43 protein-coding genes and 12 pseudogenes (2 of these 55 cut by a window edge) are annotated in these 57,671 nt (G+C 70.8%); 6 read left to right on the forward strand and 49 right to left on the reverse strand.

Going from position 1 to position 57,671, the window contains the following annotated elements; translation table 11 throughout:
- From lspA to BJF85_RS29495, 25 genes and pseudogenes are all read right to left on the reverse strand, one after another.
- A protein-coding gene (gene lspA, locus BJF85_RS02575; protein WP_255375340.1) for a signal peptidase II crosses the window boundary here: on the reverse strand, positions 1 to 101 show its 5' end (the start). It extends 544 nt beyond the left edge of the window; 101 of the gene's 645 nt are visible here — the first part of the coding sequence; the start codon lies at positions 99 to 101; its stop codon lies beyond the left edge, outside the window.
- A gap of 34 nt (positions 102 to 135) precedes the next feature.
- Positions 136 to 1,612, reverse strand: a pseudogene (locus BJF85_RS02580) (potassium/proton antiporter).
- A gap of 143 nt (positions 1,613 to 1,755) precedes the next feature.
- Positions 1,756 to 2,415 (reverse strand): response regulator transcription factor, encoded by a 660-nt coding sequence (locus BJF85_RS02585; protein ID WP_075845604.1) that lies wholly within the window; start codon positions 2,413 to 2,415, stop codon positions 1,756 to 1,758.
- Complete coding sequence (locus tag BJF85_RS02590) at positions 2,412 to 3,929, reverse strand: HAMP domain-containing sensor histidine kinase (protein ID WP_083665869.1); 1,518 nt, start codon at positions 3,927 to 3,929, stop codon at positions 2,412 to 2,414. The genes BJF85_RS02585 and BJF85_RS02590 overlap by 4 nt, the downstream gene beginning before the upstream one ends.
- Positions 3,930 to 4,417: 488 nt before the next feature.
- A complete protein-coding gene (ileS, locus tag BJF85_RS02595) occupies positions 4,418 to 7,648 on the reverse strand; it encodes an isoleucine--tRNA ligase (protein ID WP_075845605.1) in 3,231 nt (1,076 codons plus the stop codon).
- Between the two features lie 284 nt (positions 7,649 to 7,932).
- Entirely contained in the window at positions 7,933 to 8,340 is a 408-nt protein-coding gene (locus tag BJF85_RS02600; RefSeq protein ID WP_139320428.1) for a hypothetical protein, read from the reverse strand.
- Positions 8,341 to 8,542: 202 nt separating this feature from the next.
- Positions 8,543 to 9,772, reverse strand: coding sequence for a WXG100 family type VII secretion target (locus BJF85_RS02605; RefSeq protein ID WP_075845607.1), 1,230 nt, complete (start codon positions 9,770 to 9,772; stop codon positions 8,543 to 8,545).
- A 32-nt stretch (positions 9,773 to 9,804) separates the two neighbouring features.
- The gene (locus BJF85_RS02610; RefSeq protein ID WP_075845608.1) at positions 9,805 to 10,104 is read right to left on the reverse strand and encodes a hypothetical protein; all 300 of its coding nucleotides are present in this window, start codon (positions 10,102 to 10,104) and stop codon (positions 9,805 to 9,807) included.
- Positions 10,101 to 10,478, reverse strand: a complete 378-nt coding sequence (locus tag BJF85_RS02615) for an SAV_915 family protein (protein WP_083665856.1) — start codon at positions 10,476 to 10,478, stop codon at positions 10,101 to 10,103. The genes BJF85_RS02610 and BJF85_RS02615 overlap by 4 nt, the downstream gene beginning before the upstream one ends.
- Positions 10,479 to 10,644: 166 nt before the next feature.
- Positions 10,645 to 11,265, reverse strand: coding sequence for a hypothetical protein (locus tag BJF85_RS02620; protein WP_075845609.1), 621 nt, complete (start codon positions 11,263 to 11,265; stop codon positions 10,645 to 10,647).
- A gap of 97 nt (positions 11,266 to 11,362) precedes the next feature.
- Positions 11,363 to 12,267: pseudogene (locus tag BJF85_RS02625) on the reverse strand (DivIVA domain-containing protein).
- 49 nt (positions 12,268 to 12,316) lie between these two features.
- Positions 12,317 to 12,586 (reverse strand): YggT family protein, encoded by a 270-nt coding sequence (locus BJF85_RS02630; protein WP_075845637.1) that lies wholly within the window; start codon positions 12,584 to 12,586, stop codon positions 12,317 to 12,319.
- Between the two features lie 67 nt (positions 12,587 to 12,653).
- Positions 12,654 to 13,364, reverse strand: a complete 711-nt coding sequence (locus BJF85_RS02635) for a cell division protein SepF (RefSeq protein WP_075845610.1) — start codon at positions 13,362 to 13,364, stop codon at positions 12,654 to 12,656.
- A 78-nt stretch (positions 13,365 to 13,442) separates the two neighbouring features.
- Positions 13,443 to 14,198, reverse strand: coding sequence for a YggS family pyridoxal phosphate-dependent enzyme (locus tag BJF85_RS02640; protein WP_187346851.1), 756 nt, complete (start codon positions 14,196 to 14,198; stop codon positions 13,443 to 13,445).
- Positions 14,195 to 14,899, reverse strand: a complete 705-nt coding sequence (pgeF, locus tag BJF85_RS02645) for a peptidoglycan editing factor PgeF (RefSeq protein ID WP_075845611.1) — start codon at positions 14,897 to 14,899, stop codon at positions 14,195 to 14,197. The genes BJF85_RS02640 and pgeF overlap by 4 nt, the downstream gene beginning before the upstream one ends.
- Before the next feature lie 138 nt (positions 14,900 to 15,037).
- A complete protein-coding gene (gene ftsZ, locus BJF85_RS02650) occupies positions 15,038 to 16,408 on the reverse strand; it encodes a cell division protein FtsZ (RefSeq protein ID WP_075845612.1) in 1,371 nt (456 codons plus the stop codon).
- Between the two features lie 321 nt (positions 16,409 to 16,729).
- A complete protein-coding gene (locus BJF85_RS02655; RefSeq protein WP_075845613.1) occupies positions 16,730 to 17,572 on the reverse strand; it encodes a cell division protein FtsQ/DivIB in 843 nt (280 codons plus the stop codon).
- Positions 17,573 to 17,607: 35 nt separating this feature from the next.
- Positions 17,608 to 19,029: a UDP-N-acetylmuramate--L-alanine ligase gene (gene murC / locus BJF85_RS02660; RefSeq protein WP_075845639.1), complete on the reverse strand. Its 1,422-nt coding sequence runs from the start codon at positions 19,027 to 19,029 to the stop codon at positions 17,608 to 17,610.
- Positions 19,022 to 20,190: pseudogene (gene murG, locus BJF85_RS29480) on the reverse strand (undecaprenyldiphospho-muramoylpentapeptide beta-N-acetylglucosaminyltransferase). Before murG ends, murC begins: the two are co-directional and overlap by 8 nt.
- Before the next feature lie 372 nt (positions 20,191 to 20,562).
- Positions 20,563 to 21,522, reverse strand: a pseudogene (locus BJF85_RS29485) (FtsW/RodA/SpoVE family cell cycle protein); the annotation flags it as partial.
- 190 nt (positions 21,523 to 21,712) lie between these two features.
- A pseudogene (gene murD / locus BJF85_RS02675) lies at positions 21,713 to 23,108 on the reverse strand (UDP-N-acetylmuramoyl-L-alanine--D-glutamate ligase).
- Positions 23,109 to 23,111: 3 nt separating this feature from the next.
- The gene (mraY, locus tag BJF85_RS02680) at positions 23,112 to 24,197 is read right to left on the reverse strand and encodes a phospho-N-acetylmuramoyl-pentapeptide-transferase (RefSeq protein ID WP_075845614.1); all 1,086 of its coding nucleotides are present in this window, start codon (positions 24,195 to 24,197) and stop codon (positions 23,112 to 23,114) included.
- Positions 24,194 to 25,665 (reverse strand): annotated as a pseudogene (gene murF, locus BJF85_RS02685) (UDP-N-acetylmuramoyl-tripeptide--D-alanyl-D-alanine ligase). Before murF ends, mraY begins: the two are co-directional and overlap by 4 nt.
- Positions 25,662 to 27,236, reverse strand: a pseudogene (locus tag BJF85_RS02690) (UDP-N-acetylmuramoyl-L-alanyl-D-glutamate--2,6-diaminopimelate ligase). Before BJF85_RS02690 ends, murF begins: the two co-directional pseudogenes overlap by 4 nt.
- A gap of 156 nt (positions 27,237 to 27,392) precedes the next feature.
- On the reverse strand, positions 27,393 to 27,566 hold the full coding sequence (locus BJF85_RS29495; protein ID WP_158056748.1) for a hypothetical protein: 174 nt from the start codon (positions 27,564 to 27,566) through the stop codon (positions 27,393 to 27,395).
- A 346-nt stretch (positions 27,567 to 27,912) separates the two neighbouring features.
- Between BJF85_RS29495 and BJF85_RS29500 the strand changes: the two genes are divergently transcribed.
- Positions 27,913 to 28,410 carry a hypothetical protein gene (locus BJF85_RS29500; protein ID WP_139320429.1) on the forward strand — a complete coding sequence of 166 codons (498 nt, stop codon included), beginning with the start codon at positions 27,913 to 27,915 and terminating at the stop codon, positions 28,408 to 28,410.
- Positions 28,411 to 29,105: 695 nt separating this feature from the next.
- Here BJF85_RS29500 and kstD read toward each other — a convergent pair.
- The 21 genes and pseudogenes from kstD to BJF85_RS29515 all read right to left on the reverse strand — a co-directional run.
- Positions 29,106 to 30,776 carry a 3-oxosteroid 1-dehydrogenase gene (kstD, locus tag BJF85_RS02700; RefSeq protein ID WP_187346852.1) on the reverse strand — a complete coding sequence of 557 codons (1,671 nt, stop codon included), beginning with the start codon at positions 30,774 to 30,776 and terminating at the stop codon, positions 29,106 to 29,108.
- Positions 30,777 to 30,802: 26 nt separating this feature from the next.
- Complete coding sequence (locus BJF85_RS02705; RefSeq protein ID WP_075845615.1) at positions 30,803 to 31,003, reverse strand: ferredoxin; 201 nt, start codon at positions 31,001 to 31,003, stop codon at positions 30,803 to 30,805.
- Positions 31,000 to 31,686, reverse strand: a complete 687-nt coding sequence (locus tag BJF85_RS31015; RefSeq protein WP_369822054.1) for an FAD-binding protein — start codon at positions 31,684 to 31,686, stop codon at positions 31,000 to 31,002. The genes BJF85_RS02705 and BJF85_RS31015 overlap by 4 nt, the downstream gene beginning before the upstream one ends.
- Positions 31,653 to 32,654, reverse strand: a pseudogene (locus tag BJF85_RS31020) (FAD-dependent oxidoreductase); the annotation flags it as partial. The pseudogene BJF85_RS31020 and the gene BJF85_RS31015, both read right to left, overlap by 34 nt.
- A gap of 90 nt (positions 32,655 to 32,744) precedes the next feature.
- Complete coding sequence (locus BJF85_RS02715; RefSeq protein WP_083665857.1) at positions 32,745 to 33,284, reverse strand: hypothetical protein; 540 nt, start codon at positions 33,282 to 33,284, stop codon at positions 32,745 to 32,747.
- Entirely contained in the window at positions 33,281 to 33,424 is a 144-nt protein-coding gene (locus BJF85_RS27820) for a hypothetical protein (RefSeq protein ID WP_222844426.1), read from the reverse strand. The genes BJF85_RS02715 and BJF85_RS27820 overlap by 4 nt, the downstream gene beginning before the upstream one ends.
- Positions 33,418 to 33,876: a hypothetical protein gene (locus tag BJF85_RS02720; protein ID WP_139320431.1), complete on the reverse strand. Its 459-nt coding sequence runs from the start codon at positions 33,874 to 33,876 to the stop codon at positions 33,418 to 33,420. Before BJF85_RS02720 ends, BJF85_RS27820 begins: the two co-directional genes overlap by 7 nt.
- Positions 33,873 to 35,153: an MlaD family protein gene (locus tag BJF85_RS02725; RefSeq protein ID WP_083665859.1), complete on the reverse strand. Its 1,281-nt coding sequence runs from the start codon at positions 35,151 to 35,153 to the stop codon at positions 33,873 to 33,875. Before BJF85_RS02725 ends, BJF85_RS02720 begins: the two co-directional genes overlap by 4 nt.
- Positions 35,153 to 36,412: an MCE family protein gene (locus BJF85_RS02730; RefSeq protein WP_083665860.1), complete on the reverse strand. Its 1,260-nt coding sequence runs from the start codon at positions 36,410 to 36,412 to the stop codon at positions 35,153 to 35,155. Before BJF85_RS02730 ends, BJF85_RS02725 begins: the two co-directional genes overlap by 1 nt.
- Positions 36,409 to 37,701 carry an MCE family protein gene (locus BJF85_RS02735; protein ID WP_075845616.1) on the reverse strand — a complete coding sequence of 431 codons (1,293 nt, stop codon included), beginning with the start codon at positions 37,699 to 37,701 and terminating at the stop codon, positions 36,409 to 36,411. Before BJF85_RS02735 ends, BJF85_RS02730 begins: the two co-directional genes overlap by 4 nt.
- Complete coding sequence (locus BJF85_RS02740) at positions 37,701 to 38,744, reverse strand: MCE family protein (protein WP_075845617.1); 1,044 nt, start codon at positions 38,742 to 38,744, stop codon at positions 37,701 to 37,703. The genes BJF85_RS02735 and BJF85_RS02740 overlap by 1 nt, the downstream gene beginning before the upstream one ends.
- Positions 38,741 to 39,799 carry an MCE family protein gene (locus BJF85_RS02745; RefSeq protein WP_075845618.1) on the reverse strand — a complete coding sequence of 353 codons (1,059 nt, stop codon included), beginning with the start codon at positions 39,797 to 39,799 and terminating at the stop codon, positions 38,741 to 38,743. The genes BJF85_RS02740 and BJF85_RS02745 overlap by 4 nt, the downstream gene beginning before the upstream one ends.
- Positions 39,796 to 41,235 (reverse strand): MCE family protein, encoded by a 1,440-nt coding sequence (locus BJF85_RS02750; protein ID WP_075845619.1) that lies wholly within the window; start codon positions 41,233 to 41,235, stop codon positions 39,796 to 39,798. Before BJF85_RS02750 ends, BJF85_RS02745 begins: the two co-directional genes overlap by 4 nt.
- Positions 41,232 to 42,020: an ABC transporter permease gene (locus BJF85_RS02755; RefSeq protein WP_255375349.1), complete on the reverse strand. Its 789-nt coding sequence runs from the start codon at positions 42,018 to 42,020 to the stop codon at positions 41,232 to 41,234. Before BJF85_RS02755 ends, BJF85_RS02750 begins: the two co-directional genes overlap by 4 nt.
- A gap of 141 nt (positions 42,021 to 42,161) precedes the next feature.
- Positions 42,162 to 42,884, reverse strand: a complete 723-nt coding sequence (locus BJF85_RS02760) for an ABC transporter permease (protein ID WP_075845620.1) — start codon at positions 42,882 to 42,884, stop codon at positions 42,162 to 42,164.
- A 96-nt stretch (positions 42,885 to 42,980) separates the two neighbouring features.
- Positions 42,981 to 43,750: pseudogene (locus BJF85_RS02765) on the reverse strand (SDR family NAD(P)-dependent oxidoreductase).
- Between the two features lie 11 nt (positions 43,751 to 43,761).
- Positions 43,762 to 44,922: an aldehyde dehydrogenase gene (locus BJF85_RS02770; protein ID WP_255375343.1), complete on the reverse strand. Its 1,161-nt coding sequence runs from the start codon at positions 44,920 to 44,922 to the stop codon at positions 43,762 to 43,764.
- Positions 44,814 to 45,275, reverse strand: coding sequence for an aldehyde dehydrogenase family protein (locus BJF85_RS29505; protein ID WP_255375344.1), 462 nt, complete (start codon positions 45,273 to 45,275; stop codon positions 44,814 to 44,816). The genes BJF85_RS02770 and BJF85_RS29505 overlap by 109 nt, the downstream gene beginning before the upstream one ends.
- Positions 45,275 to 46,192: a 3-oxoacyl-ACP reductase gene (locus BJF85_RS02775; RefSeq protein ID WP_075845645.1), complete on the reverse strand. Its 918-nt coding sequence runs from the start codon at positions 46,190 to 46,192 to the stop codon at positions 45,275 to 45,277. The genes BJF85_RS29505 and BJF85_RS02775 overlap by 1 nt, the downstream gene beginning before the upstream one ends.
- An 11-nt stretch (positions 46,193 to 46,203) precedes the next feature.
- Positions 46,204 to 46,878 (reverse strand): zinc-binding dehydrogenase, encoded by a 675-nt coding sequence (locus tag BJF85_RS29510; RefSeq protein ID WP_369822055.1) that lies wholly within the window; start codon positions 46,876 to 46,878, stop codon positions 46,204 to 46,206.
- Positions 46,879 to 46,911: 33 nt separating this feature from the next.
- Positions 46,912 to 47,153 (reverse strand): annotated as a pseudogene (locus BJF85_RS29515) (alcohol dehydrogenase catalytic domain-containing protein); the annotation flags it as partial.
- A 530-nt stretch (positions 47,154 to 47,683) separates the two neighbouring features.
- Here BJF85_RS29515 and BJF85_RS02785 point away from each other — a divergent pair.
- The 3 genes and pseudogenes from BJF85_RS02785 to BJF85_RS02795 all read left to right on the forward strand — a co-directional run bounded on the left by BJF85_RS02785 (position 47,684) and on the right by BJF85_RS02795 (position 51,623).
- Positions 47,684 to 48,795, forward strand: a pseudogene (locus BJF85_RS02785) (acyl-CoA dehydrogenase family protein).
- 48 nt (positions 48,796 to 48,843) lie between these two features.
- A complete protein-coding gene (locus BJF85_RS02790; RefSeq protein ID WP_075845621.1) occupies positions 48,844 to 49,983 on the forward strand; it encodes an acyl-CoA dehydrogenase family protein in 1,140 nt (379 codons plus the stop codon).
- The gene (locus BJF85_RS02795) at positions 49,980 to 51,623 is read left to right on the forward strand and encodes a long-chain-fatty-acid--CoA ligase (protein WP_075845622.1); all 1,644 of its coding nucleotides are present in this window, start codon (positions 49,980 to 49,982) and stop codon (positions 51,621 to 51,623) included. Before BJF85_RS02790 ends, BJF85_RS02795 begins: the two co-directional genes overlap by 4 nt.
- On the opposite strand, the gene BJF85_RS02800 is transcribed toward BJF85_RS02795, so the two are convergent.
- From BJF85_RS02800 to BJF85_RS02810, 3 genes are all read right to left on the reverse strand, one after another.
- On the reverse strand, positions 51,604 to 54,363 hold the full coding sequence (locus BJF85_RS02800; protein ID WP_083665862.1) for a bifunctional GNAT family N-acetyltransferase/acetate--CoA ligase family protein: 2,760 nt from the start codon (positions 54,361 to 54,363) through the stop codon (positions 51,604 to 51,606). The two genes, BJF85_RS02795 and BJF85_RS02800, sit on opposite strands and share 20 nt — an antisense overlap.
- Positions 54,364 to 54,378: 15 nt before the next feature.
- On the reverse strand, positions 54,379 to 55,551 hold the full coding sequence (locus tag BJF85_RS02805; protein WP_075845623.1) for an acetoin utilization protein AcuC: 1,173 nt from the start codon (positions 55,549 to 55,551) through the stop codon (positions 54,379 to 54,381).
- Between the two features lie 108 nt (positions 55,552 to 55,659).
- Positions 55,660 to 56,667, reverse strand: coding sequence for a sulfurtransferase (locus BJF85_RS02810; RefSeq protein ID WP_083665863.1), 1,008 nt, complete (start codon positions 56,665 to 56,667; stop codon positions 55,660 to 55,662).
- 248 nt (positions 56,668 to 56,915) lie between these two features.
- On the opposite strand from BJF85_RS02810, the gene BJF85_RS02815 reads away from it, so the two are divergent.
- Together BJF85_RS02815 and galK are read left to right on the forward strand one after the other, a co-directional pair.
- Positions 56,916 to 57,608 (forward strand): metal-dependent transcriptional regulator, encoded by a 693-nt coding sequence (locus tag BJF85_RS02815; RefSeq protein WP_075845624.1) that lies wholly within the window; start codon positions 56,916 to 56,918, stop codon positions 57,606 to 57,608.
- Positions 57,605 to 57,671: pseudogene (galK, locus tag BJF85_RS02820) on the forward strand (galactokinase) (it continues 1,114 nt past the right edge of the window). Before BJF85_RS02815 ends, galK begins: the two are co-directional and overlap by 4 nt.

Consider the following 57,671-nt stretch of genomic DNA (forward strand, 5'->3'; position numbering starts at 1 on the left):
GTCAGCACGTCGACGACGTAGGCGACGGCGGCGACGACCGCCAGCAGCAGGACCCTGCGCGGCGGACGAGGTGGCTCGTGGGCTTCACGGTCGGTGTTCACCTGCCCATTGTCCACCCCTGCGGACGCAGGCGACTCAGTCCCCTGACTCGCCCTTCCACTTCGCCAGCGGACCGGCCCGGTCGACGGCGCGGATGCGGCGTTCGGCGGCGGCCTGCGCCTGGGTCGTGGTGATGATGAGCATCCGGTCACCGGCCTGCAGCCGTGTCCGCGAGTCCGGCGTGAAACTGCTGCCGTCCCGCACGACGAGGCTGACGCCAGCACCCTTCGGCAGCCGCAGTTCCCGCAGGTACACGCCGTGCAGCCGCGAGTCGCCGTGGATGGAGACCTGCAGCAGCACGGCGCCGAGCTCGTCGAGCGGCGCGGCGTCGACCTCGATCTCCTGCGGTTCGGAGGCGCTGCTCAGACCGAGGAGCCTGGCCACGGGGCCCAGCAGTGCGCCCTGGACCAGCGTGAACACGATGACGATCACGAACACCGCGTCCAGCAGGCGCTGCGCACCGGGGACGCCCTGGGCCAGCGGGATCGTCGCGAGCACGATGGGCACCGCGCCGCGCAGGCCCGCCCACGACAGGAACACCTGCTCGCGCCACGGCAGCCGGAACGGCAGCATCGACACCAGCACCGAAGCCGGCCGCGCCAGCACCAGCACCACGCGCCCGCGACGAGACCCGGCACGATGCTGTCGACGAGCCGCTCCGGCGAGGCGAACAGGCCCAGCAGCACGAACAGGCCGATCTGGGCGATCCAGCCGAGCCCCTCCGCGAACGAACGTGTGTCGGCGCGGTGCGGCAGGTTGGCGTTGCCCAGCACCAACCCGGCCAGGTACGTCGCGAGCAGGCCGGACGCCTCGGCCAGCTGCCCGGCGGCGAAGGCCACGACGCACACGGCGAACGTCGCCAGCGGGTACAGGCCCGTCGCGGGCAGCGCGATCCGGCGCATCGCCTGGGCGCCGAGCCAGCCGAGCGCCAACCCGATCGCCGCGCCCGCCACGAGCTGGTACACGACCTGGAACGGCAGCGACCAGTTCACGGCCGTACCACTCGCCAGGATGATCACGGCGATGTAGGCGGGCGCGTCGTTGAGACCGGATTCGAGTTCGAGCGTGCCCGACAGCCGCCGGTTGATGCCCGAACCCCGCAGCATGGAGAACACGGCGGCCGCGTCCGTACTGGCCAGCACGCGCCCCACAGCAACGCGACCTGCCAGTCCAGGGCCAGCAGCCAGTGCAACGCCGCGCCCGTCACCAGCACCGTGACCACGATGGCCACTGTGGACAGTGCGATGCCGGGACCCAGTGCGGGACGGACCGATTGCCACCGCGTCGTCAGGCCGCCCTCGGCCAGGATCATCACCAGCGCCGCGATGCCGAGGCTCTGCGTGAGCTCCGGATTGTCGAACTCGACGCCGAGTCCGTACTCTCCGATCAGGACGCCGATGCCGAGGTAGATCAGCAGCGACGGCAGGCCCAGCCGGATCGAGAAGCGGACCGCGAACGCGGACGCGAGCAGGACGACGGCACCCAGGCCCAGGATGATCGGAAGCTCATCCATTCCCGTGCCCCTCACTCGCCGGTCGACGTGGGGACACGGTAATGGACACGCAGGACACGGAGCCGCCCGGCGGCTCCGCCGGGGTCACCGGGGTTACCGAGATCACCGGGTCACCCGGGGTCACCGGACGGCCGGCGCCGCGGTCATTCCAGGCGGTAGCCCATCCCGCGCACGGTGACGATGCGGTCCTGGCCGATCTTGCGCCGCAGGGTGCGGACGTACACGTCGACAACGTTCGAACCGGGGTCGAAGTCGTAACCCCACACGTGCGAGAGCATCTGCTCGCGGGACAGCACCTGGCGCGGATGGCGCAGGAACAGCTCCAGCAGTGAGAACTCGCGCGCGGTCAGGTCGACCATGCCCTCGGGTGTCTCGGCGCGGCGGGTGCGCAGGTCCAGGGAGAGGTCCTCGTGCCGCAGCACGGTGACCTCGGGCCCGCGTTCCGACGAACGCAGCCGCAGCCGCACCCGCGCCAGCAGCTCCTCGAACCGGAACGGCTTGGTCATGTAGTCGTCGGCGCCGCCCTCGAGGCCGGCGACCGTGTCGTGCACCGTGTCCCGCGCGGTCAGGATCACCACGGGCACCTGCACGTGTGCCCGGCGCATCGCCTGGAGCACCGCGAACCCGTCGCGTTTGGGCAGTCCGAGGTCGAGGACGACGAGGTCGAACTCCCCCGCGACGATCTGGGCGAGCGCTGCATCCCCGTCGTCGACGACCGTGGTCGTGAACCCGTTGGCGCGCAAGCCCTTGTCGATGAACGACGCGATGCGTGCCTCGTCCTCGGCGATCAGGATGCGGCTCATTCCTCTCCTCCCCGCAACGGCAACTCGAATCCGAACGTCGCACCCTGCCCCGGCTGCGACAACACGCGCACCTCTCCGTGGTGGGCCACGGCGATGGCCTTGACGATGGCCAGGCCGAGCCCGGCGCCGGTGCCGTCCCGCGCACCCGATTCGCCGCGGACGAAGCGGTCGAAGATCCGCGCCTCGTCGCCCGGCGACAGTCCGGGGCCGCTGTCGGTGACCCAGAACGATACCGTCTCCGGCCCGATCGACGAGCCGATGCGGATCGCCGCCCCCGGTTGCGTGTGCTGCACGGCGTTCTGCGCCAGCTGCACCATCGCCTGCGTGACGCGCTGGGCGTCCACATGGGCATCGCCCTCGCCCATGGCCTCGAGCGACCAGGCCCGCGGTGCGATCGCCCGTACCTTGGCGTCGATGTCGCTCGTCAGCTCCGGCACCGACGTCCACTCCGGACGCACGAAGTCGGGCTGCTCGGCCTTCGCCAGCAGCAGCAGGTCGTCCACGATCCGCGCCATGCGGTCGAGTTCGTCGGTGCACAGGCGGACGACCTCGGCCCGTTCCTCCGGGTCGTCACCCATCAGCTCGAGGTGGCCGCGCACGATCGTGATCGGGGTGCGCAGTTCGTGGCCGGCGTCGTCGAGGAACTGCCTGCGCGTGTCGAAGGCCCGTTCGAGCCGGTCGAGCATCGAGTTGAACTGGTCGGCCAGCGCCGCGATGTCGTCGCGGCCCTGCACGCGGATCCGGCGGGTCAGGTCGGCCTCGGTGAGCCGGGCGGCGGCCTTGCGCACCGTGTTGACCGGGGCGAGGATCTGCCCGGCGACGATCCACGACACCCCCGCGGCCAGCACGAGCGCGACCATGCTGATGACCGCCAGCGTGCGCACGGTGTCGTTGGCCTCGGAGCGGGCCTCGTCGACGAAGTAGCCGCTGACGAACCACGCGTTCGGCTGGTCACCGCCGCCGCGGGGCAGCACGTCCACCCGCAGCCAGCGCAGCTCACCGGCGGTCGTGTCGACCGTGCCGCTCGTCTGCGGCGCCTCGACGATGCGGCTCAGCACCTGGTCGTCGAGCTGCACGTGCCGCAGCGACTCGTCGGCCTGCTGCAGCGAGTTGAAGTTGCCCTCCCCGGCCGCCTCGATGCCGAGCAGCACCTCGGCGCGGTCCGGGTACTGGCTGCTCAGATGCCGGTCGAACAGGTCCCACGTGTCGGCGACGGCCTCGCCCGTGGCCGGGTCGGTGCCCGCGGCGGCGAACTGGCGGAACTCCTGGGAGTCCTGCGCCAGGCCGGAGTTGACCCGCTGGTCGATGGCGCGGTACTCGAACTCGGCGACCAGCACGACGACGGTCGCCAGGCCCGCGGTCATGACGAGGACCAGCCAGCCCATGATCTGCACGCGGGCGGGGATGCGCGTGCCCCGCTGGCGGCGCGGCTTCTGCGCGGGGGTTTTGGCGGCGGGCTCGGTGGGCCGTTCACCGGGGACGGGGTTCTCCTGGGTGACGAAGACGTCGGGCATCAGACACCGCACCGGCCTGGCCGGGCGGGCCGAGCCGCCCGGTCAGTCGTCATCCCAGTCATCGTCATCGTCGTCATCGTCGTCGTCCCAGTCGTCGTCGTCCACTGGCGGCGGTGGTGGGACGACATCGCGTGTCGGCTTCGGTTGCGGTTCCGGCTGCGGCTGCGGCTGTGGTTGCGGCTGCGGCTTCGGTTCGGGCTTCGGTTCGGGTTTGGTCGTCGACTCGTCCCGTGACTCCGACGGCTCGGTCTGCGAGTCTCCGACCCCCCGATCCGCACCACCGGGGCCTCCGACGGCGGCTGGTCGGGGCTGCGCAGCAGCAGAATCACCACGATCGCCGCAGCGGGCACCGCCAGCACGGCGACGAGCGCAAGCGCTCGCGGTGTCAGTTTCATGGGCTCCACCTTCCTCTCGGACGACGAAACCCGGATGAGCCGCAGATGAAGGAGTCCTCATCCTGGCCCATCCGGGTCGTCGGCGCGAGCAGGTCAGGCGTCCCGCGTCGCCACCGCCACCCGAACGGTGTCGCCGTCGCCGACGGTGCCGGCGGACCCGTCGGACTCGGGCACGGGTGCGTACACGACCTCGACCGCCAGCGTCTCGGAGGCCAGGAACTCCTCGTGCGCGGCCGCGGCCTTGGCCACCGTCTCCGGCGCGTCGACGGTGAGCGCGATGCGGTCGGCGACGTCGAAGCCGGCGTCCCGGCGGGCCTGCTGCACGACGCGCACCAGGTCACGGGCGACGCCCTCGGCGGCCAGTTCCGGGGTGACGTCGGTGTCGAGCAGCACCAGCCCGGAGCCGCCGGGCAGCTCGCCCGCGACGCCGTCACCGGAGGCGACCAGCCTGCGCTCGTACTCGCCCTCGACGAGCTCGATGCCCGCCGCGACGACCGCGCCTTCGGGGGTGGTCGTCCAGTCGCCCGCCTTGACCGCCTTGATGACGGTCTGCACGTCCTTACCGAGCCGCGGTCCGGCGGCCCTGGCGTTGACGGCCACCTCGAACCCGCCGTGCGCGGCGACGTCCGTGGTCAGCTCGACGGACTTGACGTTGACCTCGTCGGCGACGATGTCGGCGAACGGGCGCAGCGCCTCCGCGTCGTCGGCGGCCACGACGAGGGAGGCCAGCGGCAGCCGCACACGCAGCTTGTTCGCCTTGCGCAGCGACAACGCCGACGAGCACACCTGACGCACCCGATCCATCGCCGTGACCAGCGCGGCGTCCTCGGGCAGCGTCGTGACGTCGGGCCAATCGGCCAGGTGCACCGAACGGCCGCCGGTCAGCCCGCGCCACACGGCCTCGGTCGTCATCGGCAGCAGCGGCGCGGCCGTGCGACACACCACCTCGAGCACGGTGTGCAGGGTGTCGATCGCGTCCTGGTCGCCGGCCCAGAACCGGTCGCGCGAGCGGCGCACGTACCAGTTGGTGAGCACCTCCAGGTAGTCGCGCAGCGTCGCGCAGGCGCCCGCGACGTCGCAGTCGTCGAGCGCGGCCTGCACGGCGGCGACCAGTTCCCGCGTCTTGGCGAGGACATAGCGGTCGAGCACGTGCCGCGAGGGCTGCTTGCAGGCCCGAGCCATCGCTTCAGCATCGGTGACCGATGTTCCCTCGACGCCCTCGGCCCGCGCGTACAGCGCCAGGAAGTAGTACGAGTTCCACAGTGGCAGCACGGCCTGGCGCACCGCGTCGCGGATGCCCTTCTCGGTGACGACGAGGTTCCCGCCACGCAGGATGGGGCTGGACATGAGGTACCAGCGCATGGCATCGGAGCCGTCGCGGTCGAACACCTCGTTGACGTCCGGGTAGTTGCGCAGCGACTTCGACATCTTCTGCCCGTCGGAGCCGAGCACGATGCCGTGCGAGACGCACGTGCGGAACGCCGGCCGGTCGAACAGCGCCGTGGCCAGCACGTGCAGCGTGTAGAACCACCCGCGGGTCTGGCCGATGTATTCGACGATGAAGTCGCCCGGATAGTGGTGCTCGAACCAGTCGGCGTTCTCGAACGGGTAGTGCACCTGGGCGTACGGCATCGACCCGGAGTCGAACCACACGTCGAGCACGTCGGGCACGCGGCGCATGGTCGAGTTGCCCGTCGGGTCGTCCGGGTTGGGGCGGGTCAGCTCGTCGATGTACGGCCGGTGCAGGTCGGCGGGTCGCACCCCGAAGTCACGTTCGAGCTCGTCGAGCGAGCCGTAGACGTCGATGCGCGGATAGTTCGGGTCGTCCGAGGTCCACACGGGGATCGGCGTGCCCCAGTAGCGGTTGCGGGAGATCGACCAGTCGCGCGCGTTCTCGAGCCACTTGCCGAACTGGCCGTCCTTGACGTGCTCCGGGTACCAGGTGATCTGCTGGTTCAGCTCGACCATGCGGTCCTTGAACCGGGTGACCGCCACGAACCACGACGACACGGCGCGGTAGATCAGCGGGTTCCGGCACCGCCAGCAGTGCGGGTAGCTGTGCTCGTAGGTCTCGTGACGCAGCAGGATCGCGCCCTGCTCGGCGGCCGAGCCGGTGCCGTTCTTGAGGTCGCGGATGATGTTCGGGTTGGCCTCGAACACCTGCTGACCCGCGTAGTCCGGGACCTGGTCGTCGAAGCGGCCCTTCGCGTCCACCGGGGTGACCGGCGTGATGCCTGCCGCGTCGGTGACGACCTTGTCCTCCTCACCGTAGGCCGGCGCGATGTGCACGATGCCCGTGCCGTCGTCGGTGGTGACGTAGTCGGCCGACAGCACCCGGTGCGCGTTCTCCCGGCCGGTGAAGTACGGGAACGGCGGCGCGTAGCGGGTGCCGAGCAGGTCGGAGCCCTTGTACCGGGCCACGACGGACGGCTGTTCGCCGAGTTCCTTCGCGTAGGCGCTGACCCGAGCCTCGGCGAGCACGAACCGCCTGCCCTCGGCGTCGGCGACCTGGACGTAGTCCACGTCGGGGTGCACCGCGGTGGCCAGGTTGGACGGCACGGTCCACGGCGTCGTGGTCCAGATGAGCAGGTAGCTGCCGTCGAGGTCGGAGTCGTTGCCCTCTGAGCCGTTGCCCTCGATGCGGTAGCCGACGGTGACGGCGGGGTCCTGCCGCGACTGGTAGACGTCGTCGTCCATGCGCAGCTCGTGGTTGGACAGCGGGGTTTCGTCGCGCCAGCAGTACGGCAGGACGCGGTAGCCCTCGTAGACCAGGTCGGAGTCCCACAGCTGCTTGAACGCCCAGATCACCGATTCCATGTAGGTGACGTCGAGCGTCTTGTAGTCGTTGTCGAAGTCGACCCAGCGAGCCTGGCGGGTGACGTAGTCCTGCCACTCGTTGGTGTAGCGCAGGACCGATTCGCGGCAGGCGTCGTTGAACGCGGCGATGCCCATGTCGTCGATCTGCGACTTGTCGGTGATGCCGAGCTGCCGTTCGGCCTCGAGTTCGGCGGGCAGGCCGTGGGTGTCCCAGCCGAAGCGGCGTTCGACCCGCTTGCCGCGCATCGTCTGGTAGCGGGGAACGATGTCCTTGACGTACCCGGTGAGCAGGTGGCCGTAGTGCGGGAGCCCGTTGGCGAAGGGCGGGCCGTCGTAGAAGACGTACTCGTTGTCGCCGTTGGTTCCGGCGTCCCGCGCCTCGACGGTGGCCTGGAAGGTGCGGTCGCTCTCCCAGTAGTTCAGCACGTCCCGCTCGAGGGCGGGGAACGACGGCTGGGAGGGAACCTCGTCGGCGGGCTGGTTGCCGACGGACGCCTTGGGGTACATCCGGTGTGCTCCTCGCGGAAAAGTCCGTGTTGCCGTACGGGCCTGAATCGGCCCACACGGGGACGAACCGGCGCCGTCAGGCGCACGTTCCGCGGTACCACCCCGCTTGCCCACGCGCAGCTGCGCGGGCCTCTCGTTCGGCGGCTGTGACGGGCCGCTGCCGTCCGGTTCTACTGAGGCTGACGCCCGTTCTTCCGGAAGCTCCCCGGTGATGGCCGGATCAACGCCGTGTGTCCAGGTTAACGCCTCCCGCGAAACCCCGACGACCAGGCCCTACCGCGACGTCACGGCGGGCCGATACCCACCTCGCCGATCTGCAACACCCGATGCGCCTCCGGCGTGATCTCCGCACCACCCGCCAACGAATGCCGAATCCCGTTGAACACCAAGTCCCACAGGAACGGGTTCTCCCGGAAGTCATTCAGGTCATGGTCGATCGTGCCACCATCGCGATCACGAAGGATGAGCTGATGACTACCGACCGTCCCTCTGATATCGATGGACACGAGATCGTACGTTCTGACCGACCCGTGCCTACCGGCGTCGACCCAATCCGCACCCGCCGACATCCGGTCGCCTCGAGGCATGAACCAGAACAGCACCCCCACCGCGACGACGAAAACCCAGAGCTGCCACGTCCCGAGCCAGTCCATGCCGGATCTGAGAAACAGGAACCCGACCAGGACGATCACTGCGGTGGCCGCGTAACCCCAACTCGTGGCGCGCGTGCTGTACGTCCACTCCAGCACAGGACTGGGCCCGGTCGGCACCTTGCCCGACCGGAACGGCTGACGCCGCCACCCCTCGTTCCGATACCCCGGAGCACGCGGCGGACGCGGCTCACCCGTCTCCGCGTCCGGCTTCGGCGGCAGCTCAACGGTCACGGCGATACTTCTACCAGTTACCGGTGACGAACCTGGAGAAGCGCGACAGGTCGAAACCGAGACCGCCGACGTCGTCGGTTTCCGACGCGACCTCGATGGCTGCCTTCACGTCGTCGCTCGCGGCGTTCTCGATGAGGAATCCGGTGCCGGTTGCGGCGACAAAACCCACAACAGCTCCGGGCACACCGCCCACCGCGCCACCGGCAGCGGCTCCTGCGACGATGCTCCCTCCGGTCGACAGGACGGTCACAGTCGGATCTTTCCCGCTGGCCAGGTCGGCAATCATGCTGCCACCCCCGAGTGCAGTTCCCAGCACCGGCAGCTTCGACAACAACGGCTTGGCACCCGACAGATACTTCGCATTGGCCGGGATATACCGGCCAAGATTCGCCGTGAGCGCACCTCGAACCGGCTTCGGCAAGCCGTTCAGCCATCGGCCGAACTTCCTACTGTTGGCCTGTGCTGCGTGGACGTTGGCCCTGGATGTCGCCATCAACCCGGTCATCATGTACCTGGCCTGGGTCTGCGCACCGTGCTTCATATCGCCCGCAAGCTCGCCGAGGTGGGACCCGAGCTGGCGGAAATGTGAGGCGTGGGTCTTGAAGCTGTTGTGCGCAGCAATGTGCGCCGCCGCCAGGCCGGTACCGAAGTCGGGCACGTTGATGTACCACTTCTCACCGACGTTCTCCAGGTAGTCGAGCAGCAGGTTCTGCGAGTCCGTCTCGATCTTCCTGGCCTCGGTGACGACCACTCCGGCCTCGGCATAAGCCTTGGCCTTCTTCATCCACGCCCCGTAAACCTCCCATTGGGCGTCGAAACGTTCCTTGTCGGCGCCGCTGACCGCGCCGCTTTTGGGGTGCCGGTGCGGAGGGTCCGGTTTCGCCGGCGGCTCGCCGGGCTCCTTGATCTCCTTGTCGGTGACGGTCAGCCCGCCCTCCCTCGCGATCTCGACCGCCTGCTCCATGCGGGCCTTCGTCGTATCGATGTCGGCGGCGTGCAGGTCGATCGCATTGGCCAAGCCGCCATAGCCACCGCTCAGCTCGTCAATTTTGGGCGTCAAGGAGCCCATGCTCCGGCGGAACGCGCGGGCTCCGCCACCTTCCCACCCGTCTTCGGAACGCTCCGACGCCTTCGTGACGTCGTCGTGCCGGTTGGATACCGCACGGCCGGTACGGCGCAGCCAGCGCGCCAGCGAGCGCATGCTGTCCGGCTTCGCCTCGACCTCGATGTTCAACGACATGGCTACCCCCTCGATAACCACTCAAGGCAGCGTCAAACCGGTCGGCTGCCGCCTGCGCCGGGCTTCGGCAGGTGGTCGACCGACCACAGCTCCTGCGCGTCGTACTCGGTTCGACTCTGCTCCACGGAGTCACCGATCGAATGCAAGCCGGCGACCAGTTGACTCGACTGCTCGGCCAGATGCGCGACCACCGCGGCGATCGCCGCGCTCGGCTCACCGGCTTCCACCTTCTCGGGAGGATCGTCCGTGTTGGTCAGGTTTTCGGCCGCCATATGGAATGCCCTCGACACCTCACCGATCGTCTCGGCTTCGACGCGATAGCCACCGCTCATTGCTCGCCCTCCCCGTACTCGCCGTGCTGTCGGATCTCCGGTGCAAGGGTCATGTCCCACAGCACGAGATCCGCTCCGACCTGAACCTGGAGCTCTTCCAGTGCGGCGGTGTAGAACGCCGTCCACGGCTGGTCCTCACCGCACCCGTCGACCAGCGACCTCAGCGAGGAGTACACCAGCAGGGCCGTCGTGTCGCCCTCCAGTTCACGCAACACCACGGACAGGTCGCCGCCTCGCAGCGGCGCAGCCGTCGGAACGTAGACGACTTGCGGCGCCTCCTCGGTCATCTCCGCACCAAGTACCGGTCGCGATACCGCGACCGTGACCTCCGGCTCCACCGCGGCCGCCTCGGTGCTGTACCGCGGTCTACGCACAGTGAATCCCCTCCCCCGAGGTGAGAACTGTCGACAGCCCAGTAGAGCAACCGTCGGCTCACGATACGACGCGGAACGACACAGCTCACCCGCGTGGGGGAAGACGACGAGCGGGGTTTCTTCGGGCGCTGCCGGCGCGGCCGTGCTCAGCGCGGTCGGCGGTGGGTCACGCCTCGGCGCGTTCGCGGCTGCGGCGGGCGAGGGTGGCGTCGGGCCAGCAGCGGCCGCACGGGCTGAAGCCCAGTTCGCGCGCCTCGCGCACGGGCAGCGGGATCGTCTCGCGCGTTTCGAGCCACGTGCATTCGGTGAGGTGGTAGCGCGGCCGCTCGTCGACGACCACCACTTCATCCTCGAGCACGGCTACCGCGCGGACGTCCTCGGCGGGGGCCTGTTCCTCGGCAGGTTCGGCGTCCGGGTCGGCCAGCTCCCCGGAGGCGCCCATCAGCTCGGTCGACTCGACGGCGAGGACCTCGTCGAGCTCCTCGTCTGTCTCGGCGGAGTCGGCCGAATCGGCGTCGGCGTCCGAATCGGACGTGTCGGCCTCGTCGGTGGTGTCAGCCTTGTCGGCTGCGTCAGCCACGTCACTGCCCTCGGCGTCCTTGGTGGCCGCCGCCCCTGCGGCGGCCTTCGCGGCCTTGCGGCGACGCCACCAGTCGATCAGCAGCAGAATGCCGGCGACGACGGAGACGCCGAGCGAGATCCACGCCCACAGCGAGTCGGCGGTGATCAGGGCGGCGACCACGAGGCCGAGCGCGCCCAGCACGAGAATCAGAACGATGTAGAGCACAGTGAATTACAACACGAGACAGAGCGAGACGGTTCCGGACCCTTCCGCAGGGTGCCGGAACCGTCTCGCTGAGTGAACACGATGTGCCGTCGGCCGGTCAGCCGGCCTCGGCGCGCGGACCGAACGAGTAGCCCTGGCCGCTGCTCGACGAGCTGCTGCTGCCGGAGCTGCTGGAGCTGCTCGAGCTGTCCGACGAGGACGTCGAGGCCGACGCCGGTGCGGCGGAGCCGCGGTCGTCCAGCTCGCGCAGCTGCGACTCCAAAAAGCCCCTGAGCCGAGTGCGGTACTCCCGCTCTATGGTGCGCAGCTCCTCGATCTTCTTGTTGAGCGCGCCCTTCTCGGTGTTCAGGTTGTTCATCGTCTCGGTGTACTTGCGCTGCGCCTCGCGATCCAACGTGGTCGCCTTGTCGCGCGCCTGACGCTCGAGCGTCTCCGCCCGGGTCCTCGCGTCGTTGAGCATGCTCTCGGCGCGCGTACGCGCCTCGTTGACCATCGAGTCCGCCTTGGAGCGGGCGTCGGAGAGCAACTGCTCGGACTTCGTCCTGGCCTCGGCGAGCATGCCGTCGGACTCGGTCTTGGCCTCGGCGGTCAGCCGGTCGGCCATCTCCTGGGCCAGGCCGAGCACCTTCGCAGCCTGGACGTTGGGCTCGCCGTTCTCTCCGCCGAGCAGGCCCGCGGCCGTGGCCTGCGTCTGCTCGGTCGACGACGGGGGCGGCACCGGGGCAAGCCGCCGAGAGGGGGCCTCGTCACGCTGGGGCGCAGCGGCTGCGCCGCGGAGGAGGCACCGGCCTTGGCCGACTCCAGCTCCCCGCGGGTCGACTCCAGCTCGGCGTCGAGCTGCTCCACCTGCTGGCGCAGCTCGTTGTTGTCCTCGATCAACCGGGCAAGTTCAGTCTCCACCAGGTCGAGGAACGCATCCACCTCGTCCTCGTTGTAGCCCCGCTTGCCGATGGGCGGCTTGCTGAACGCGACGTTATGCACGTCAGCAGGGGTCAACGACATCAGATCACCTCACGCACTCCATGGGCTGCAGGACGATCCGGGTTCCCCGTCACCCGGGTAGCGCCAGTTGCATCAGTATGAACACAACCAACAGCAGCACCATAATCGATAGGTCCAGCCCCACGCCGCCTATCCGCACGATCGGAATAATCCGGCGGACAGCCTTGACCGGTGGGTCTGTCACTGTGTAGATGCTCTCGACCGCGACCGCAACCCCTCCCATGGGTCGCCATTCGCGAGCGAAAGCCCGTACGAGCTCGACGACGATCCGCGCCGTGAGCAAGAGCCAGAAGACAAAGAGCAGCCAATAAAAGACCATCCGGACCGCATCCACGCCGACACTCTAGCCACAAGGGCCGCACTTGTCGGCCACCGGGATGCACGCGTCACCGCCTGAGGAACAAACCACCCTCGGCGATCCGCCTGCGATCCTCCGCCGAGACGTCGACATCCGGTGGTGAGAGCAAGAACACCTTGTTGGTGACCCGGTCCATCGAGCCGCGGAGCGCGAACGCCAATCCGGCCGCGAAGTCGACGACCCGCTTGGCGTCCGCATTGTCCATTTCGGTCAGATTGATGATCACGGGCGTGCCGTCGCGGTACGCCTCGCCGATCTCCCGCGCCTCGGTGTAGCTCGTCGGGTGCAGCGTCCGGATCCGGCTCAGCGGGTCGCGGGCCGCCGCGGGCTGGCGCACGGGCTGCTCCGGGGCCGGCGGAGCGGGCCTGAGGCGCGCCACGGGCTCCGGCTGACGGTCGACGGCGAGGGAACCGTGCACTGACGCCTCCGACTGTCCTGAGCCGCCTGCGGGCGACACCGGACGCCGCGTACGCATCGGCGGCTGCTCGGGCTCGTCGAACTCGTCCATGACGTGGTAGCGCGAACGGCCCCGACGCGGCGGTTCGTCGTAGTCGGCGTCCCGGTAGTCGGCCCGCTCGGCGCGCTCGTACCCCTCGTAGGCGTCGTAGTCGGCGTACTCGTCGTAGGAGTCGTACGGATCACGGCCGCCGTCGGAGTAGCCCCGCCGGTAGTCGTCGTAGTACTCGTCCTCGGCAGGGACCATTCCGAAGTAGGCCTTCAGCTTGTGCAGCGTGCTCATGCCTCTCCCTCGCCCGCACGGTCTCGCCCCCACCCTTGACGCTGAGTCACCGACGAACGCCACTGTGGGTGAACCTCTCTATGGCGAGGCTAGACGGCGCCCGCCGAGCAACGCGGTTCCGACACGCACACAACTCGACCCGTGAGCCACGGCCTGTTCCAGATCTCCGCTCATACCGGCCGATAGTTCCGTCGCGTCGGGATGATCACGCCTCACCCTCGCGTGGGTCTCGGCGAGTCGCGCGAACGCCGGCTCCGGATCCTGCCCCAACGGGGCCACCGCCATGACTCCCCGCAACCGCAACTGCTCACCCGACCGGGCGATGATGTCGGCGAGCTGCGGGACGTCCGGCAACGGGCAGCCACCGCGGTGTCCGGCCTCCTCGGGGGCGTCGAGGCTCGCCTGGATGAGCACGTCGAGGGGGCCGGAGCGCTCGCCGCGTTCCTGGGCGGTGTGGACGGCCTTCGCGAGCGCCTCGGCGAGGCGGGGCGAGTCGACCGACTGGACCTCGTCGGCCCAGCGCACGACGGACTTGGCCTTGTTGCGCTGCAACCTGCCCACCATGTGCCAGCGCACGGCGGCCTCGGGGCGCAGCCCGGCCAGTTCGTCGGCCTTCGGGCCGGCCTCCTGGTCGCGGTTCTCGGCGAGGTCGGTCATGCCGAGGTCGCTCAGCAGCGCGGCGTCGGAGGCGGGGAAGGTCTTGGTGACGGCCAGCAGTCGCACCTCGTCGGGGGCGCGTCCGGCGGCCGCGCAGGCCGCGTCGATGCGGGCGCGAACCTCGGCGAGGGACTCGGCCAGTTCGGCGCGGCGCGCCTGCTCGTCCACCGCGTTCATGCCTCGATCCAGGTCAGCGCGGCGAGGCGGCCGGAAGGCTGGTCACGGCGATGGCTGAACAGCGTCTCGTCCTCGACGGTGCAGCGCGGGTCGACGCCGATCTTGCCGACGTCAAGGTCGGCGAGCTGGCGCCACAGGCCGGCGCGCAGGTCGAGCGCCGCGGTGCCCTTGGAGCTGGTGCAGCGACTGCCCGGCAGGTGGGCCTCGACGTCGTCGGCCATGTCGGCGGGCACCTCGTAGCAGGATCCGCACACGGACGGTCCGAGCAGCGCCTCGATGCGGGACGGTTCGGCGCCGACGGACCGCATCGCCTCGATCGCGGCCGGGACGACCCCGACCCGCGCGCCCACGCGTCCGGCGTGCACGGCGGCGACCACGCCGGCCTCGGCGTCGCCGAGCAGCACGGGCACGCAGTCGGCGACCAGGACGACGGGCACGACGCCCGGGGTCGCGGTGACGAGCGCGTCGGTGGCCTCGGCGGGTTCGGTCTCGGTGCCGTCGACGATCGTCGCGGTGCGGCCGTGGACCTGTTCCATCCATGCCAGCCGGTCCTCGGTGAGCCCGAGTTCGGTGGCGAGGCGCGCGCGGTTGGCGCGGACGGCCTCAGGATCGTCGCCGACGTGCAGGCCGAGGTTGAACGTGTCGTACGGGGGCTTCGACCGGCCGCCCGCCCTCGTCGTGATCACGCGCCGGATGCGCACGGATGGGTCCCTTCACTCGAGCCGTCCGCCGAGGGAACATTCGTCGCGCCGAACGCGACCATCGGGCCCTCGGTTGAGCACCCCGAGCTTAGGCCGTCACCCCCACACTCCGACCAAAGGGACGTCCGGTCACGGGTGTCAGCGGCGCATGAAGGGCGGGACGTCGACCTCGTCGTCGGCCGGGTCCTCGGTGACCGGCTGGGTGCCGCCGGGCAGGCCCGCCTGCGCGCGGGGCGCGGAGGGCTGTGGCGGCGCCTGACCGGACGCCTGCTTGGGCTGCGGTGTCGGCTGGGCGCTCGGCACCGGCTGCGCCCCGGCCTGCGGGGCCGAGCCGTTACCGCCGGCAGCGCTGCCACCGGCGTTGCCGGCCGCCCCGTTGCCCGCGGCGCCGTTGCCGGCCGCACCGTTCTGCGCCTGGATCGGCCCCGTCTGCGCGGCCGGGTTGCCCTGCGGCGCCGGATTGCCCTGGGGCGGCTGGGGCGCCTTGACCTCACCGGCCTCGGCGCTGGCCGTCGCCCCGGCGGAGGTCAGCGTGCCCGGGTCGAGCTTCTTGTGCGTCGGGGTCCCGGCGTCGAACCCGGCGGCGATCACCGTGACCCGGACCTCGTCGCCGAGCGAGTCGTCGATGATCGTTCCGAAGATGATGTTCGCCTCGGGGTGCGCCGACTCCTGCACCAGCGACGCCGCCTCGTTGATCTCGAACAGGCCCAGGTCGGACCCGCCCGCGATCGACAGCAGCGCGCCGTGCGCACCGTCCATGGACGCCTCGAGCAGCGGCGAGTTGATCGCCTTCTCCGCGGCTTGCACGGCGCGACCCTCACCACGCGCCGAGCCGATACCCATGAGTGCGCTGCCCGCTCCTGACATCACGCTCTTGACGTCGGCGAAGTCGAGGTTGATCAAACCCGGCGTGGTGATGAGGTCGGTGATGCCCTGGACACCGGACAGCAGCACCTCGTCGGCCGAGCGGAACGCGTCCATCAGCGAGACGCCGATGTCGCCGAGCTGCAGCAGCCGGTCGTTGGGGATGACGATGAGCGTGTCGCACTCGTTGCGCAGCTCCTGGATCCCGTCCTCGGCCTGCTTGCCGCGGCGCTTGCCCTCGAACGAGAACGGCCGCGTGACCACGCCGATCGTCAGCGCGCCGAGCTTGCGGGCGATCTGCGCCACGACCGGCGCACCGCCCGTGCCCGTGCCGCCACCCTCACCGGCGGTCACGAACACCATGTCGGCGCCCTTGAGGACCTCCTCGATCTCCTCCCGGTGGTCCTCGGCGGCCTGCTGGCCCACCTCGGGTGCGGCACCCGCACCGAGGCCGCGGGTCAGTTCCCGGCCGATGTCGAGCTTGACGTCCGCGTCGGACATCAGCAATGCCTGGGCATCGGTGTTCACCGCGATGAACTCGACACCTTTGAGGCCGACCTCGATCATGCGGTTCACGGCGTTCACGCCGCCGCCGCCGATACCGACGACCTTGATCACCGCGAGGTAATTGTGCGGGGGCGTCATCGGGTTCGCCTTCCTGATCGTGGTGCTTGTCCCTGGCTCGCTGGATGTCGACCACGGGAAACCCTCAACCTAAACTTGAAGGTTAGACTTATGTCAACTACCAACGTTGCGACAGGACGGTAGGCATCACGAGCGTCCGAATCCAGGCGCCACGCCGCGTGTCGCCTGGATGTTTACGCCACAATCCCGGACACCCCGACCCACTCCCGACCCGGGACCGCTTGTCCCCCAAGGAAATGACATGCGCGTCCACGACGCTCGCGGCATTCGTGTCCACGACGCTCGCGACATGCGCGTCTACGACGCGGCGGGCATACGTGTCTACGACACGGTCGGCAGTTCGGGACTCGACACGTCGTAGGTCTTGCCGTCGCGTGTCATGAGCGCACCGAGCACCTGCGCCTTGCGTTCACTGTCGTCGGCATTGCCCCAGCGCACCGTCTTGCCGCTGCGCAGGGTGAACTCCACGCTGCCCGGCGTCTCGGCGCGCCACTCCGTCACCCGCGCCGCCAGATCCTCCGGCAACGCCTCCCGCACCTGGATCACGGCCCGCGTCTCCGGATTGTTCGGGGCCACTTCGGACAGTGAGAACTCGGGAAGTCCTTGCGGGGGCTCGGAAATCTCCTTGTACACCACGCCGCCGACGTCGACGAGGTACAGCTGCGAACCGGTGTCGTACACGCCCGCGGGCGTGCGTTCGGTGACGGCGATCTCGACGGTCGACGGCAACGACCGCGACACGTCCACCGTGGCGATGCCGGGAATCTCGGCCACGCGCTCGGCGATCGCGCCGGTGTCGAGTCGCAACATCGGCCGCAGATCCGGAACCTGGGCCCGATCCAGAATCTGTTCCTCCGGAACGTCGCGCGCACCGGCGACCTCCACCGACCGGACACCGAGCAGCGACGTGAACAACAGGACGTAGGCCAACCCGACGACCGTCACCACGCTGAGCACCGCGATCCACCGCCGCCGCAACACCCGCCCGCGCGAGGCCACATCCCCCTTGGGAACGGCGGGTTTCGGCACGCGCCGCCGGTCCCGACCACCGCCACGGCGCCGGAAGGACAGGCGGCGCAGCAACGGAACCCGGCGGCGCGACGACGTGCGGCGGGAACGGGCGCGCCCGTTCCCGCGTCCGCCGCGGCTCTGCCTGGTCACCATGCCGTCACCTCCCGCCTCGGTCGCCTCGGCGGTCGTCAGCGCCGGCGGTCGAGCTCGGCGAGGATCTCCGGGCCGAGCTGCGTCACGTCGCCTGCGCCCATCGTGACGAGCAGGTCGCCGGGCTTGACCAGGTCGGCGGCGAGCGTCGACGCCCGGTCGAACGCCGGCTCGTAGTGCACGGTGGCGCCGGTGATGCGTTCGGCGATCAGTTCGCCGGTCACACCCGGTTTCGGTTCCTCCCGCGCGCCGTAGACGTCGAGGAGGATGACCTCGTCGGCCAGGCCGAGCGCGGCGGCGAACTCGTCGGCGAACGCCTCGGTGCGCGAGTACAGGTGCGGCTGGAACACCACGACGACCCGGCCGTCGTGCGCGGCGTGCCGCACGGCGCGCAGCTGCGCGTCGACCTCGGTGGGGTGGTGCGCGTAGTCGTCGTACACGCGCACGTCGCCGGCCCTGCCCTTGAACTCGAACCGCCTCCGCACGCCGCCGAACACGGCGAGCCCGGCCAGCAGCCCCTCCAGCGGGGCGCCGAGTTCGAGTCCGGCCAGCAGGGCCGCGACGGCGTTGAACGCCATGTGCTCGCCGGGCACGGTCACCCGCACCTCGAGCTCCTCACCGCCGAGGGCGAGCCGCACGGTGCCGCCCTCGTCGGCGGGCGCGTAGGACACGACGCGCGCGTCGTGCTCCCCTGTCGCCGACCGTCCGTAGCGCAGCACGCGCACGCCCGCGGTCTCGGCGCGTTCGGCCAGTTCGGCGGCCGCCGCGTCGTCGGCGCACACCACGAGCGCGCCGCCGGGCGAGATCCGGTCGACGAACTCGCTGAACACCGACACGTAGGCCTCGACGGTGCCGTGGTGGTCGAGGTGGTCGGGTTCGACGTTGGTCACCACGGCGACGTCGGGGGTGTAGCTGAGGAACGAGCCGTCGCTCTCGTCGGCCTCGGCGACGAACAGTCCGCCCTCGCCGTGGTGGGCGTTGGCGCCGGACTCGTTGAGGTCGCCGCCGATGGCGAACGACGGGTCGAGGCGGCAGTGCTGCAGCGCCACGGTGAGCATCGATGTCGTGGACGTCTTGCCGTGCGTCCCGGCGATGCAGGCGACGCGGTGGCCCTCCATCAGCGCGGCGAGCGCCTCGGCGCGGTGCAGCACGGGGATGCCGCGCTCGCGGGCCGCGACGAGCTCGGGGTTGTCCTCCCTGATCGCGGTCGAGACGACCACGGCCGTCGGCTCGGCGCCGCTCAGCAGGAGGTTCTCCGCCGCCTGCTCGACGGCGATGTGCGCGCCCTGCGCCCGCAGGGTGAGGAATGCGCGCGATTCCTTGGCGTCCGAACCGGACACCTGCGCACCGCGCGCCAGCAGGATGCGGCCGATGCCGCTCATCCCCGCGCCGCCGATGCCGATGAGGTGCGCGCGTCCGAGAATCTCGGGCAGTTCCGCCGCCGGTGTCTGCTCAGCCATCTGCTCCGCCTCGGACGTCTCCGTCACTGTCTCCGCTGCCATGTCCGCCGGCCTCCAGAACCATCCTGGCCAATGTCTCGTCGGCCTCGCCGTGACCGAGGCCGACGGCTGCCGCGCTCATTTTCGCGAGCCGCTCGGAGTCGGTCGCCAGCGGGATGACCCGCTCGGCCACGTACTCCGGCGTCAGCTCGTGGTCCTGCACCAGCAGGCCCGCGCCCACGCGCACCGCCGGTTCGACGTTGAGGGCCTGCTCGCCGTTGCCGTGCGGCAGGGGGACGAACACCGACGGCAGTCCGACCGCGGACACCTCCGCGACGGTCATCGCACCCGACCGGCACAGCACCAGGTCTGCCGCGGCGTAGGCGAGGTCCATGCGTTCGAGGTAGGGCACCGGCACGTACGGCGGGGCGTCGGGGAACTCGCGCACCGCGACCGTGTTCTTCGGCCCGTGCGCGTGCAGCACCCCCACGCCGGCCTCGGCGAACGCCTGCGCAGCGCCCGAGGTTGCCTCGTTGATCGACCGCGCGCCTGCGAGCCGCCGAACGCGAGAACGGTCGGCGCGTCCGGGTCGAGGCCGAAGTGGGCGCGCGCCTCGGCGCGCAGTGCGGCTCGGTCCAGCGAGGTGATCGAGTGGCGCAGCGGGATGCCGACGACCTCGGCGCCGGGCAGCGGCGTGCCGGGCACGGCGGCGGCGACCTTCGCGGCGAAGCGGGCGCCGACCTTGTTGGCGATGCCCGGGTGCTTGTTGGCCTCGTGCACGACGATCGGCACCCGTCCCCTGGCCGCGAGGTAGGCGGGCAGCGACACGTAGCCGCCGAAGCCGACGACGACGTCCGCGCCCACGCGATCGAGGACCTCCCTGGTGCGCTTCACCGATTCGCGCACCTTCAACGGCAGCCGCAGCAGCTCGGGGGTGGGTTTGCGCGGCATGGGCACCGGCGGGATGAGTTCGAGCGGATATCCGCGCTCGGGCACGAGCGTGGTCTCGAGGCCGCGTTCGGTTCCCAACGCGACCACGGTGGCGTCCGGGCGCAGCCGGGTGACCGCGTCGGCCAGTGCCATCGCGGGCTCGATGTGTCCCGCCGTGCCGCCGCCTGCGACCACGACGGTCGGTGCCTTGCGTGCCGGTGCCTTCTCCGCCCCGGTGTCGGGCTGGCTCACCTGCGTCCTCTCCGTGTCGTTCGACTGGCTCCCGTGGACCGGTCCGGCCCCCGCCGGCGTTCCCCGGTGCGCCCGGTGTCCGTCCGGGCGCGCGACCGTACTCCGGTGCCGACTTGCGTCGTTCGGGGACCGAGGCGGAGCGCGCGCCGCGCGGTGCGGGACGTCCCCCGCCCTGGCCACGCGGGCCGCCACGCTGCCGGTGCCGCTGCGGCGGCTCGCGACCGGCGGCTGGTACGGCTCCGGTGCGGGCAACCGCAGCAGACGACCGAACTTACCCGGCCCCTGGCTGCGCAGCGCCGCGACGGCCTCGGGTTCGTGTCGCGCGCAGTTGGCCAGCAGGCCGAGCAGGAGCATCGTCATCAGCAACGACGTGCCGCCGTAGGAGATCAGCGGCAGGGTCAGGCCCGTGATGGGCAGCAGGCCGACGACGTAGCCGATGTTGATGGCGGCGTGCGACACGCACGAGACCGTCAGGGTTCCGGCGACGATCCGGATCCACGGGTCCAGGTTACGCACCGCGATCCGCATGCCCACGAAGGCCAGCAGGCCGTACAGGCCGATGACGACCAGGCAGCCCACGAAGCCCAGTTCCTCGCCCACGAGGGCGAAGATGAAGTCGTGTTCGACGTTCGGCAGGTACATCCACTTGGACTGGCCCTGGCCGAGTCCCTTGCCGAACAGGCCGCCGTCGGCGAGGGCGTACAGGGCCTGGCTGGCCTGCAGTCCCTTGCCCTGCGGGTCCGAGCCCGGGTTGAGGAACGTCATCACCCGGTCGAGGCGGTAGTCGGCGGTGAGCGCGAGGACGACGGCGGCGGCGACGCCCGCGCCGGCGATCACGGCGAAGAGCCGTTTGGCCGCCCCGGCGAACCACAGCAGCGAGACGAGGATGATGCCGAGCGGGATCGTGCTGCCGAGGTCGGGCTGGGCCAGCACGAGCGCGCACATGAGCAGCGCCACGGGCAGCAGCGGCACGAGCAGGTGCCGCCACTGGTGGAGCACGTTCTGCTTGGTCACGAGGATGTGCGCGCCCCACAGGACCAACATGACCTTGGCGACCTCGACGGGCTGCACCGAGATCGGGCCGATCACGAACCAGCGCTGCGAACCCTCCTGCTCGTCACCGAGCGGTGTGAGCACCAGCGCGAGCAGGACGATTGAGACGGCCAGCGCCGGGTTCGACCACGAACGCACCGTCGGCAGCGGGAGCCGTAACCCGATCCAGAACACGACGAGCCCGATGAGCAGGAACACGAGGTGCCGCTGGAACACCGCGTACACGCTGCCCGCGTCGTCGGGGTTGTAGGAGATGACCGACGACGAGGACAGCACCATCACGACGCCGATCACGGCCAGCAGGCCGGTGACCGCGAGGATGAGGTGGAAGTCGGCCAGCGGACGTGAGAGCCACGCCGTCAACGCGGTGCGGACGGCCTTCAGGCCCCGTTCGGCTCGCGTCTTCCGGCCTTCCCCACTCCCGTCGCCGCCCCGCCGCGCAGGGCCGCCGGAACCGGACCTGGTGTCGTCAACCGCCGTCACCGAGTCGTTCCCGTCTCAACGCGTCCACGGCTGCCGTGAACGCATCGCCCCTCGCGGCGTAGTCGCGGAACATGTCCAGCGACGCCGCTGCAGGGGCCAGCACCACCGAGTCGCCCGCCTTCGCGAGCGCGTGAGCTGCGTTCACCGCCGATGTCATGGGATCATGCTCTCCCGGATCGACGCGTGTGAGGGGAATATCGGGCGCGTGTCGCGCAACAGCGGCGGCGATCACGTCGGCGTCGGCCCCGAGCAGGACCACGCCGCGTAACCGCGGGGCCACGCCCGCGACGAGTTCGTCGACGGACGCGCCCTTCAGTTGGCCGCCTGCGACCCACACGACGCCGTCCTGCGCGAGCAGCGATCCTGCGGCGGCGTGCGGGTTGGTGGCCTTGGAGTCGTTGACGTAGCGCACCCCGTCGACGTCGCCGACGACGACGGCGCGGTGGGCGCCGGGGCTGAAGGTGCGCAGGCCCTCGGCGATCGCGGCCGACGGGGCGCCGTGGGCGCGGGCGAGCGCGGCGGCGGCGAGCGCGTTGGCGACGTTGTGCGGGCCGATGGGGCGGATGTCGGCGAGCGTGGCCAGTTCCTCGGCGCCCTGCACCGGGTCGGCGACGTAGGCGCGGTCGACGAGCAGGTCCTCGACGATGCCCAGCTCGCCGGGGCGGGGCGTGTCGAGGCGGAAGCCGACGCGGCGGGCCCGGCGGGGGCGTACTCGTCGGCGAGGCGCTGCGACCAGGCCTCGCCCGCGTTGTGCACGACGGTGCCGGCGCGCGCGTGCACGGTGCCCTTGGCCGCGGCGTAGGCGTCGAGGCCACCGTGCCAGTCGAGGTGGTCCTCGGCGACGTTGAGCACGACGGACGCGCGCGGGGCGAGCGTGCTGGACCAGTGCAGTTGGAAGCTCGACAGTTCGACGGCCAGCACGTCGTGTCCGGCGCGGACGGCGTCGAGGACGGCGAAGCCGACGTTGCCGCAGGCCACGGCGTCGGCGCGCCGGCGCGCAGCATCGATTCGAGCATGCCGACGGTCGTGGTCTTGCCGTTGGTGCCGGTGACGACGAGCCAGGCGGGCGGGCGCTCCCGTTCCTGGCCGAGCCGCCAGGCCAGTTCGACGTCGCCGATGATCTCGATGCCGGCCTCGGCGGCGGCGACGAGCAGCGGCGCGGTGGGCCGCCAGCCGGGGCTGGTGACGACGAGTTCGGTGCCCGCGGGCGGGGTGTCGAGGCCGGGGGCCAGCGTGGCGCCGAGGCCGTCGAGTTCGGCGAGCCGGTCGGCGTTGCCGTCGGTGACGGTGACGTGGGCGCCCAGTTCGGTGAGCGCCTCCGTCACGGATCTGCCGGTCACCCCTGCGCCGGCGACCAGCACGCGGGTTGCAGCCAGCTTCACGGATCAGCCCCCGCCGAGTCCGAGCTGTTCACTGTAGAACAGGCCGAGGCCGAACATGCAGCACACGGCGGCGAGCAGCCAGAACCGGATGATCACGGTGGTTTCGGCCCAGCCGGCGAGTTCGAAGTGGTGATGGAACGGCGCCATGCGGAACAGGCGTTTGCCGGTGGTGCGGAACACAGCGATCTGCAGGACGACCGAGACCATCTCGACGACGAACAGACCGCCGATGACGATGGCGAGCAGTTCGGTCTTGGTGGTCATGGACAGACCGGCGATGAGACCACCGAGGGCGAGCGAGCCGGTGTCGCCCATGAAGATCTTCGCCGGTGCCGCGTTCCACCAGAGGAACCCGACGCACGCGCCTGCGGCGGCTGCGGCGACGACGGCCAGGTCGAGCGGGTCACGCACGTCGTAGCAGGCGGCCTGGGGCGTTTCGACGCAGCTGAGCCGGGCCTGCCAGAAGGCGATGACGACGTAGGTCACGAGCACCATCGCGCCGGCGCCGCCGGCGAGGCCGTCGAGCCCGTCGGTGAAGTTCACCGCGTTCGACCATGCCGAGATCAGCAGGTAGCAGAACAGGATGAACACGGGGATCGGGAAGAAGATCAGCGACAGGTCGCGCACGTACGACAGGTGCTGCGAGGCCGGGGTGAGTCCGTGCTCGTCGGCGAACTGCAGCACCAGGATGCCGAAGATGACCGCGACGACGAGCTGTCCGACGAGTTTGGCGGTCTTGTTCAGGCCCAGGTTGCGCTGTTTGCGGATCTTGATGAAGTCGTCGAGGAATCCGACGATGCCCAGTCCGACGGCCAGGAACAGCACGAGCAGCCCGGATGCGGTGGGTCCTGAGTTCGTCGAGTCGCGAATCAGGTCGACGAGGTGCGCCACGAAGTAGGCGACGACCATCGCGACGATGATCGCGACGCCGCCCATGGTCGGCGTGCCGCGTTTGGACTGGTGGCCCTGCGGGCCCTCCTCGCGGATCTCCTGCCCGAAGCCCTGCCTCGAGAACACCCGGATGAGGTAGGGGGTCAGCAGGATGGAGATCAGCAGCCCCACCGAGGCTGCGATCAGGATGCTGATCACTCGGCGCCCTCCAGCTCGGTGCCCTGCAGGAGGGCGTCGGCCACGCGCCACAGTTCGGCGACCTTGGAGGCCTTGACCAGAACGACGTCGTCGGGACGCAGTTCATCGCGCAGCAGGGCGATGGCCGCGTCGGTGTCGGGAACCAGAACCGACTCCTCTCCCCAAGAACCTTCGTGGCTGGCTCCGGTGTGCATCGGGGCGGCCGCATCTCCGACCACCACGAGCCTGTTGATGTTCAGGCGTACCGCGAGCCTGCCGATCTCGTCGTGCGCGGACACGCTATCGGTACCCAGTTCCCCCATCTCCGACAGGACCGCCCAGGAGCGGCGGCCGCCGGGGCGGGCCATGGAGGCGAGTGTCTTGAGCGCGGCCTTCATGGATTCGGGGTTGGCGTTGTAGGAGTCGTTGAGCACGGTGACGCCGTCGGTGGCGCGGGTGCTGACCTCCATGCGGCGGGCGGAGCGGCGTTCGGCGGTGGACAGCCGTGCGGCGACCTGGTCGACGGGGGTGCCGGCCTCGAGGGCGATGGCGGCCGCGGTGAGGGCGTTGCCGACGTGGTGTTCGCCGTGCAGGGCGAGGGTGACGTCGGCGGTGCCTTGGGGGGCGACGAGGCGGAACGAGGCGCGGGCCTCGTCGTCGAGGCGGACGTCCTCGGCGCGCACGGTGGCGTCGGGGCTTTCGCCGACGAACACGACGCGGGCGGAGGTGCGGGAGGCCATGGCGGCGACGAGCGGGTCGTCGGCGTGAGGACGGCGACGCCGTCGGACGGGAGCGCTTCGACGAGTTCGCCCTTGGTCTTCGCGATGCCTTCGCGGGAGCGAATTCGCCGACGTGGGCGCTGCCGACGTGAGGACGGCGCCGATGGTGGGCGGGGCGATGCGGGCGAGTTCGGCGATGTGGCCGGGGCCGCGGGCGGACAGTTCGAGCACGAGGTGCCGGGTGGTGGTGTCGGCGCGCAGCGCGGTCCAGGGGTGGCCGAGTTCGTTGTTGAACGAGCCGGGGGGCGCGACGGTCGGGCCGAGGGGCTCGAGTAGTTGGGCGATGAGGTCCTTGGTGGAGGTCTTGCCGGAGGAGCCGGTGACGCCGACGACGAAGAGGCCGTCGGCGGTGAGGCGGTCGACGACGTGGCGGGCGAGGCGGGCGAGGGCGGCGAGGACGGCGGCGCCGGAGCGTCGGTGTCGCCGGCGAACACCATGGCGTTGGTCTCGCCGGTGTCGACGGGCGGGGCGATGACGGCGGGGGCGTCGACGTCGCGGCCGGCGAGGACGCCTGCGGCGCCGTCGGCGACGGCCTTGGCGGCGAAGTCGTGGCCGTCGACGCGTTCGCCGGGCAGGGCGACGAAAAGGCCGCCGGTGGCGAGTTGGCGGGAGTCGAACTCGACGCCTGCGGTGACGCGTTCGCTGCCGTCGGCGTGGTGCAGCCGGCCGCCGGTGACCTCGGCGATCTCGGCGAGGGTCATCTCGATCACTGGTTCACCTCGAGTGTGTGGCGGATCGCGGCTTCGAGTTCGTCGCGGTCGGAGAAGGGGTGGACGACGCCGCCGATGTCCTGGCCGCGTTCGTGTCCTTTGCCGGCGATGAGGACGACGTCGCCGGGGCGGGCCTCGGCCACGGCGGCGGCGATGGCGGCGCGGCGGTCGCCGATCTCGCGGATCTCGCCGGCTTCGGCGGGGCTGACGGCGCGGGCGCTGGAGCATGGCGGCGCGAATGGCGGCCGGGTCCTCGCTGCGGGGGTTGTCGTCGGTGGCGATGACGAGTTCGCTGCCGCGGACGGCGGCTTCGCCCATGATGGGGCGTTTGGCGGTGTCGCGGTCGCGCCACAGCCGAGCACGGTGATGATGCGCCCTTCGGTGCGGGCGCGCAGGGCGCGGAGGGCTTCGGTGACGGCGGCGGGTTTGTGGGCGTAGTCGACGACGGCGGTGTAGGCCTGGCCGACGGCGACGCGTTCCATGCGACCGGGGACTCGACGGATGCGAGGCCGGTGACGATGGTGTCGAGGTCGATGTCGACGGTGTCGAGGATGGCGGCGGCGAGGACGGCGTTGGCGACGTTGAACTCGCCCGGCAGCGGGATGCGGGCGCGGGCGGTGCGGCCGTCGGGGTGGTGGAGCGTGAAGACCTGTTCGCCGGTGGGCGTGGATTCGATGTCGCCGGCGCGCCAGGTGGCGTCGACGTCGGGTTGGGTGGCGACGGTGACGGTGTGGGGGGTGACGAGCTGTTGGCCCCATGCGCTGTCGGTGACGACGACTTCGCTGGTGGAGCGTCCGTCGAACAGGAGTGCTTTGGCGTCGAAGTACTCCTGCATGTCGCGGTGGAAGTCGAGGTGGTCCTGGGAGAGGTTGGTGAAGGCGCCGACGGCGAAGCGGGTGCCGTTGACGCGGCCGAGGCTGAGGGCGTGGCTGGACACTTCCATGGGGACGTGGGTGACGCCTTGTTCGGCCATGAGGGCGAGGAGTGCTTGGAGGTCGGGGGCCTCGGGGGTGGTGAAGGCGCTGGCGAGGCGTTCGTCGCCGATCCGGGTTTCGACGGTGCCGATGAGGCCGGTGTGGTGGCCGGCGGCGCGGAGGCCGGATTCGACGAGGTACGAGGTGGTGGTTTTGCCGGAGGTGCCGGTGACGCCGAGGACGCTGAGCTGCAGGGAGGGTTCGCCGTAGATCCAGGCCGCGATTTCGCCGAGGACGGCACGCGGTTCGGGGTGGACGAGCACGGGCAGGTCGGTGTCGCGGAGGGCGGGGCGTTCGGCGCCGGCTTCGTCGGTGAGGACGGCGGCGGCGCCGGCGGCGATGGCGTCGGCGGCGAAGTCGGCGCCGTGTACGCGGGCGCGGGCAGGGCGGCGAACAGGTCGCCGGGGCGCACGTCCTGGCCGCGCAGGGTGGCGCCGGTGACGGCGGTTTCGGGTGGCGCCGAGTTGGCGGGGCCGGCGATGAGCCGGGCGCGGAGCGGGCCACGAGCGTCGTCACGGGGACCGGTTCGGTGTGCGCCGGGCGTGGCGGCGCGGGACGTGCCTTGGCGGGTCCCTGCTCGTGCTTGTTGACAGACACGCGGGAAGGTTACCCACGCCCGGGCGCGGTTCGCGCAGCGCCCGGCGGCGCGTTGACGAGCAGTGCACGGCGCCGGGTGAGCGCCTGGGTACGCGGGGCGTGCGCCTCCCCCGACCGGGTTCGCCGGGTGTGTCGGCCTGCGTGTCGCCGGCCGGGTCAGAAGGGTGGCGGGTCCGGGTCGGGTGCGGGGTGCGGACCGGTTGTGGTGGCGGGTGTGGGCGGGAGGATCGGTTCGGCGTGTCCGGTGTAGGTGATGTCGAACGGTGTGGTCACGGTGGTGATGCCGTGGCGGGGGCTGTGTTCGGTGGTCCAGCCGGTGGCGTTTTTCATCCGGTGGTGGCGTCGGCAGCGGGCGCGAGGTTGTGCAACGCGGTCGGGCCGTGGTCTTTCGACCATTCCTGTTGGTGGTCGGTGTCGCAGTGCCGGGCGGGCCGGTGGCACCACGGGATGACGCATTCGCGGTCGCGGACCTGGACGGCTTCGCGGAGGGTGGCGGTGGGCCGGTAGCGGCTGCGGCCGAGGTCGAGTGGGGCGCGGTGGCGGGGTCGCAGAGGACCTTGCGCCAGGTGGATGTGGGGTTGGCGGCGATCTCGCGGCCGATGGCGCCGGGGATGGGTCCGTAGCCGGAGAGTTCGGCCCCTGTTTCGGAGATGGACAGCGCGGTGTCGACGGGCATGTGGACGTAGACGACCGCGGAAGCCTGGGGAGTCTTCGCGCCGGGGTCGTTGCCGAGAAGCAGGTCGGCGACGATGTCGGCGCGGAGTTGGTCGTAGGTGCGTGTGTGGCCGTCGCGTTTGCGTTGCCGGGCGAGCGAGTCGACGCGGGCGTAGCAAGCGGCGGCGACCTCGGATCGCATCGTGGTCACGATGCGGGACTGGCAGTTCTCGCCGTGCTCCAAGGTGACCTTGCGTCCCTGGTCGGCCTTCCGGGCGCGCTCAACCCGACCGGCGGGATCGACCTTGTCGACCAGTCGACGCACCGCCCGCACCAGGTTGTGCGGCAACCACATGGTCTCGGCGGCGGAGGAAAGTTTGTCGGCCAACAACGAGTCCACCTCGCGGGCATGCGAGTCGGTCAACACGCCGGTCACGTCAACAACACGAGAGGCGGCGTAGTACTCGACCTTCCCGTCGTCCATCAGAGACAGCAGTCGAGGCATCCGCGAAACAAGTGACACCGCGGTATGCACGCGCCCGAGAACGAACTCCCGAGAAGCCCGATACTCCGGCACAAGCGACTCGGCAAACCACGACAACTCCCCCTCATCCGATGGCGCAGCGAGGCCAACGCCCTCATCTCCTCAGCATCAATCCGTGCCCGCCGCCAACGAAGCGACTGCACAGCCCGAGCAAGGGAATCACCGCTGGTCACAGCTCCATAATACCAAACACCAGTTCGACCAACAACCAACAGTCAACCTGAAACCAACCCGAGGTCGAGCGAAGCAAAGACTCCCGCCACGTCCCGAAACCCAACCACCCAAACAACCCAAACAAACCCCGGCCCCGGAGTGTCATCCCGTCGACCTAAAACAGCAACCATCACGCTCCAGGCAGGGCGCAACCACCAACAAAACCGCCACGCAGCACCGAAAACCTTGCACCCTGCCTGGAGCGTGATAAACGAAACGAGAGGTCGACGGGATGACACGGAGCAGCGGCAACGCCGCCCGAACATCCCAGAGACCTGCCCGCCGGCGAGGCACCGCTCACCCCAAGCACAGATCCCGCGCCCGAAATGCCAACACAGCGACGTGAACTGCGGACACGGTGACGCAGAATGCTGACACGGCGACGTGGGGTGCTGACACGGCACCCAACCCGCACCGCACGGGCCCCACGGCCCCAAGGGCCCCGACGGGCCCCGAACCTAACCTCCTGCGGCGTCTTCGACGGCGAGGTAGCCGAAGACCATGGCGGGGCCGATGGTGGCGCCGGGGCCGGCGTAGGTGTGGCCCATGACGGCGGCGCTGGTGTTGCCGGCGGCGTAGAGCCCGGGAATGACGGAGCCGTCCTCGCGCAGCACCCGGGCGCGGGAGTCGGTCCGCACGCCGCCCTTGGTGCCGAGGTCACCGGGGACCATTTTCACGGCGTAGTAGGGGGCCTGGTTGACCTCGCCGAGGCTGGGGTTCGGTTTGTTGCGGGGGTCGCCGTAGTAGTGGTCGTAGCGGCTGGTGCCGCGGCCGAAGTCGCGGTCCTCGCCGGCGCGGGCGAATCCGTTGAAACGTTCGACGGTGGCGTCGAGGGCGTCGGCGGGCACGCCCATGTGGTCGGCGAGTTCGGCGAGGGTGTCGGCCTTGACGACGACGCCGTGTTTGTACCAGCGCCCGGGGAGGGCTTGGCGTGGTCCGAGTCCGGTGAACATGTAGCGGTTGCGGTAGCGCTGGTCGAACACGAGCCACGTGGGGATGTTCTCGCCGGGGCCGTCGCCGCGTCCGTGCCGGCCGCCGTACATGGCGTGGACGGCGTCGACGTAGGGGGCGGATTCGTTGGCGAACCGCTGTCCGCGGTCGTTGACCATGACGCAGCCGGGCCGGGATCGTTCGGCGAGGGCGAACCAGGGCCCGCCGGGCAGCGGGATCGACGGCCCCCACCAGGCGTCGTCCATGAGGTCGACGGCGGCGCCGACGTCCATGGCGGCGGTGATGGCGTCGCCGGTGTTGGCCTTGGCGCCGACGGTCCAGTCGGTGCCGATGGGTTCACGTTGGTATTTGCGCCGCAGTTCGGCGTTCTGCTCGAATCCGCCCGCGGCGAGGACGACGCCGCGGCGCGCCCGGATCACGGTCTCGGTGCCGTCGGAGTCGACGACGACGCCCGACACCCGCCCACCGTCACCGCCGTCGAGCCGCACGAGGGGCGTGGCGAGCCGCACCTCGACGCCGGCCCGCAGCAGGCCGACGCGCAGCGCGGCGGCGATGGCCTGGCCCATCGTGAGCTGTCGGCGCCCGCGGGCCAGACCGGCGAGCCAGCGCAGGCCGAGGCTGACGAGCGTCACCACCCCGCGCGGGTGGCGGGCGATCAGACTCAGCCAGCGGAAGTCGGCCTGGCCGAGGGGAACGCCGAGCGGCGGCGCGCTGTACGGCGGTTCGAGGGTGTCCCGCAGGTCGCCGAGCAGTCGCGCGTCGACGGGTTTCGGTTCGGCCGATCGCCCGCCCACCTTGCCGCCGGGCGCCTCGGGGTAGTAGTCGGAGTAGCCGCGCACCCACCGCAGGCGCAGCGGGGTGGTGCGTTCGACGAAGCCGAGCACCTCGGGTCCACGGTCCAGGTAGGTGTCGATGCGGTCCGGTTCCGCGGCGTCGCCGACGATGGCGTGCAGGTACTTGCGCGCCTCCTCGGGCGTGTCCGCCACGCCCGCCCGTCGCAGGGCGTCGTTGCCGGGCACCCACACGCCGCCCCCGGACCGGGCGGTCGATCCGCCGAAGGTCGGCGCCTTCTCCAGCACCACCACCGACAGTCCACTGTGGGCGGCGCGCAGGGCGGCGGTCATGCCCGCGGCGCCGCTGCCGACCACGACGACGTCGAACTCCTCGACCCCGTTCACAGCGGTCTCGTTCACACCGGCCCCGGTCACGCCTGCCCCGACTCGTCCAGGGACAGGGCCGTCTTGGGGCACGAGGCGACGGCCTGCCGGATGCCGGCGAGGTTCTCCGCGTCCGGTTCGGCCTTGATCAGCAGGTTCTCGTCCTCGTCCAGCTCGAAGACGTCGGGCGCGACGGCCTCGCAGATGCCGTTGGCCTCGCACAGATCCCAGTCGACGACGATCCTCACGTCTCCTCCTTCTCCTGCTTCGGTTCTGCCGCCTGCCGGGCCGTCACGGCGACGGCCGCGCGCCGGCCCGAGAACACGCAGTCCGCAATGGACAGTCCGCTGACGTAGGACTCCGAGCACACGCCGACGGCGGTGCGGCCCGCGGCGTAGAGCCCGGGCACCGCGGTGCCGTCGTCGCGGGTGACCGCGCCGGTCGACTCGTCGACCGTCAACCCACCGAGGGTGATCATCGGTGCGGGGAATCCCGGTTGGGTGCGCAGCGAGCAGTCGATCGCGTAGAACGGACCCGTCTCCAGCGGCCGCACGTGCGCGGGGTCCTTGCCCATCCGGTCCCCCGTCCCGGAGCGGGCGTCGGCGTTGTACCGCTCGACGGTGTCGACGAGTCCGTACGGATCGATCCCCCGGCGCTGCGCCAGCGTCGCCAGGTCGTGGGCCTTCTCGTGGCCCATCCGCAGCACGTACTCGGCCTGCAGCCGCTGGAACCACAACGTCTGACGCGGCGCCTGCTTCTTCGCCTCGGCCCGGACCCGTTCGTCGATGACGAGGTAGGCCTCGGAGTCGGGTTGCCGGGCGACGTGGTCGCCGATGCGGGCGCGTAGTAGGTCTCGTTGCAGATCCGTTCGCCCCGGTTGTTCACGAGCACCCCGTCGACCAGGGCGAGCGGCGGGTTGTAGAACCGCCATGCCGACACGCGGTCCATCCGGTCGGTGGCTCCGCCCACCTCGGCGCCCAACGCGATCCCGCTGCCGTCGTCGCCGATCGTGCCGAGCGAGGAGCCGCGCCGGTACGCGGGCGCGCGCTCGGCCAGCAGTCGGCGGTTGAACACGAATCCGCCCGCAGCGAGCACGACCCCGCGGCGGGCCCGGAAACGGCGCCGCACCACGGATCGGCGTTCGATGGCGCGGATCGGCCGGTCCAGCATGCGGCCCAGCGGCCGGTAGTAGATGTTGAGCTTGAGGTTGGCCGCCGACAGCACGCGGTGCGCCCAGCGCGCGGGGCCGCCGCGGATCTCCTCCGCCTCGACCCCGATCACCCGGTCGTCGTCGGTGATCAGCCGGGTCACCCTGGTTTGGGTGCGCACGCCGATCGGCCGCCTGCGCACCGCAGATCGCAGTCCGGCGAACAGCGGTTTGCCGGACACACCCTTGCCCTTCGCGCGGTGGCCGCGCGGTGCGGGCGCGGCGGTGTCGGAGAACGGCGGAGCCAGTTCGTTGCCCGAGTAGTACAGGTAGTACTCGTTGGTCGGGTACGAGGTCTTCCGCGGCGCCATGCTGCCCTCGAACGGCACCCCGTGCCGTTCGAGCCACCGCAGGTTGTCGACGCTCTCCTTGCAGAACCGGGTCAACGTCTCGTCGGAGACGACGCCCGCCGTCTCGAGCCGCAGGTACTCGAGCATCGCCTCGACGCTGTCGGTGTGTCCCGCGGCGTGCTGGTGTTCCGTGCCGCCGCCGGCGTAGACGACGCCGCCACTGATGGCCGTGGCACCGCCGCCGCCGAACCGGTCGAGCACGAGCACGTCGGCGCCGCGGTCGGAGGCCTCGATGGCCGCGCAGGCGCCCGCACCGCCGAATCCGACCACCACCACGTCGGCCTCGGCATCCCAGGAACCGGTTCCGGAAATACCGGCTCCGCGATCGCGGTTCCCCGTCATCGCCCGCCCCGTTCCTCGCTCCACCACTGCCGTGTCGCGCACGGTCTCCGTACTCGGCCCATCATGCCCAAAACTAGAACATGTTTCAACTCATTCGGGTGTCATCTCGGTGATCCGCCACGTGCCGTCGGAACGCACGGCCACGACGGAGATCCACAGTGCCGAGGACTCCCGCGGTCGCATGTCCGCGCCCAGCACGCGTTGATCGGCGAGCACCAGCGCCTCGACGCGGTCCTCCGTCAGCGTCCGCAGGCCCACCGAGCGCACCGTCGTCGAGCGCACGGCGGGCTGCTCGCGGGCGTGCCGTTCCACCTCGGCGAACGTCGTGCGGTGCTCCGACAACGCCGCATCGGCCAGCACCCGATCGGCGGCCCGGCCGGTGCGGTCGAGGTCGGCCGGGTCGTACGACAGCACGGCCGACACCCCGGCGCGGATCTCGTTCGACACCCGCTCCGTGGCCCTGCGGTCGACGTAGGCGAGGTCGTCGGACGCCGACGTCGCGCCGTGCACGCCCACCCACACCGCGGCCGCGCCGAACAGCACGCACACCGCGGTCAGCACGCTCAGCACCGTCGCCCGGCGGGCGTCCCGGCGCGCGCCGGCCGGTGCGGGTCGCTCGTCGTCGCTCATGACCCGGCCTCCTGCACCGCGGACACCTTCCACGTGTCGCCGTCCCGCGTCAGGTCGGCCAGCACGCCGCTGCGCCGCGACTCCGGCTGCCCGCCCTCGCCGCCGCCGTCCGGACCGCCGTGCACCTGCACTTTCACCACGGCGAGCAGGCGTGCGGTGCCGCGGGCCTCGTCCAGATCGGACAGCGCCGCGCGGGACGTCGTCGCCGTGGCCACCATCTCCTGGTCCTCGCGCGGGCGACGTGCTCGTCGCGGTCTCCTTTCAGCTGCTGGTGCAACGAGCCGTCGGTCACCTGGAGCCAGCGGTCCACATCGGATCCGGCGGTGCGGTGGTCGATCGCGTTGAGCACCTCGAGTGCCTGCGTTCCGTGCTCGAGGGCGGTGTCCCGTGCCGCCGCGACCTGCGCCTCCGCGCTACCGGACATCGCCCACCAGCGAACGCCGAGGCCCGCGAGGCACACGAGGGTCAGCACCGCGACCACGGCCAACGCGGCCACCGTGCGATCCCCGCGCCAGGCACGCACGGCCCGCAGTGCTGCCCGCAGCGGTGCGCGCCTCCAGGACCTGACCCTGGTGCGCAGCGGCGCGCTCATCGGCCCACCCCCAGCAGGTCACCGAAGCCGCCGGAACCGCCCCGGTCCTCGCCGGTGAGATCCAACAGCCCCGGCAGGCGGCGCCGCTCGCCCTCGGCGTCGCCCTCCGGCCGCTCCGAACCACCGCCGGCGTTCTCGTCGCCCGCACCGGGGATCGGTGCCGGCTCCCCCGCGACCGGCGCGTTCTGCGCACCGCGCACGCTACTGCGACTGCCCGGCGGCTCGGCGCAGTAGGCATCGGTGTTGGGCTCGACGTCCTGCGTCTCGGCGGCGGACCGGCGATCGGTGCCCTCGTACCCCTTGGTGCAGCTGTGCGGGTCGAAGAACGTCGGCACGAATCCCAGGTGCCCCTCGCCGTTGGACACCACCGACCGCGAGAAACCCGACACCATGGGCAGCGCGACCATCATGTGCTCGAGCGCGTCGTCGCGCGGTTCGAGCACCTGTGACGTGGTCAGCAGGTTGGCGATGAGCACGCTCAGGCTCGTGCCCGAATCGGCCAGCAGCGTCGAGATCTCACGGCTCGCCTCGGGCGCCTCGTCGACGACGGTCCGCAGATCGCCGTCGGAGTCCTTCAGCTGCCCCGCGATGTCCCGGAACCCGCTCGCGATCGACGTGATCTGCTCGGAGTTGCGACGTTGGGTGTCGAGGACGGTGCGACTGTCGGCCAACAGCTCCGCGGTGTTCGGCAGGTGCTGCCGGGCCTCGGTCGTCAGTGACCCGGCCGCGTCCAGCAACCGGCCCAGTTCCGGTCCGGCGCCGGAGAACGCGGTGTCCAGTTCGTCGACCACGGTCGTCAACGACCGGGGATCCACACTGGACACCAGGCGATCCAGATTGGCCAGCAGCCGGTCCGGGGACACGGGGGTGTCGGTGCGGCTGCTGTCGATCCGCGATCCGGCCTGCAGGTACGGGCCCTCGTCGGAGGTCGGCCGCAGGTCGACGTACTGCTCGCCGACGGCCGAGCGGTTCGCCACGACGGCGTCGGTGTCTGCCGGGATCGGTGGCGCCCCGTCCTCGATGTCGAGGTCGACCGTCACTCCGGTGTCGGCCAGGTGCAGTTCGGCGACCCGGCCGACGGTCACACCGCGGTAGGAGACCTCCGCGTTCTCGAAGATCCCACCCGACTCGTCGAGGCTGACGTGCACGAGGTAGCCCCGCTGGCCGAGCAGCAGCCGGTCCAGACCGGCGTACGTGCCGCCGGCATAGCCCACGGCCAGCAGCGAGATCAGCCCGAACACCACCAGCTGGATCCGGTTCTTGCGTTGCAGCCGCATCAGCCGCCACCTCCCACCAGGCCGCCGAGCAGGTCGTTCAGCCCGCCGCCCGCCGACCCGTCACCCGGGCCCTGCGGCACCGACCCGGCCGGCCGCGACAGCGGCGCGCCGGGGTCCGGCAGTGGCAGCGGCGGCGGGGCGGTGCCGTCGTTGAACGGGATCGCACCCTCGGCGCCCGTTCCGCCGTCATGGGGCAGCTGCACCGGTGGGCGGCGCGCGTTGAGGATGTTCTCCAGGATCGTGTCGAGCTCCAGTTCGAGCCGCACACTCACGTTCGCGTAGTCGCCGTGCACGATGGAGTTGCCGAACACCGGGATCGGATAGCTCGGCAGCAACTGCATCGCCTCGGGCAGGTCGGAGCCGGCCTCGGCGAGTTTCTCCAGTGTGGGGGTCAGCGAACGCAGGTTCGCGACGAGGCTGTCCCTGCTGGCGTTGACCACGCGCGTGCCGGTGCCCGACAACTCGCCCAGCGATTCGAGCATGCCCACGAGCTGTTCCCGCTGCCCGGACACGACCTCCAGACCCGGTTCCAGGTCCTCCAGGGCCGTGGCGAGGTCGTCACGCTGGTCGACGAGCGTGCCGGACAGAGCGTGCACCCCGTCGATCGCGCGCACGATGTCCTCGCGCTGATCGTCCAATGTGGTCGCGAGATGGTCGACCCGCGACAGCAGCGCCCTGATCTCCGGTGCGTTCCCGGTGAGGGCGTCGTTGAGCTCGCCGACGATGTCGCGCAACTGTTCCACGCCACCGCCGTTGAGCAGCAGCGACAATGCTCCGAGGACCTCCTCGACCTCGGGGTTGCGGTTGGTCCGCTCGACCGGGATGACCGCACCGTCGTCCAGCGACCCCCGCGCCCCCTCACCGGGTGGGGCGAGCTCGACGAACTTCTCCCCCATCAGGCTGGACTGCCGCAGTTGCGCCGAGGCGTTGGCCGGCAACCGGATGTCGCCGTTGACCGTCAGGTCCACCAGCGCCTGCTTGCCGTCCTCGGACAGGCGGACGCGATCGACCCGGCCGACGTCGACGTCGTTGACCTTCACCGTCGCCTGGGGCACCAGGTCGAGCACGTCGTCGAACTCGACCGTGACCCGGTACGGATCCGGACCCAGATCGGCCCCGCCCGGCAGCGGTGCGTTGTACAGCCCCGAGAAACCGCCGTCACCGCAGCCTGCCACCAGCAGCAACAGGCACACGAGCGTCAGTCGCACCCCGCGCGTGCGGCTGCGCCGCGGGCCGGTCGTGCTCGCCGCGCGCGTCATGAGCCACCTCCCCGCTGCCCGTCCGGGGCCGCGTCCGGTCCACCCGCGCCGCCTGCCGCGGCGGGATCGTTCGGGGCCGCGCCGGGCGTGGATTCGGAGATGGCGCCGGGAGCGATGATCGAGGGCAGCGGCAGCGGGGGCAGCTCCCCGCTTTGGATCGACGCGAGTATCTGGGACACCGAGGGGATCTTCGCGACCCCGTCGACGACCGGCTGGAGCGCGTCACACAGCGACAGCAACGACTCGGGGAGCCGGTTGTCGGCGAGCGAGTTGGTCAGCTGGCACGCCGTCGTCAGCAGCGGATTGGTCACCTCGTTGAGGTTGTAGCGGATGGCGATCGACCCGGACGCCGCGTCGTAGGAGTTGATGAAGTTCGACAGTCCCAGCGGCGCGACGTCGGCGACCTCGGCGAGCGCGGCGCGCTGGTCCACCAGCACCTGGGTCACGCCCTCCAGCCGCTCGATGTTGGTGCCGAGGGCCTCCCGGTTCTCGCCCACGAACTCCTTGACGTCACCGAGCGCCGTGCCGAGCGACGACAGCGCTGCGCCGACGTCGTCGGAGTCCTCGGACAGGAACCCGCTGACCTCGTTCAGGCGCGAGAAGAACTCGTTCAGCTGCGCGTCGCTGTCGGACAGGAGCTTGGTGAACTGCTGCAGGTTCCGCACGGTGCCGAACAGGTCGTCGGACGAGTCGTCCATCGTGGTGGCCAGTTCGGACAGTCGCGTGACGGTCGTGTTGAGGTTCTCGCCCGTTCCCTCGAGGTTCGCGGCCGTGGTGTCGAGCGCGCGGGACAGGGCACCGTCCCGGTTCGCCCCGTCCGGGCCTAGCGCGGTCGACAGCTCGTCGAGGCTGCCGTAGAGGTCGTCGATCTCCATCGGCGTCGCGGTGCGCTCGGCCGGGATCGTCGACGCCGACCGCATTTCCGGTCCGCCGTCGTAGACGGGCGTGAGCTGCACGTACCGGTCGCTGACGAGGCTCGGCGGCACCACGACGGCGCCGGCGTCCGCGGGGACCTGCACCCCCTCGTCGATCGTCATGTCGACGACGACCTGCTGTCCGCGGGGCTCGACCCGCGTGATCTCACCGACCTCGATCCCCAGCACCCGCACCGTCGACCCGGCGTACAGTCCGACGGCCCGGTCGAAGTGCGCGGTCAGCTGCAGACCGGTGCGTTCCTTGAGGACCCACCACAGTCCGCCGCTGAGCAACAACGCGACGACGCAGCCCGTCGCGAGCCACCGGTAGAGGTTGCGGCCCGCGCGCGTGTCGCCGGTCAGCAGGTTGGTCATCAGCGACCTCCCACGCCCTGGTCGGGTGCGGCGATGTCGCCGACGCAGCCTTCGGAGTTGTATTCGTATCCGGTGCCGGTGTTGATCGTCGGCGGCAGCATCCCGCAGATGTAGCCCTCGAACCAGCGTCCGTTGCCGGTGACGTTGGTGCCCATACGCGTGAACGGGGCCAGCAGTTCGAGCCCGCGGTCGAGGTTGTTCTGGTTGCGTTGCAGCACCTCGGTGACCGTGCCGAGCTCGCGCAGCGCCGGACCGATCTGCTCCCGGTTGTCGGCCACGACGCCGGAGAGCTGCTGCGAGACCTGCTGCGTTCCCTGCAGCAGCTGCTTGATGGCCGCGCGCCGGGACTGCAGTTCGGACAGCAGCAGGTTGCCGTCCTCGATCACCGCGCGCAGTTCGGTGTTGCGGCTGTTGAGTGTTCCGGTGATCTGCCGGGTGTTCGACAGCAGCCGGGACAGTTCCTCGTCGCGGGAGGACACCGTCTCCGACAGCGCCGACAGTCCGGTCAACGCCTCCTGCATCGGCTCCGGGGTGTCGGCGAACGTCTCGGCCACCACGTCGAAACTGCGGGCCAGCTGGTCGGTGTCGATGTCCTCCACCGTCGTCGACAGCTGGTCGAACGCGTCCTGCAGTTCGAACGGCGTCTCGGTGCGCTCCACCGGGATCGGCGCACCGGGATCCTGCGGCTCCTGCCCCTGCGGCCGCAGCGCCAGGTACTTCTCCCCGAGCAGCGTCTTGATCTCGATCGAGGCCGTCGTCTCGGCGCCGATGCGCGAGGGGTCGATGTCGTCGACGGAGAACGTCGCGCGCACGTGCGTGCCGTCCAGGACGACCTCGTCGACCGTGCCGACCTGCACCCCCGCCAGTTGCACCTCGTTGCCCTCGGCGAGCCCGGCCGATTCGGCGAAGTGCGCCGAATACGTCGTCCGGTCGTGCAGGATCGGGATGTCGTCGAACCGGTAGGCCGTCGTGATCGACAGGACCACGAGCGTGACGGTGACCAGTCCGACGGCCGCCTGGTTGCGCTCCTTGAGGGGCTTCATTCGACCTGGCACCTCTCTGGCATCTGGGTCGCGGGCAGCGGCAGGATCGGCAGTTCGACGTTCAGCGACGAGATGCCGACCGAACCGCTGAGGTCACACAGGAAGTAGTTGAACCAGCTGCCGTAGCTGACGGTGCGGGTGAACTTGTTCAGGTGTCCGGGCAGCATCGTGAGCACCTCGTCGATGAGCTCGCTCGAATCGGCCAGACCGCCCGCGAGGTCGCGCAGTCCCGCGACGTCGTCGCGCAAGGGTTCGCGCGCGTCGGCGAGCAGTCCGCTGGTCGCCTCGGTGAGTTCGCCGAGGCCCTCGACGGCCTCGCCGATCGGTTTGCGCTGCTCGGCCAGTCCGGACACGAGTTCCTGCGTCGTGGACAGCAGGTTCTGCACCTGCGGCGTGCGGTTGTTGACCGTGGTCAGGACCTGGTTCAGGTTGTCGACGGTCTGCCCGATGACCTCGTCGCGTTCGGCGAGCGTCGAGGTGAGCGACGCGGTGTGCGACAACAGGCTGCGCACGGTGCCGCCCTCGCCCTGGAACACGCGGATGATCTCGTAGGACAGCTGGTTGACCTGCTCCGGTTCGAGGGCCCGCAACAGCGGTTGGAATCCGTTGAACAGCACGGTCAGGTTCAGCGCCGGCTGCGTGCGCTCGACGGGGATGGTGCTGCCCGGTTCGAGCGGCTCCGACTCGGGCACGGCGGCGTCCAGGGACAGATAACGCTGGCCGATGAGGTTGCGGTACTTGACGGTCGCGGTCACCAGGCCGGGCAGGTCGCGCTCGCCGTGGATGTCGAAGTGGATCTCGGCGTGGGCGTCGCCGCCGGACTCTGCAGCCTCGCCCTCGCCCACGTCGATCCGCTGCACCTGGCCGATCTTCACGCCCGACATGCGGACGTCGTCGCCCTCGCGCAGGCCCGATGCGTCGACGATGTGGGCCGTGTATTGCGCGGAGGGCCCGAAGTTCGTATTGGCGATCGTCGCGGCGAGGATGCCCGTCAGCAGCACGGTGACCGCCGCGAACACCCCGATCTTGATCAGCGCGGGAACGAAGCTCCTCATTGCAGCTCCACCGTCGTGCCGCGGTACAGCGGTCCGAGGAGCACCCCGCCCCAACCGGGCAGCTCGTCGGGGGCGATGCCCGTCTCGGGCGACTGCAGCACGCCGATCAGCCGCAGCTCCTCCGGCGAGTTGACCGGCGAGGACACCCGGCCCTGCCCGGCCGCACCGCCACCCTGCGGTCGCTCTGCCTGCGCCTGGTCACCCTGCGCGGAGCCGTACAGCGCGCCCTGGTGGTCGCCGTCGGCGGGGAACGGCATGTCGTAGCCGAGCACCGGGCCGGGCAGCGGACCCGAGTTCCGCGACGGTGCCGGATGCGTCGATCCGTCCCGCAGCGGACCCTCCGGCGGGTACTGCGGGAACCGGTCCGGCGGCTCCATCTGCGGATAGCAGCGCGGACCGCGCTTGTCGTCGAACCGGGGCTCGTCGACACCGGGTTCGTAGCGGCCCCGGTTGTCGCCCAGGAGCCGGATCACGACGTTGTTCATCTCCTCCTCGCCGTAGCCGAACGCGGCCTTGGCGTGCGGCACGGAATCGGCGAACTGCCGAAACATGCAGGGGTACTGCGGGGCGTACTTGGCCAGAATGTCCAGAGTGGACTGTGCACTCGTGGTGAGGCCGATGATGTTGCGCTCGTTGGCCGCGAGGAACCGCTCCAGGTCGCCGGACGTGCCGGTCACGCTCTCGTACACCCCGGCGAGACTCTCCCGCTTCTCGACGATCGTGCGGGTGGTCGTGGTCAGGTCCCGCATCGCAGCCAGGAAGTCGGGTGCGGCCTCGTCGTAGGTGTGGGCCACGTCGGCCACGGCGTCCATGGCATAGGTCAGGTCGGGCAGCTGCGGTTGGACGTCGCGCAGGTACTCCGACAGTTCGACGAGCGTGTCGCCGAGCTGCTCCCCGCGTCCCTCGAGCGCCGTCGACACCGCCGAGAGGGTGCTCGAGAGCTTCTGCGGTTCCACGGCCTGCACGAGCGGGAGCACATTGGACAGCACCCGTTCGAGCTCGACCGCGGACTCGCTGCGGTCCTGCGGGATGACGTCGCCCGCCGCGAGCGGCTCCACGCCGTCGCTGGGCTCGGGCAGCTGCAGCGCGACGTAGCGCTCGCCGAACAGGGTCTTCGGCAGGAGCCGGGCCGACACGGTCGAGGGAATGGCGTCGATCCGCTCGGGGTCGATCGCCAGGTCGAGCACGGCCTTCTCGGAGTCGGTGCTGATCGAGCGCACCTCGCCGACCAGCACGCCGCGCACCTTGACGTCGGCGCCCTCGCGCATCTGGTTGCCGGCCGTGTCGGTTTCCAGCCGCACCGATGCGTCACGGGAGAAGGCCTTGTTGTAGATCGCGACGGTCGTGGCGACGAACGCGACCGCCGCGACGAGGAACACGACCCCGAGCGCCTGCAACCCGAGTCTGCGCAACAACTCCGCACGCACGTTGCTCATCCCGACAACCTCACCGTCGTGCTCGAACCCCAGATCGCCAGACTGAGGAAGAAGTCGAGGACCGCGACCAGCACGATCGACGTCCGCACGGCCCTACCGACGGCCACGCCCACACCCGCGGGCCCACCGCGCGCGAAGTAGCCGTAGAAGCAGTGCGACATGATCACGACCGCGGCGAAGATGATCACCTTGCCGAACGACCACAGCACGTCCTCCGGTGGTAGGAACAGGTGGAAGTAGTGGTCGTAGGTGCCGGCCGACTGGCCGTACATCCAGATCGTCACCTGCCGCGCGGCCAGGTAGGACGAGAGCAGCCCGACGGCGTAGAGCGGGATCACCGCCACCACGCCCGCGATCACCCGCGTGGTCACGAGGTACGGCAGGCTCGGGACGGCCATGACCTCCATCGCGTCGATCTCCTCGGAGATCCGCATCGCGCCGAGCTGGGCCGTGAATCCGCACCCCACGGTGGACGACAGCGCGAGACCGGCGGCCAGCGGCGCCACCTCCCGCGTGTTGAAGTAGGCGGAGATGAAGCCGGTCAACGCGGCCGTGCCGAGCTGATCGAGCGCGGCATAGCCCTGCATGCCCACGATGAGACCGGTGAACAGCGTCATCCCGATCATCACACCGAGCGTGCCGCCGATGACCGCCAGCCCGCCCGTGCCGAAGCAGACCTCGGTCAGCAGCCGCAGGGTCTCCCTGCTGTAGCGGCGAAGCGTGCGCGGCACCGACGCCAGCACCTTGCCGTAGAACAACAACTGCGAACCGAGGCCCTCGAGCATCGCACCGGGCCGGGCGATGTACTCGAGCACGCGCTCGTCGTCGCGCCGGCGCTCGGCGTCCGGCGTACGGCGCCCGTCGGCACGTTCCCGAAGGGTGCGCTCGAGCTCGTCGACGTCCTGCTTCTGCTGTGTCATGGCCGATCACAGCGCCTTCGGCGGAACGATCTGCAGGTACACGGCCGTGATGACGACGTTGATGAGGAACAACAACAGGAACGTGATCACGACGGCCTGGTTCACCGCGTCGCCGACGCCCTTCGGACCGCCCGACGGGTTCAGTCCGCGGAACGCGGCGACGACGCCGGCGAAGAATCCGTAGATCACGGCCTTGAGCTCGCTGACCCACAGGTCCGGCAGTTGGGCCAGCGCGTTGAAACTCGCGAGGTAGGCACCCGGCGTACCGCCCTGCATGACGACGTTGAAGAAATAGCCGCCCAGTACGCCGACGACGCTGACGAGTCCGTTGAGCAGCACCGACACGACGATCGCGGCCAGCACCCGCGGCACGATGAGGCGCTGGATCGGGTTGACCCCGAGCACCTCCATCGCGTCGATCTCCTCGCGGATCTTCCGCGCGCCGATGTCCGCGCACACCGCGCTGCCGCCCGCACCCGCGACGAGCAACGCCGTGATCAACGGACTCGCCTGCTGCACGATCGCGAGCGCACTCGCGGCACCGGTGAACGACTGCGCGCCGATCTGCTGGGTCAACGATCCGAGTTGCAGCGCGATCACCGCGCCGAACGGGATGGCCACCAGCGCGGTCGGCAGGATCGTCACGCTCGCGAAGAACCAACACTGCTGGATCCACTCCCGCCATTGGAAGGGCCTGCGCGGGATCGCGACGAGCACTTCCCACGACAGGGTCGCGAGCCGGCCGACCTGGCTGAGCGCGCCGGTACCCGGAAGGCCCCCGCTCGTGTGCTCATGCCACCTCCAACCTCGGCCGGCTCGCGTTCCCTACACCTTCAGCGCATGAGTGGCGGTCGCACCTCCGTCGGCGACGAACTCGGCACCCGTGCTGTACGAGCTGTCGTCGCTGGCCAGGAACGCGACGAGACCGGCGATCTCCTCCGGCCGGCGACCCTGCCCAACGCGACCTTCTTGCCGATCGGCGAGAGGTCGGTGTCCTCGCCGGTGAACTGGCGGATCATGGCGGTGTCGATCATTCCGGGATGGACGGAGTTGACCCGGATCCCCTTCTCGCCGAGTTCGAGCGCCGCCACCTTCGTCATGCCGCGGATGGCGAACTTCGTGGCCGTGTAGGCGGTCACGGCCGGCATCCCGCCGAGCCCCTCGACGGACGAGAGGTTGATGATCGACCCGCCGCCCGCCTCGGTCATCGGCGCGACCGCGGCCCGCATGCCGAGGAACGTGCCGATCTGGTTGACCCGCAGCAGCCGCTCGTAGTCGGCCAACGTGTGCTCGGCCAGCGGCGCGAAGTGCAGCAGACCCGCGTTGTTGACCAGCACGTTCAACGTTCCGAACTCCGCCGCCACGCGCTCGATCGCCGCCGCCCAGTCCTCTTCGGACGACACGTCGAGCCGTTGGTAGACGGCCGCGCCCGGACGTTGTGCGCAGATCCGCTCGACCGTCTCCGCGCCGCCCTCGTCGTTGACGTCGGTGACCAGGACGCGTGCCCCGTCGGCGGCCAGTCGCCGCGCGAACGCGGCACCCTGGCCGCGCGCGGCACCGGTGATCAGGGCGACCTTGCCCTCGAGTCGTGTCATGGCCTGTCCCGTCACATCATCTCGTCGCCGAGCGGCATGAGCACGGTCTTGAGCTCGGTGTAGGCCTCGATCGACGACCGGCCGCCCTCGCGACCGAGGCCCGACTGCTTGAAGCCGCCGAAGGGCAGGTGCGGTTCGATCTGGAAGCCGTTGATGCACACCGTGCCCGCGCGGAGCCGACGTGCCATCCGGAACGAGCGCGCCCCGTTGGCGCTGAACACGCTCGCACCGAGGCCGTACTCGGTGTCGTTGGCCATCGCGACGGCTTCCTCCTCGTCGTCGAACGGCACGACCGCCAGCACCGGTCCGAAGATCTCCTCCTGTGCCAACGTCGAGGAGTTGTCGACGTCGGCGAAGATCGTCGGGGCGACGAAGTTGCCGTTCGCGTAGTCGCCGTCGAGCCGCTCGCCGCCGGTGACGAGCCGCGCCCCTTCCGCGGTGCCCTTCTCGATGTAGCCGAGCACGCGGTCGAGCTGCTTGCCGTTGATCAGCGGCGCGGACATCACGGCGGGGTCGAACGGATCGCCGTAACTGACCATGCCGGCCACACCCTGCGCGGCGGCGATGAACTCGTCGTACACGCTGCGGTGCACGAGCGCCCGGGTGTTGGCGACGCACGCCTGCCCGGACAGGCCGAGCGTGACGGCGCCGATGGTGGTCGCGGCGGCGAGGCCGACGTCGGCCGCGTCCTCGAAGACCACGGCCGGGCTCTTGCCGCCGAGCTCGAGCGACACGCGCTTCATCGTCGAGGCGGAGGCCTCCACGATGCGGCCGCCGACCGCCCGCGACCCGGTGAAGCTGACCTTGTCGACGTCGGGGTGGGTGATGAGCCGCTCGCCGGTCGGATCGCCGGGACCGGTGACCACGTTGAGCACCCCGGCCGGGACGCCGGCCTCGACGAGCAGTTCGACCATGCGCAGCACGCTGAACGTGCAGTACTCCGAGGGCTTGAGCACCACGGTGCACCCGGTCGCGAGCGCCGGTGCGATCTTCTGCGCGAACAGCAGGAACGGCGCGTTCCACGGCAGGATCGCCGCGACGACGCCGACCGGCTCGCGGAACGTCATCGCCAGGTGGTCGCCGCCCTGGTAGGGCGTGAGGGTCTCGCCACCGAGCTTGTCGACCCAGCCCGCGTGGTGGTCGAACACGTCCCCGGCCACCTCGACCGACACGGCGTACACGCCGGCACCGAAGCGACGGGCACCGAGTTGTCCAGCGCCTGCAGTCCGCGCAGCTCGTCGGCGTGCTCGCGCAGCAGCGCCCCGCACCGCCGGAGCAGCGCGATGCGTTGCTGTGCCCGCATGTTCGACCACTCGCCGGCGTCGAACACCCGGCGGGCCGTGGCCACGGCAGCATCCACATCGGACACCGAGGCGACGGCGAGCTCGCCGATCTCCTCCCCCGTCGCCGGATGGTGGTGGGTCCAGGTCGCGCCACCTGCGGCGGCGCCCCATTCGCCGTCGATGTACAGCAGGCCCGGCTTGATGCCGAGCTCCTCGCGGTGCGTCTGCATGGTCAGGGTCATCAGCAGGTCTCCTGTCCGGGTTGGCCCAGCTCCAGCACGTCGCTCGCGGAGAACATCCGTCCGGGCGGGTCGGTGTCGTAGGCCTCGAAGTGGCGTCCCAGTCGGTCGTCGAGTTCGGCGACGGTCCAGAAGTCGCCGCCGGTCACGAAGTCCCGGTCGATGGACGGTGGTCGCAGCAATGCGACGTGTCCCCCGTGGACGACGAACACCTGTCCGTTGATCGCGTCCGATGCGGGTGCGGCCAGATAGGCGACCAGCGGGGCGACGTGACCGGTCGACAGCGGGTCGACCCCGGGCGGGGCGTCGGTGCCGAACGTGCCCGCGGTCATCGCCGTCCGCGCGCGGGGACAGATCGCGTTGGCCCGCACGCCGTAGCGGCCGCCGGCCCGGGCCGTCGACACGGTCAGCGACGTGATGCCCGCCTTGGCCGCCCCGTAGTTGGCCTGCCCGGCCGGTCCGGACAGGAACGCCTCCGACGAGGTGTTGACGATCCGCCCGTACACCGGACCGCCGTGGGCCTTGGACTCGCCGCGCCAGTGCTGCAGCGCACCCCGGCACAGCAGGAAGTGCCCGCGCAGGTGGACCCGCAGCACCGTGTCCCAGTCGTCGTCGGTGAGGTTGAACAGCATCTTGTCGCGCACGAGACCCGCGTTGTTGACGACGACGTCGAGACCGCCGAGCCGCTCGGTCGCGGCGGCCAGCAGCGCGTCGGTGGTCTCCCGCTCGCCGACGTCGCCGGTCACGGCCACGGCCTTGCCGCCGAGCTGTTCGACGGCGGCCGCCGTGTCGCCCGCGGTATCGGGGTCGATGTCGCCCACGACGACCGACGCGCCGTGGCGGGCGAGTTCGAGCGCCTCGGCCCTGCCGAGACCCCCGCCAGCACCGGTCACGATCGCAACGCGGCCGTCGAGGGACAGGTTCTCCGCGCTCACTCCAGCGTCACCACCTGGCGGATCACGTCGCCGCCGCCGGCGCGGAGGACGTCGAGCCCGCCGTTGAGGTCCCCGAAGTCGATGCGGCGGGAGATCATGCCGTCCAGGTCGAGCAGGCCCGCCCGCCAGAACCGGATCATCGCCGCGGTGTCGCGTTCGACGTGCGTCGAGCCGTACAGCGAGCCGAGGATCTTCTTGTCGTGCAGGAACAGTTCCTGTGCGCTGAACTCGACCATGGCGTCGGCCCTGCCCGCGCCCACGACGATCACCGAACCGCCTCGGCGCGCGTGGTCCCAGCCCGCGCGGATGGTGGCGGGAGCGCCGACGACGTCGAAGGCGTAGTCGAAGCCCTGGGAGGCCGTCAGCTCGTGCTTGATCCCCTCGACCTCGTCGGGGGTCACCGCATGCGTGGCGCCGAACCGCTTGGCCACGGCGTGCTTGTCCTGCACCGGGTCGACCGCGACGATCGTCGTCGCACCGGCGATGCGCAGGCCCTGGATCACCGAGATGCCGACGCCGCCGCAGCCGAAGACGACGGCCGTCGAACCGGGTCGCACCGCCGCCGTGTTCAGCACCGCGCCGACGCCGGTCAGCACGCCGCAGGCGATCAGGGCGGCGGTCTCGAACGGGACGTCCGGGTCCACCTTCACCGCGGCCGGCGCGGGAATCACCAGCTCCTCGGCGAACGTGCCGAGGCCGGAGAACCCGAACAGCTGCTCCTCGCCGATCCGGAACCGGGCCGTGGTGAACGCCGAGATGACGTGCACGGCGCACAGGTTCAGCTCGCCGCGCAGGCAATCCGGGCAATGCCCGCACGGCGGCACGAACGACACGGTGACGTGGTCGCCGACCGCGAGATGGTCGACCCCGTCGCCGACGGCGACGATCTCGCCGGCGCCTCGTGGCCGACCACGCCGGGTGCCATCGCGGGCAGCGTGCCGTCCATCGCGGACAGGTCGCTGTGGCAGATACCGGAGGCACGCACCCGCACGCGCACCTCACCGGGGCCGGGCCCGACGACGGTGACGTCGTCGCGCAGGTCGAGCTTGTCGGTACCGATCTCGTGCAGAACGGCGGCTCTCACGTGCTGCCTCCTCGTCGAAGCGTGCCGGTGGACGTCGGTGTCGCGTAGCTCACGTGAGACCCGACAATAGAATTTGTTCTCGTCACCCGCAAGAGCCAGTTCACACCGTTTATCAAGCGGCCTGACCTGATTGACATCACCTTTGAGCGGCCACGACACACAGTCGTCCGACAACTACGACGCTGAGAGCCCTTCCGTTAAATAGAACTTGTTCTACAATCAACGGCCGAGTGCTGCCGGGGTGGCCCACTCCGCGCCGGCACCGCGACGGCGCCGGGGTCGCACCGGGTCCGTACTTGTCCAACGGTCAACAGGAGGATCGGATGCGGATCGCGTACACGACGGAGCAACGACGCCTGCGCGACGAGCTCCGCGCGTACTTCGCCGAGCTGATGACACCCGAGCTCAGGGAGGGTCTGCGCACGGACGGGGGCGAGTACGGCGACGGCAAGGCCTACACCGAGATCGTCCGCAGACTCGGCGAGGACCGCTGGCTCGCGCTCGGCTGGCCACCCGAGTACGGCGGCCGCGGCGGATCGATGTTCGACCAGCTGATCTTCACCGACGAGGCTGCCGTCGCGGGCGTGCCCGTGCCGTTCCTGACGATCAACACGGTCGGCCCCACGATCATGCGCTACGGCACCGACGAGCAGAAGGAGCACTTCCTGCCGCGGATCGCAGGGGGCCGCCTGCACTTCGCCATCGGCTACTCCGAACCCGAGGCCGGAACCGACCTGGCCGCGCTGCGCACCCGCGCCGTCCGCGACGGCGACGACTACGTGATCAACGGGCAGAAGATGTGGACCAGCCTCATCGAGTACGCCGACTACGTCTGGCTGGCCGCCCGCACCGACCCCGACGCCGCGCGGCACAAGGGCATCAGCGTGCTGGCCGTACCGACGTCGGCCGAGGGGTTCTCGTGGACCAAGGTCCACACCGTCGCGGGGCCCGGAACCAGCGCCACCTACTACTCCGACGTGCGCGTTCCGGTCACCGCCCGGATCGCCGAGGAGAACGCGGGCTGGTCGCTCATCACCAACCAGCTCAACCACGAACGCGTCGCCCTGACCTCCGCCGCACCCCTGCGGGCCGCGCTCGACGACGTGCTCTCCTGGGCTCGGGAGGCCGAACGCGCGGACGGCACCCGCGTCATCGACGAGCACTGGGTCCGCGGGCACCTCGCCCGTGTGCACGCCCACACCTCCTACCTGACGCTGCGCAACTGGAAGATCGCCTCGGCCGCCGACTCCGCCGCGCTGACCCCGGCGGACGCCTCCGCGACGAAGGTGTTCGGCACCGAGTTCGCCACCGACGCTACCGCCTGCTGTTGGAGGTGCTCGGCGCAGGCGGCCTGGTGCGCGAGGACTCGCCCGGCGCCCTACTGCGCGGGCGCATCGAACGGGCGCACCGGTCCGCGCTGATCCTCACCTTCGGCGGCGGCACCAACGAGATCCAGCGCGACATCATCGGCGCCACCGCCCTGAACCTCCCCGTCACCCGCTGAAAGCTCCCCCGCCCACGTTCCGGAACTGCCGACCAGGGAGTCGCATCGATGGACTTCACGCCCACCGAGGCCCAGCGTGACCTCGCCGAACTGACCCGACGCATCGCCGCCGACCACCCGCCCGCCGAGCCGGTGGGTTCCGGCGGGTTCGACCGGAACCTGTGGACGGCGCTCGGCGGCGCCGGGGTCCTCGACGCCGCGTTGCCCGCGCACGTCGGGGGCGGCGGGTTCGGCGTGGCCGAACAGTGCTCCGTGCTCGCCGAACTCGGCCGCGCCGTCGCCGCCGTGCCCTATCTGCCGACGATCACCATGGCCGCCACCACGCTCGCCGAGCACGCCGACGGCGAGACCCTCGAACGCTGGCTCGTGCCGATCGTGCGCGGCGCCCGCATCGTCGCCCCCGCACTCCCCGAGACCGGCGCCCCCGTGTCGTTCACGCTCACCGAGAACGGTCACGGCTTTGCGACCGTGTCGGGGCAGGCCACCGCCGTCGAGGCGGGCGCGTTCGCCGACGGCTTCCTGCTGCAGGCCTCCTCGGCCGACGGGGACGTGCTCGCACTCGTCGCCGCCGACGCACCCGGCCTGCGGGTCGAACGCCAGCAGCTCGTCGACCACGCCGACGCGGCGCTCGTGCACGCCACCGACGTGCGCCCGGACGCCGTTCTGCCGCCGGCATCGGTGCCGTGGCTGCGCAGGCGCGGCGTGCTCGGCGCGTGCGCGCGACAGCTCGGCGTGCTCGAACGCGCCCTCGAGCTCACCGCGGCCTACGCGGCCGAACGCACGCAGTTCGGCAAGCCGATCGGCGGGTTCCAGGCGGTGCGGCACCGACTCGCCGACGCCTACCTCGACGTCGACGCGGTCCGCCTCACCCTGTGGCAGGCCGCGTGGCTGCTCGCCGAGCACGCCACCACCGAACCGGCCCACGGGACCGACACGTCCGAGACAGTCGGCACCGAGCTCGACGCCGCGATCGCGACGGCGAAGTACTGGGCGGCCGAGGCGGGACACCGCGTCGCCCACACGGCGGTGCACGTCCACGGCGGCGTGGGCATCGACGTCGAGCACGAGGTGCACCGGTACTTCGTCGTGGCCAAGCGCGGCGAGTTCGCCTTCGGCGGCGCGAGCGCACATCTGCACCGGCTCGGCGACCTGCTGGCCCTGCCTGCCCCGGCGGGACGGCACCCATGACCGGCGCGGCCACGACCCCGGTACCGACCGTCACGGAGCTGCTGACCGCGCAGCTCGGTCGGACCGCGCCGGGGCTGAGGTTCGGCGATGCCGAGCGGTCGTGGGACGAGGTCGTCCGCGCGTCCGCGGTGCACGGGGCTGCGGCGCGTGCCCTCCTCGACCGGTGCCGGCACACGGGGCGTGCCGGCCCCGGGCCCGCGCACGTCGGCGTGCTCGCCGACAACGGCCCGGAGTTCGCGTTCCTGCTGGGCGGCGCCGCGCTGTCGGGGTCGGTGCTGGTAGGCCTCAACCCGACCCGCCGGGGCACTGCGCTCGCCAGGGACGTGCGGACCGCCGACTGCGGCGTCGTGCTCGCCCAGCCCTCCTACCGGCATCTCCTCGGCGACGTCGACGTTCCCGTCGTGGACCTCGATGGTCCGGAGTGGACGGACCTGCTGGCCGAGCACGCGCGCGCCGTGCCCGATCCGGTGCCCACGACCCCGGACGACCTGCTGATGTTGATCTTCACGTCCGGCACCAGCGGCGACCCGAAGGCCGTGCGCTGCACCCACGGCAAGATCGCATTCCCCGGACGCATGCTCGCCGAGCGATTCGGACTGTCCACCTCGGACACGGTGTACGTCGCGATGCCCATGTTCCACTCGAACGCGATCATGGCAGGCTGGGCGGTGGGGCTGGCCGCGGGCGCCGCCGTCGCGCTCGCCCCGCGGTTCTCGGCGAGCGGGTTCCTGCCGGACGTGCGCCGGTTCGGCGCGACCTACGCCAACTACGTCGGCACCCCGCTGTCCTATGTGCTCGCCACCCCGGACCGCCCCGACGATGCCGACAATCCGCTGCGGATCGTCTACGGCAACGAGGGTGCCGAGGAGGACCTCGCCGCGTTCGCGCGGCGATTCGGCTGCCACGTGGTCGACGCGTTCGGCTCCACCGAGGGCGGGGTCGGCTTCGCGCGCACCCCCGACACCCCGGCCGGATCGCTCGGCAGGCTCACCGACGACGTACGCATCCTGCACCCGGACACCGGTCTTCCGTGTCCTCCCGCGGAGTTCGCGCAGGACGGCAGCGTGTGCAACGCCGCCGAAGCCGTCGGCGAGCTCGTCAACGTCAGCGGTGCGGGCTGGTTCGCGGGCTACTACAACGACCCCGACTCCGACGCCGAGCGCCTGCGCGGCGGCCGCTATCACACCGGCGACCTGGCCTACGCCGACGCCGACGGCTACGTCTACTTCGCCGGCCGCACCGCGGACTGGGTGCGCGTGGACGGGGAGAACCTCGGCACCGCACCGATCGAGCGCATCCTCACCCGACACCCCGACGTCGCCGAGGCGGCCGTGTACGCCGTCCGCGCGCGCGTGGGCGACGAAGTGATGGCCGCCCTCGTCCCCGCAGCCGACGCGCAGCTGGACCCGGCCGAATTCTCCGCGTTCCTGGCGCGGCAGGACGATCTCGGCCCGAAGCAACGACCCCGCCACATCCGGATCACCCGGTCCCTGCCGCGGACGGCGACGTTCAAGGTCGTCAAACGCGCCCTCGCCGCCGAGGGATCGGACTGCGCCGACCCCGTGTGGCGCGCCGACGGCCACGACGCGGACGCCAACGCGGCCGGCACCTATCGACCCGTCATGCCCGGGGAGCGTTGATCTGCCGCAACCGCCGCGGTCCGCTGTCGGGCCGGGACGGGGGCGATCCGAGCACGATCCGCGCATTGGTCACGAACACGCCCTCGGGCGAGGCGAGGATGGGGTCCAGCGCCAACGACCGCACCTCCGGGTTGTCCTCGGCCAGCACCGCGACCCGCAGCATCAGGTCCTGCAACGCCTCGAGGTCGGCAGGCTCGTCGCCGCGATAACCGGTGAGCAACGGGGCGGTCCGCGGTTCCCGAACCAGGGTCGCGGCGTCCACATCGGTCAGTGGCACCGCGCGGAAGGCCCGGTCCCCCAACAGGGTGCTGACCACGCCCGACAAGCCGAACGACAGCAGCGTGCCGAATGACGGGTCGTCCTGGAGGCCGATCACGCACGAGATCCCCTTGGGTGCCATGCGCTGCACGTACACGTCGTCCGAACCGGACGTGCGGCACAGGTCGCGGTACCCGCTGCGCACCGCGTGCTCGGACGCCAGGTCCAACCGCACGCCCGCGAGGTCGGGGCGGCCACGCAGACCGTCGTCGTAGGCCTTCAGCGTCACCGGGTAGCCCAGTTCGTCGGCGACCGCGGCGGCATCGTCCTCCGTGGACACGACCCGGAACGGCACGACGTCGATGCCGTAGCAGTCCAGCAGCTGCACCAGTTCCTCGTCGGTCAACGTGACGGTGTCTCGCTCGGATCCCTCGTGGTACCACTGCCGCACGAGACCGCGGGCGCGTTCGGTGTGCACCCCCTGCGGGACCACGGCCGTCCCCTGTGGACGTTCCCGCCACTGCGCGTACCGCACGACCCGGGCCAGCGCGTTGACCGCCCGCTCCGGACTCGGATAGCTCGGGATGGAGCCGAACACGGGCTCGTCGTGCTCGCCCACCAACGCCAGTTCCGCGGGCACGCCCTCGGCGGCCAGGAACGTCGAGACGATCGGCTTGTCCGCGCTCCCCCGCGCGCGCACCACCTCCCGCAACGCACGCGCGTACGCCGTCCCCGGGATCGCCACCGGCGGGGCGAACACCGCCACGAGCGCGTCCACCTCCGGGGAGTCGAGCGCCTCTCCGATGGCGGTGGCGAACTCCTCGGGAGAGGACTGCGGTCCGATGTCGACGGGGTCGATGCCGAGTTCGAGTCCGTTGGCGCGCGCCGTGTCGGCTGCCAGCAGGCCGATCGCGCTCGAGTTGCCGACGATCGCCACCCGTGCCCCGGCCGGCAACGGCTGGTGCGCGAAGACCAGTGCCGTGTCGAACAGCTGCGCCAGCGAGTCGACCCGCACGACGCCCGCCTGCTCGAACAGCGCCTGCACGCTCGACTCGTCGATCTCGGTCGAGGTCGCCGCCAGCTGCGGACGCACCGCGTGCCGGCCGGATTTCACGGCCACGATCGGCTTCGTGCGCGCGAGCCGCCGCGCGAGCCGCGCGAACTTGCGCGGGTTGCCGAACGATTCGAGATACAGCAGCACGACGTCGGTGTTCGGATCGGTCTCCCAGTACTGCAGCAGGTCGTTGCCGGAGACGTCGGCGCGGTTGCCCGCGGACACGAACGTCGAGAGCCCCAGACCGCGCGACTCGGCGTCGGCGAGGATGGCCGTGCCCAGCGAACCGGACTGGCAGAAGAACCCCGTGCGGCCCGGTTTCGGCAGCCGCGGCGCCAACGTCGCGTTCAGCCGCACCCTCCGGTCGGTGTTGAGCACGCCCAGCGCGTTCGGCCCGACCACACGCATCCCGTGCGCCCTGGCCTCGCCCACGAGCTGCAGCTCCGCGTGCAGACCGTGCGGACCGGCCTCGGCGAAGCCGGACGACACGATGACGAGCGTCTTGACCTCCTTGGCCAACGCCCCGTCCAACACGGCCTCGACCTGATCGGCGGGCACGGCGACGACGGCCAGGTCGACGGGATCGGGAATGTCGAGGACCGACCGGTACGCGCGCACCCCCCGCACCGACGGATGCTCGGCGTTGACCGGGAACACCGGTCCGGAGAAGTCGGCGCCCAGCAGGTTCGTCAGCACGGCGTAGCCGATCTTCGTCGGATCGGTCGAGGCGCCGATGACCGCCACCGACCGCGGATGCAGCAGGTTGTGCACGCTGCGCGCCTCCGCGGCCTGTTCGCGCGCGCGGGCGACCTCGAGGGAGTCCTCGGTGGGGTCGATGTCGAACTCGAGGTGCAGCACGCCCTCCTCGAAGGCGCGACTGACCTGGTAACCGGCGTCCCGGAACACGCGCACCATCGCCGAGTTCTCCGCCATCACCTCCGCCACGAACCGACGCAGCCCCGATTCCCGCGCGGCCGCCGCGAGATGCTCGAGCAGGATCGAACCGAGACCGCGGCCCTGATGCGCGTCGTCGACGACGAACGCCACCTCCGCCGAGTCGCTGTCGAGGCCCTCGTACCGGCCCACCGCGACCGCATCGTCGCCGAGCAGCGCCACGAACGCGACCCGCTTGGCGTGATCGACCGTCGTGAACCGTTTGAGGTCCCGCGCCGGGATCCGCGGATAGGCACCGAAGTACCGCAGGTACCGCGTGCGCTCCGAGAGCCGGCTGTGCAGCGCGACGATGCGGTCGGCGTCGCTCGGCACGATCGGCCGCAGGTGCACGGTGCCGCCGTCCGACAGCACCACGTCGGCCTCCCACCCGTGGGGGTAGTCGAACGGGTCCGGCTCCGCCGTGTCGGCAGCCTCGGTCGCCTCGGTGTCCGTGTCGTCGGGGCCGTCGGGGCCGTCGGTGGTCTGCTCGGTCATGGTCAGTCCCCTCACTCAATCCCGCGGGTCGTCGGGATCCAGCCCGTGCAACGGGAACACGGCGCGACGGGTGTCGCGTACGGCGATGTCGACGGCGTCGTCCATGCCGTCGCCCCACGGCGAGTACCCGGTGTCCCCGCCGTCGGACATCGTCGGCGGAAGCTCGGCGGACGGCGCGACGTCACGCACCATGTCCGTCCACTCCGCGGGCAGCGGGGTGTCGGGGTCGATGTCCCGGTCCAGCACGGTCGCCATCAGGTGCGTCCACGACCGCGGCACCACCCGCAGCAGCTGGTAGCCGCCACCGCCGACGGCGAGCCACCGCCCGTCGGTGTGCCGGTCGGCCAGTGCGCGCAGTTCACGGTAGATGGCCCGATGCCCGTCGACGCTCAACGACAGATCGGCCAACGGGTCCTCCTCGTGGGAGTCGACCCCGCACTGCGTGACGAGGATCTGCGGCCGGAACTCCGTCAGCAGCGACGGCACGACCGCGTGGAAGGCGCGCAGCCAGCCGGCGTCCTTCGTCGAGGGCGGCAGCGGCACGTTCACGGCACTACCCTCGGCCCCCTCGGCGCCCACCTCGGCCGAGTACCCCGTGCCGGGAAAGAGCGTGAACGGATGCTGGTGCAGCGACACCGTCAGCACCCGAGGGTCCCCGGCGAACGCCGCCTGGACGCCGTCGCCGTGGTGAACGTCGGTGTCGACGTAGGCGATGCGGTCGTATCCCTGGTCGAGCAGCCACGAGATCGCGACCGAGCAGTCGTTGTAGACGCAGAACCCGGCCGCCCGGTCGCGCATCGCATGATGGTGCCCGCCGGCGATATTGACCGCCCGCAGCGCCTTGCCCTCCGCGATACACCGCGCACCCACCAGGGTCGAGCCGACGACGAGCGAGGCCGCGTCGTGCATGTCGGCGAAGATCGGGTTGTCGTCGGTGCCCAGACCGTGCCCCACGTCCCAGCCCGCCATCGGCGCCGCGCGGACCGATTCGAGGTACTCCGCCGAATGCGCCCGGTAGAGGTCGACGGCGCCCGCCGGCTCCGGGGCCAGCACCGGCGCGTCGTCGAGGACCCCCAACGCCGTGGCCAGCCGCATCGTCAGCTGCAACCGCACCGGGTTGAACGGATGTCCTTCGCCCAGGTCGTAGGCGAGCAGCGCGGAGTCCCAGACGACGGCGGAGGGAGACATGGCCAGAGAATACGTGCTCGGCGCCGCTCCGCAGTGATCTTCGTGGGTGAGCTTGTCGGGCCGGGTTGGTCGGCGCGGGCTGTCGGGCGGGACTCGGTGGGCGGCGTCTCAGCCAGCGTCGTCGCCGGTGGCCGCCGGGCGGGCGGGGTCGGCCGACCAGTTCGACCACGACCCGGCGTACAGGGCGGCCGGCCGGGACAGCCCGGCACGGTGCAGCGCGAGCACGACCGAGCTCGCCGTGATCCCCGAACCGCAGTACACCCCGACCTCCGGCGCGGCGGCCGTGGCCCTGTCGCCGGCGCCGGTCTCGGCCTCGGTGTCGGTGAACCGGGTGATGCCCAGCGCGGCGAAGTGCTCGCGGAGCTGCTCGGGCGGCAGCCAGCGCCCGTCGGCGTCGGTGTTCGCGGCGAACGGTGCGTTGCGGGCGCCGGGAACGTGTCCGCCGCGCGGGTCGACCGGTTCGTGCTCGCCGGTGTAGCGCTCGGGGGCGCGGGCGTCGAGCAGCACACCCTCGCGCGCGAGGGCGGCCGCCTCGTCGGCGTCGAGCACGGGCATGCCACCGGGGCGCACCGTGACATCGCCCTCGGCGGGCTGTGGCGTCTCCGTGGTGACCGGCCTGCCCTCGGCCTGCCAGGCGGCGAACCCGCCGTCGAGGACGGCGACCCGCTCGTGCCCCGCCCAGCGCAGCAGCCACCAGGCCCGCGCGGCGACCGAGGAGTCGGCGTCGTCGTAGACGACCACCGGGCGGTCCGCGCGCATGCCGGCGGCGCGCAGCACCCGCTGCAGGTCCGCCGGTTCGGGGAGCGGATGCCTGCCCTCCGGGCCGGGTCGGCCGGCGAGTTCGGTGTCGATGTCGACGAACACGGCGCCGGGCACGTGCCCCTCGCGGTACGACTCGATGCCGGGCGGGCCGAGCAGCCGCCACCGCACGTCCAGCACCACGGGACGACCGGTCGTGTCGTGTTCGGCGCCGTCCAGCACCGCGGCCAGCTCCGCGACGGTGACGACCGAAGCGTCGGCAGCCTCGACAACAGCGGCAGCAGCGGAGGTCGATTCGCCGATTTCGGTGGTTCCGCCGGGTTCGCCGGCATGGCGGGATGCGCTGTACTCGGGCATACTGTCGGCCCTCCGTGACGTTCCTTACCTGGGAGCGGTGTCACCGCGGTAACGCCGTCAACCCTATGCCCAACCGCGGTCGCGGCGCCGGGACCGCGCACGGGAGTTCGCGGAAGGTCCGCCGCAGTTCACACCGGTGGCCATGCGCCACGGCGGCACCCGGCGTGGACCTCCACCCGGTGCGTGACGGCTGCCTGTTCCGTCACCGGGAGCGACTACCATGAGTTTGGCGAACAAAGGGGACAGGCGTGAACGATCTCATCGACACCACCGAGATGTACTTGCGCACCATCTTCGAGCTCGAAGAGGAAGGTGTCACGCCGCTGCGCGCGCGGATCGCGGAGCGGCTCGAGCAGAGCGGGCCGACGGTCAGCCAGACCGTGGCGCGCATGGAGCGGGACGGCCTGGTCGTCGTCGCGGACGACCGGCATCTGCAGCTGACCGAGCACGGCCGGGAGCTGGCGATCGCGGTGATGCGTAAGCACCGGCTCGCCGAGCGCCTGCTCGTCGACGTCATCGGCCTGGAGTGGGAGCACGTCCACTCCGAGGCGTGCCGCTGGGAGCACGTGATGAGCGAGGCGGTGGAGCGCAAGCTGGTCGCGCTGCTGGACCACCCGACGACGTCGCCGTACGGCAACCCGATCCCGGGCCTGGACAAGCTGGGCGACGGCGGGCAGCCCGCGCCGCCGGCCGAATCGGATCTCGTGCGGCTCGACGACGTGGCCCGCGCGGGCGGCGGCAAGGTCGAGATCCGCCGCATCGCCGAGCACGTGCAGAGCGACGAGGCGCTGATGTCGCAGCTCAAGGCGGTCGGCATCGTGCCGGGGCAGACCGTGCACGTCGGCAAGAACGCGGGCACCTCCGTCGAGGTGTCCGACGACGCCTCGACCGGGACGGTCACCACGAGCGTCCTGCACGCGGTCCTGGCTCAGACGCGGTGACGGGCGAACGTCCTTCGGAGATCGCTGCCGGCGCCTTCCGGTCCGTCCACGGCGGGCCGCCGG

It is taken from the genome of Saccharomonospora sp. CUA-673 (genome assembly GCF_001942305.1).
In the GTDB taxonomy this organism is placed as follows: Bacteria; Actinomycetota; Actinomycetes; order Mycobacteriales; family Pseudonocardiaceae; genus Prauserella.

Bases quoted from the DNA above. Each gene is read 5' to 3' on its own strand.
- BJF85_RS02640 (WP_187346851.1), bottom strand. From the start codon at position 14,198: ATGAACGCGGTGGACGAGCAGGCGCGCCGCGCCGAACTGGCCGAGTCC.
- BJF85_RS02720 (WP_139320431.1), bottom strand. From the start codon at position 33,876: ATGAGCGCGCCGCTGCGCACCAGGGTCAGGTCCTGGAGGCGCGCACCG.
- BJF85_RS02755 (WP_255375349.1), bottom strand. From the start codon at position 42,020: ATGCTCGAGGGCCTCGGTTCGCAGTTGTTGTTCTACGGCAAGGTGCTG.
- BJF85_RS02655 (WP_075845613.1), bottom strand. From the start codon at position 17,572: ATGGTGACCAGGCAGAGCCGCGGCGGACGCGGGAACGGGCGCGCCCGT.
- BJF85_RS02740 (WP_075845617.1), bottom strand. From the start codon at position 38,744: ATGAAGCCCCTCAAGGAGCGCAACCAGGCGGCCGTCGGACTGGTCACC.
- BJF85_RS02745 (WP_075845618.1), bottom strand. From the start codon at position 39,799: ATGAGGAGCTTCGTTCCCGCGCTGATCAAGATCGGGGTGTTCGCGGCG.
- BJF85_RS02790 (WP_075845621.1), top strand. From the start codon at position 48,844: ATGGACTTCACGCCCACCGAGGCCCAGCGTGACCTCGCCGAACTGACC.
- BJF85_RS02810 (WP_083665863.1), bottom strand. From the start codon at position 56,667: ATGCCCGAGTACAGCGCATCCCGCCATGCCGGCGAACCCGGCGGAACC.
- murC (WP_075845639.1), bottom strand. From the start codon at position 19,029: ATGGCTGAGCAGACACCGGCGGCGGAACTGCCCGAGATTCTCGGACGC.
- BJF85_RS02750 (WP_075845619.1), bottom strand. From the start codon at position 41,235: ATGAGCAACGTGCGTGCGGAGTTGTTGCGCAGACTCGGGTTGCAGGCG.
- BJF85_RS02725 (WP_083665859.1), bottom strand. From the start codon at position 35,153: ATGCGGCTGCAACGCAAGAACCGGATCCAGCTGGTGGTGTTCGGGCTG.
- ileS (WP_075845605.1), bottom strand. From the start codon at position 7,648: ATGTACCCCAAGGCGTCCGTCGGCAACCAGCCCGCCGACGAGGTTCCC.
- BJF85_RS02800 (WP_083665862.1), bottom strand. From the start codon at position 54,363: ATGACCGAGCAGACCACCGACGGCCCCGACGGCCCCGACGACACGGAC.
- BJF85_RS02805 (WP_075845623.1), bottom strand. From the start codon at position 55,551: ATGTCTCCCTCCGCCGTCGTCTGGGACTCCGCGCTGCTCGCCTACGAC.
- BJF85_RS29495 (WP_158056748.1), bottom strand. From the start codon at position 27,566: ATGAAAAACGCCACCGGCTGGACCACCGAACACAGCCCCCGCCACGGC.
- BJF85_RS02585 (WP_075845604.1), bottom strand. From the start codon at position 2,415: ATGAGCCGCATCCTGATCGCCGAGGACGAGGCACGCATCGCGTCGTTC.
- BJF85_RS31015 (WP_369822054.1), bottom strand. From the start codon at position 31,686: ATGGCGGTTCTACAACCCGCCGCTCGCCCTGGTCGACGGGGTGCTCGT.
- BJF85_RS02630 (WP_075845637.1), bottom strand. From the start codon at position 12,586: ATGGTCTTTTATTGGCTGCTCTTTGTCTTCTGGCTCTTGCTCACGGCG.
- BJF85_RS02795 (WP_075845622.1), top strand. From the start codon at position 49,980: ATGACCGGCGCGGCCACGACCCCGGTACCGACCGTCACGGAGCTGCTG.
- BJF85_RS02605 (WP_075845607.1), bottom strand. From the start codon at position 9,772: ATGTCGTTGAACATCGAGGTCGAGGCGAAGCCGGACAGCATGCGCTCG.
- BJF85_RS29505 (WP_255375344.1), bottom strand. From the start codon at position 45,275: ATGACCCTGACCATGCAGACGCACCGCGAGGAGCTCGGCATCAAGCCG.
- ftsZ (WP_075845612.1), bottom strand. From the start codon at position 16,408: ATGACGCCCCCGCACAATTACCTCGCGGTGATCAAGGTCGTCGGTATC.
- BJF85_RS02590 (WP_083665869.1), bottom strand. From the start codon at position 3,929: ATGCCCGACGTCTTCGTCACCCAGGAGAACCCCGTCCCCGGTGAACGG.
- BJF85_RS02715 (WP_083665857.1), bottom strand. From the start codon at position 33,284: ATGAGCGACGACGAGCGACCCGCACCGGCCGGCGCGCGCCGGGACGCC.
- BJF85_RS02635 (WP_075845610.1), bottom strand. From the start codon at position 13,364: ATGAGCACGCTGCACAAGCTGAAGGCCTACTTCGGAATGGTCCCTGCC.
- BJF85_RS02610 (WP_075845608.1), bottom strand. From the start codon at position 10,104: ATGAGCGGTGGCTATCGCGTCGAAGCCGAGACGATCGGTGAGGTGTCG.
- BJF85_RS02730 (WP_083665860.1), bottom strand. From the start codon at position 36,412: ATGACGCGCGCGGCGAGCACGACCGGCCCGCGGCGCAGCCGCACGCGC.
- BJF85_RS02735 (WP_075845616.1), bottom strand. From the start codon at position 37,701: ATGACCAACCTGCTGACCGGCGACACGCGCGCGGGCCGCAACCTCTAC.